Genomic DNA, 57,671 nt, shown 5'->3' with positions numbered 1-57,671 from the left:
TCAGTGGATTTCATTTGAATTTCGCTACCTTTTTTTAGAATATATTTATAAGATAAGAATTATTATGACTAATATCATAATATAAATCAACAAGCTTTTATAAGGAGTATATATGAATCGATTAACAATTAAACAGACACAATATATTAACCGAATTGCTGAAGTGCATGAAGCAGAACTAGAACGGCAAAATACTACATATAAAAAGACTAAACTTTCTGTTGCTTTGCGTATTGAAATGATTGAACATGGTTTAAGATACAGTGACGATACAATATTGATGCAAACAGAAGGTGAACGGTTGATTGGTTTTATTTGGGCACGATATGATAAAACACTGAAAACGGCGTTAATTGAGATGTTATATGTTGAAACTACTCACCGTAATCAGGGTGTTGCAACTAAGCTAAAAAAAGAGATTGAAGCATGGGCACGAGATAAAGGGGCGTATACAATAGAAAGTACTGTAGCTTATTCGAACAAAAAAATGCAAAAAATGAATTTTAACATGGGTTATGATATGAATAAGGTTGTTATGGTCAAAAACTTATTGGTAAATAATGAAGATAAGCATAAATAATGATAAAATATATATTATTATGAAAAAGGAGATATTACATGAAAAAATGGCTGGCACTCATAATAGCATCAACCATTACTCTAACAGCATGTGGTAAAGATGATGAGAAAGCGTCTTTAGAAAAAGATATCGATAAACTTGAAAAGCAAAATAAAGACTTGAAAAAACAAAAAGAAAAACTAGAAAAAGAGCAAGACAAACTTAAAGATAAATCGGACGACTTAGAAAAAGATATTAATGCCAAGACATAAAGTAATCGTAGGGTATCAGGCATCATAATTTATATATCATCTTATTTAAACATCCTTAAATAGTATTTCCTAGGAAATCATTGTAAACTGGTTTTAGTAATTGTTATAATGGGTATCGTTATAAGATATTAGAAGTTTTAATCGTCACATATAAAAATATTTAAAATAAAAAGTTGGAATACAAGTTAATTGATAAATATGTTTTATCGTTTATGTGAATATAAAGATAAAGTGAATTAACAATTTCCTTGAATAGAAGAGAGGTTACCGTTATGCATGAACAAGATTTCAATTTATTAGAAGGCCGTTCAATTACTTTGCCAGAATTAGGTAGAGAAATTGAAAGTATTACTGGCAGACAAATTAAAGATTCAACGGGTGAAATTAAACGTGTTATTGCACATTTGCCTAATTTCGAATCAGATACGGATACATTTGTAGCGACGTATAAACTAGATCATCAGAATGATTTTATCGATGCAACATTTACTGCACCGAAAAGCGAACGCAATCGTTTAAAAGAAATTGCGGTAAACGTTGAATTAATTAGCTATATTTCAAGAGCGTAATTGATATTCTTTGAAATACTAAAAAAGTAACGCGATATGAGTGCGCTCATAACGCGTTACTTTTCTATATAAATTTACTTTAAGTATAGAGGTGTAATGAATGACAGTTTATATTGAAACTGAACGGTTGAGATTACGTGATTGGCGAGAAACAGACTTATTACCATTTCAACAAATGAATGCCAATCGGCAAGTTCGGAGATATTTTCCTAGTTTATTAAGCTATAAACGTTCAGAACACGATATGAAAAAAATGGATGAAGCGATTCAATCAAATGGCATAGGATTATTCGCTGTAGAACTTAAAGAAACAAATGGCTGGCTAGGGTTTGTTGGCTTGAATTATGTTCCTAAAGAAAGTAAATACACATTTGAAGAATTGCCATTTTATGAAATTGGGTGGCGCCTAATTCCAGAAGTATGGGGCAATGGCTTTGCAACTGAGGGCGCAGCTGCGGTATTAAAATATGCTAAAGAACAAGGCATTGAAGAAGTATATGCTTTCACTTCAAAAAATAACGAAGCTTCACGCAAAGTTATGGAAAAAATTGGTATGAAACGTTTTGATCATTTTGAATACCCAGAACTTAGCAAGTATCATCCACTGAAAAAACATGTTAGATATTATAAAGATTTAACAATAAATGTCTGAGAAGTGTTGTTTTGATAATGTATATGATCATCTCTACAAATGTATATAGATTAAGTTAAATAGAGGCTGAGGCAAATTTAATTGTCTCAGCCTTTATCAATTTTTTAAAGTTAGAAAGATTTATGCATGTACCACAGTTCAGAAGCACTTTTTATACTTATCAACCGTGATTACCTTTGCCAATGTGGGAAGACGGTGGCGTAAAACGTGTTTGGATAATTTTGCTTAAATGTTTTAAAGTTTCATCGATATCTTCGGCATCGACATAAGCATATGAGAAACGGATACAATCACGCGCATCTTTATCATATACTTCACCAGGGTTAATCAGTATGTTTTCTGCAATCGCTTCATCGAAAAGTCTTTTCATATCGATGGAGAACTTAAATTGGAACCAAATATAAAATGATCCTTCGGGCGTTGACCATGAACCGAAATCACTAAAATATTTCTTCAGAGATTCTAAAAATAAATTTCTCTTAATTAAAAGTTGGTTCTTTAACATTTTGAGGTGTTGGTCATGATATTGAGGATGTGTTAACCATTGTGTTGCGATATATTGTGATATAGAACTTGCGCCATAGTCATTTTGCATTTTTAAATCAGCTAAATGTGCTGCGACGGAAGGCTTGGCAACAATCCACCCGACACGTAAACCAGGACTTACAGTTTTAGATAAGCTATTCAAATATAAAATATTGTCGTTTGTATCAAACGATTTTAAAGGTTTAGGTCGCTCATGATTGAAATATAAGTCACCATACACATCGTCTTCTACAATCGGTATACCATGTTGTTCACATTGCATGATGATTTTTTGTTTTTCTTCTGTTGAATAACTATGTTGTGTTGGATTGTGTAAAGTCGGTATACAATAAAAGATACTGTTTGTATATTGTGATTGTGCTTTAAAAATATTATTAATATTACTTTTAATATCAGAAATGCTTATTTGCTGAATATCGACCCTCATATTATGCCACGTGCGTATTGAATTAATGTATGAAGGTGATTCAACAATAATCTTGGATTGTGGAATGAGTAAGCCATCTGCAATGAGTTTTAAACCTTGTAATGCACCTGATGTAATACAAATGTGGTCAACAGTACATGAGACACCTAATTTTTGCATATATTGTGCCACTGCTTCTCTAAGCTTAAGGTTGCCTTGAGGTGGTTCATAATTAGTATTTAACACAGGAGTATGACACTTGCTCAAAATTTCTTTGAACTGTTCATTAGGTATAAGATCGGGAGCAAGTTCACCAGTACCCAATCGTATCATGTTAGTGTGGAATTCTAGTTTATTAATTTGTTGAACAAAGTATTGGTTATTTTTAGTCGTACTATGGCTAATATAGTTTTGCCAATTAATATTGTTTTTAATATAAGTATGCCAAGTATTTCCAGATACATATAAGCGTTGATTTTCTCTACCTTCTATGATTCCCTGACTTTTTAGAATATCGAGTGCTTGTATAACGGTGGAACGGTTCACTTGATATAACGAGGCCATATCTCGTTGAGAAGGTAATTGCATGCCTTGTTCTAAATCTCCAGAATCTATTTGTGAAATGATATCATCTATAATTTGCTTGTATTTTGGTTTGAACATAAAATAGCTCCTATATTATCTGGTTGGTATTTTAATTTGCATCTGGTGGGTCCAATTTCTGTGTATATAATATAGCATAGTTAAAATAGTCGTAATAATTAAAGGAGCGTAGTTTTGTATGTTGCAATCAGCCGTTCACGGATTACTATTAGCGCTAGGGCTCATATTGCCTTTAGGGGCGCAAAACGTATTTGTATTTAATCAAGGTGCAAACCATAAAAGTATTACCAAATCATTACCAGTTATTATAACAGCAGGGTTATGTGATACATTTTTAATCGTGTTAGCCGTCATAGGTATTTCTGTGATATTGTTATCGATGCCTGTGCTACAAATTACAATTTATTGTATTGGACTGGTATTTTTATTATATATGGCATGGTCATTATGGCGTACACGTCCAGTTACACTACAATCATATCGACCGATGTCCGCTAAAAAGCAAATTGGTTTTGCACTGTCTGTATCATTACTTAATCCCCATGCAATCATGGATACCATAGGCGTAATAGGGACAAGTGGTGCAGTTTATGAAGGTACTGAAAAAATGGTCTTTACTATAGCTACTGTTATTGTTTCTTGGCTATGGTTTATTTTCTTGGCAGTAGTTGGAAAAATGATTGGAAACATAGATAAAACAGGGAAATATATCATGCTATTGAACAAATTGTCATCAGTCATTATTTTAATCGTAGCTATAATGATTTTAAAACAACTCTTAGCAATTTTGTTATAAGTCAAAGGCTAACTATTCAATGATAGATTTCAAGTTAGATTATATTAAATGTTTGGGATATAAATAGATATTGTCAAATTGAGGGATAAGGCGAAATAATGCTTCATTATTAAAAAGCGTCTGGGACAAAAATAAATGTCTCAGACGCTTTCCTACGATTAGTCATCCTTTTTACGCGGATTATATAAGCTAGTGCTTGTGTATAATAGCTGCTTAATTTTATTAACATGATTTAGTCATAAGTTCTAATGCCAAGAGGTTGGTAATTGTTTAATGTTTCAAAAAGTGATTCTGGCGTAGCGCATAAAGGTGCAAGTGCTTTATATTTTGGATCGATAAAGCCTTCTTTAATCATATGATTTATTAATGTTTGTAAAGGTTCAAAAAAGGCATTGATGTTAAAAATGGCTATCGGTTTCTGGTGTATACCAATTTGCGCCCAACTATACATTTCGAAAAATTCCTCTAGTGAGCCAGCGCCACCAGGTGCCATCACGAATGCATCGGCAAGCTCTGCCATTTTATTTTTTCTCTCATGCATGGAATCCACTAAAATAAGCTCCGTTAATTTAGTACTCGTAATTTCTTTTTCATCTAACATTTTAGGCATGACACCAATTGCAGTGCCGCCATGATCCAATACACCATCTTGAATTGCGCCCATAATCCCTACAGAACCTGCACCGAAAATGAGTTCATAGCCTTGTTCTGCCATGTACTTACCTAATTGATAAGCTTCGTTCATATATGTAACATCATTGCCTTTACTGGCACCACAATAGATAGCAATTTTTTTCATGATTAATCCTCCGTTTCTAAAAAATATTTATGAATTAAATTTGAAAATATAGACTCGAATTTTGATACATCTTCTTCTGTAAAAGCAGCCGGCCCTTTTGTTCGACCACCACTTTTTCTAAACTGTGCACTTGCATGTCGTTGTTCGAGTAGCGTATTGATATTTTCTTGATTATATATAAATCCTTTGTGATGCATGACAATTTTAGCTTTGTTTAATAATAAACTAGCGAGTCCATAATCTTGTGTTACAACAAGATCATCAGAGTGAACCAGTTTTACTATTCTATAATCGACAGCATCAGGCCCATCATCAACATAAATAATATTGACATGTTCAGGTTGAATGACGGTAGAGAAGTGGCTAAAGCTACGGACGACGGTAACAAAAATGCCTGTCCCTTTCGTCAATTCAATAATTGAATTGGTTACAGGACAAGCATCTCCATCTATAATGACTTGTGTCATTTGCTTATTTGCCTTTATCTTCGTTGTTTTGTTTTACAACGCTTTTTGCCACATAGTCTTTATATTTTTTGAATTCAGATAAACGTGCTTTTTTATTTTTTTCTTGCACTTTCTCTTCTTCTTTATGACGTTTGTCGATGTTTTTTTGTAACAATTTGCTTAATTTATTTACATCTTTACGATTATCTTTTTCTAATTTTTCGCCTTTTTTCTCAGTTTCGTCATCAAGTTTACCTGGTGTTAATCCAACTTTTTCCATGTGCTTGTTAGATTTTTTCATATCTTTGATACGTTGTTTTTCATTTTCTTGACGTGCTTTCTCTTCTTCTTTGCGACGTTTATCGATATTTTTTTGCAGAATTTTGTTCATTTTATCTGCTTCTTTGCGATTTTCTTTTTCTAATTTTTCGCCTTTTTTCTCGATATAAGCTGGATCATTTTCTTTTGCAATGCGTTTAAGTTCGCGCTTTTGATCCATGTTGTGTTTTTTATCTACAACATATGCTTTCGCATTAGAAGATTTTTCAACTACATTATCTTTCAAATGTACAGATTTATCTGCAACTGTTTTAGAAGCGCTAACTGTCGCATCGCTAGCTTTTTTAACATCTGGATGATCTTTGATGCGTTTACGTTCGACGATTAGCGGTACTAGAAACACAGGCGCTACTGTGATAATTGTTTTAATTAATTGCTTTTTGTCCATACTCGTTGCCTCCATTTAATTTATACTATCTTCACCATACCCTATATTACATGAAAATAAACGGTAAATATAGCGTATGCATAGGATTTATTATCTGTTGTTTTATTCAACATAACAAACACTACGACTGCCCAATTTATATATTATATTATTTTCTATATATTATTGGCAGTGATTTAGATCGATACCTGGGAAAGCAACACTAGCCGAAACCTACACGCTAAGATACTGTCTGCGAAAACCATGCACAAAAAAACTGCCAACAAAATCGGAGACTTTGTCGACAGTTTGTGATAAACCCCGTTGATGGGGGAGTTACCTGTTTTTATTAAATTATTCACCAGTGATACCTTGACCAATACCAAAGCCAAAATAAAGAATAGCGATAATGATTACTAAGACAATTCTATAAATAGCGAATGGAATCAGTTTGATTTTACTAATTAAGTATAAGAAAGTTTTAATGGCAATTAGACCAACAATAAATGCGGCTAAGAAACCTAAAACATAAAAGCCAATATCACTCATGTGGATATATTCCATATTTTTAACTAAAGATAAACCACTTGCAGCAAGCATTACTGGCACTGCCATGATAAATGTAAAGTCAGATGCTGATTTATGATTCATTTTCATTAAGACACCAGTGGAAATCGTAGATCCTGATCTACTAAAACCTGGCCACATAGCTATGGCTTGCGATAAACCAATGACAAATGCTTGGAAATAATTGATTTGGTCCACGTTTCGTGGATTGGTAACTTTTTTGCTGTAAATATCAGCAATAATCATATATATAGCACCGATAAATAGTCCTATCATTACAGTAGGCACACTGAAAAGATATTCTTGGATGACATCATCGAAGAGTAATCCTAAGACACCAGCAGGTATCATACCAACGATAATATGCAATAAGTTTAAACGTTTTGGTTTTTGGCCAATACCGTCAATGGGTTCATGTCTGTATTTGCCAATATGTAACATTTCGAAATAACGTTCACGGAATACCCAAGCACCTGCGAACACAGAACCGAGTTGGATTACAATTTTAAATGTAAAAGCGGATTGTGAACCTAAAAATTCACTAGATTTTAGCCACATGTCATCGACAAGTATCATATGGCCAGTAGAAGAAACGGGTGCAAATTCCGTTAATCCTTCAACGATACCTAGAATAATACCTTTAATTAATTCAAGTATTAACATAATTTACCTACTTTCATAGTACTTATTAAATTTTATGCATTTTCATCTAACAATAATAGCACAATAAAAATATAATACGCTACTTAAAACCGTAATATGAGACCAAAGAATGAGATAATATAAAATATATATATTTTAGTAGCTTTGTCAGAGGAATAAAAAATCAATTTTAAATTTATGTCAGAAATATGAAATTAACATAAAAAATGTTACTTGATAATGAGCGAAATCATTTAAATTTCATATAATGTGTTTATAATATGTGGCAGGTGATATTTTGTGAAAAGATTAACAAATTTAGCTTTAAAATTTAAAGTATATCCTATATGGATGTTTATTATTAGTACATTATTAGCCATAACCGTAGTAGTTCAAAATATTTCTATTGCTGAAATTTTAAATATCATGTTATTAAAAACCAATCAAGATGTATTGGCTTTATTATTTATAACATTGATGATTTTAATTGCACGTGCGACACTTAATACAGTGAACCAAATGATAGGTAATCGTATGGCTTCAAAAGTCAAACGAGATTTGCGACGTCAGCTCATATTACAACGCTCAAAAGAACCAATTGGTGCGCAAATAAACACGTTGACAGAAAGTATAGATGGCATTGTTCCTTTCTTTAACAGTTATTTTCCACAGGTATTTAAATCGATGATGATTCCACTGATGATTATTGTGGCAATGTGTTTTATACATTTAAATACTGCATTAATTATGATTGTTACAGCACCATTTATTCCTATTTTCTATATTATATTTGGCTTGAAAACACGTGATGAATCTAAAGATAAAATGACATATTTAAATCAATTTAGTCAGCAGTTTCTAAATAAAATTAAAGGTCTTATTACATTAAAGCTTTTTAATAGAACAGATAAGACTGAAGCGGCATTATATGAAGAAAGTACAACATTTAGAGATTTGACAATGCGCATCTTAAAGAGTGCATTTTTATCAGGCCTCATGCTTGAATTTATTAGTATGTTAGGTATTGGCTTGGTTGCATTGGAAGCAGGTTTAGGATTGATTTTATTTCATAACATTGATTTTAAAACAGCAGCAATTGCAATTATCTTAGCGCCAGAATTTTATAATTCAATTAAAGATCTTGGACAATCGTTTCATACCGGTAAACAAAGTGAAGGTTCAAGTGATGTCGTATTTGATGTCTTAGATAAAGGAACCGCAGAACATAAGATTCAAAAACAGATTGATACGTATCAAACACCCATTGTTCAATTATCGCAGGTTGATTTCAAATATGATGCAGCTGACACCTATGCTTTGAAAAATATTAATCTAAGTATTTATCAAGGCGAGAAAATTGCACTAGTTGGTAAAAGTGGTGCGGGTAAATCAACGTTAGCACAATTGATAACACAAAATTACAAACCCCAATCCGGTTCAGTAACGTTTAAGGATCCATCTTTAAGTATTGGCTTTTTGAGCCAATCACCTTATATTTTTAATGCTTCTATACGTGATAACATTACGATGTTTCAAGACGTTGATGATGCTAGAATATTAAAGGTATTAGATGATGTAGGACTGAAAGAAAAAGTACTGAGCTTAGCGGATGGTTTAGATACATGGATAGGTGAAGGTGGAGAAATGCTCTCAGGAGGGCAAATGAGACGTATAGAACTCTCAAGAGTGTTAATGACACAACCAGAGCTCATCATCTTTGATGAGCCCGCTACCGGCTTAGATGTGAAAACAGAACAAACCATTCAAGATGTGATTGCACATGAATTTGAAAGTGCGACCATTATTACGATTGCCCATAGATCACATACAATTAACAAAGCAGATAAACGCATATTAATAGAAAATGGTTATGCAGCATCTGTCGAGCAAACGACAATGAAAAATTCATCTCAAGGTGGTGATGCAACATGAAACCACATATTCAATTTAAAATAGACAAAGATTTGATTTTATCAATACTAATTGGTGTCGTTGGTAGTTTGGTAGCGTTGGGTATGTTCTTCTTAAGCGGGTACATGATTACACAAAGTGCATTAGGTGCGCCTTTATTCGCTTTAATGATCCTGATTGTATCTGTTAAAATGTTTGGATTTCTAAGAGCGATTGCACGTTATATCGAAAGACTTTTATCCCACAGAGCGACATTTACGATGTTGAGAAATGTGAGAGTTCAGTTTTTCAAGAAATTATTACCCGTCATACCCGATGTATATCGTAAATTTAATTCTAGCGATTTGATTGCGCGTATGATTGGCAGGGTGGAAGCACTACAAAATATTTATCTGAGAGTGTATTATCCTCCAGTAGTTATTGGCATTACAGCAACGATAACTGTTTTAACAATGATTTATTTTTCATATGTACATGCAATTATTATCTGTGTGAGTATGATTGCAACTTTATTGGTTATACCTTGGTTGAGTGCTAAAAAAGCGCGACAAATAAAAAAACAAGTCAACCAAGTACAAAGTGGTTTTTTAAATCACTTTTACGATTATAAAGAAGGTTACGTAGAACTCGTTCGTTTTGATAGAACAACATACTATAAAACAGCATTGTTAGATCAGTTAGAACAATATGAAGACGCACAAGCGAAAGAGCAACGATTTTTATCTCTATATGAGTATAGTTTAAATATTGTCTCAATGATTGCACTGTTTTTTACCTTATATTTGGGTGTTGTCCAAGTGCAAAATCACCAATTAGACGTCGTTTATTTAACGAGTATCGTGCTCATGATGTTAACGTTGTTTGAACAAGCCATTCCGATGAGTAATGTGGCCTACTATAAAGGTGATACAGATGAAGCAATTGAAAATATAAATGAAGTGATTGCGCATCCGATGGTACAAGGTACCGAACAAATGCAAAGAGATTTGAATGAAGCTAATTTGTTATTCGATATTCAAGCAGTAGATTTTAAATATTGGAATCAATCAAGTAATGTGTTATCCAATATTCAATGTACTATTAACAAAGGTGAACATGTTGCAATCGTTGGTCCTTCTGGTTCAGGGAAAAGCTCATTACTTCAACTCATGCTAGGTTTGTATCAAAGTGAAAAAGGGAGCATATTATTTAACCAACAAGATATAGTGAAAATTAAGGATAAGGAAAAATATGGTCATATAAATGCCTTATTACAATCACAACAACTTTTTGATGGAACAGTTCGTGAGAATTTATTTGCTGAAAAGCGTGATCTTGAAATGAGAGAAGTACTTGATGACTTGGGGCTAGCGCATATTGATTTGGACAGAATGATTACACTTTCAGGTCAAACATTATCTGGTGGAGAGGTTCAAAGATTGGCAATAGCAAGGTTGTTTTTAAAACATGCGCCTATTTGGATATTAGATGAGCCGACAACGGCATTGGATATATATCATACCGATAAAGTGATGGAAGCAATTCATCAAACTGCGCAAACCTTGATAGTGGCAACACATGATTTAAGACTATTGCCACATTTTGATAGAATTATAGTTATGCAAGATGGCGTTATTTTAGAAGATGGCAGTTATCAGGCGCTATTGAATAAAACGAATGGTTATTTACACCAAATGGTAGCCATTAATGCTGATTAAAATAAACGTGGAAACGAAGACATCTAAAATAAATAATAAATCTTTAGTTATTCATTTAAACCGCGGTAGATAGAGCTGTTAAATATGAGTTATGATTTATTATGAAAAAACGAGCTCAAACACATAAGTGTTTGAGCTCGCTTTATAAATCAAGTATATTAAAGGAATAATTTTTAATAGCTAGTACCTAAACTTTTGTTGTGAAAAATTATTTAGATTTTTCTTCAGTGAAGGCATTGATTACTTTTGAAAGTAATCGATTTAACTCTTGAGATTCATCTGGGCTTAATGATGATGCAACAGCAACATCTTGACAAGCCGTGTCTAATTCTGGACGAATTGCTTCACTTTTGTCAGTTAAATGAATAAACACTTCACGTTGATCTACTTCAGAACGTTCACGTTTGATTAAATCAACTTGTTCCATTCTCTTGAGTAATGGAGATACAGTACCTGTATCTAATGCTAATTCTGTTACGACTTTCTTTACATTGACAGGTGAATCAGCCCATAAAATTGTTAATACTAAAAATTGTGGGTAAGTCAGTTTGTATTTTTTAAAGACATTATTTGAGTAGTAGCGATTTACTTGTCTTTGAGCATTATACAAACTAAAGCAAAGTTGTTCCTTTAAATTAAGTGGTTCAGACATAAGTTCTCCTCCAGACATTCTATCCGTTTTGTTCTCTCTGTATCGGACCTGAATCCGTCTTGCGTTGTGTTTGACACTTCTTCAATCATACTTTTGCACTGTGCCATGCTAAAATAAAGTGTGTATAAAGTTTAGAAGATATCTAATATTTTATCAAGTAAAAGTTTAATTATATGTATAAATTAAATTTTACACAAACATTTGTGTTTAAGAAATGAGTGATTTTATGAAAAATATTAAACAACCTAAGACGCCTATTACAATTGTAACAGGTTTTTTAGGTAGTGGGAAAACAACTTTCCTTAGCAATTATGTGAAATATTTATTAAGAAAAAATGAAAACCCAAGTATCATCGTAAATGAATACGGCAATTTAGATGTAGATAGCGCTGCATTAAGCGACGATGTTGAAGTCGCATCGATATTAAATGGTTGCGTCTGTTGTGACTTGCAACAAGATTTAATAAAACAATTAAAACATTTTCTTAACAAAAGTGCAATGCACCATATTATAATTGAGGCGACGGGTATTGCACATCCGATAGAAATTATTGCGGCATGCCAAGATCCTGAAATTGTCGCTAATGTCCAAACGCCTATGGTAATAGGATTATTAGACGCACCAAGATTTTTGACCAGAACCCAATATACCCATAGTACAAAACAATTGATGGAAGAACAATTAGAAGTAAGTCATGCAATTGTAGTCAATAAAATGGATTTATTAAAAAGTGATGCGTATGATGATCTTAAAGCTATTGATAAAATTAATTCAGAAGCGCCCAAATTTTATACAACTTATGCAGATATGCACATGGATGCTTTTGATACGATTACAAATACATCATTGCCAACTAAAGAAAGCCATATGCATCATCATGGTATAAATAGTGTACAATACCATTTTTCTGGGCCGATTGATCGTCAATTATTTTATCAATTTATTTTACGGCTCCCAGATAATGTTCTAAGATTAAAGGGATATGTTAAATTTCGTGATATGCCTCATGAAACTTATGAATTTCAATATGCATTTGGTCTCCCAGATTATCAAATTATTGATGATGAAATGCCATTAACGATTGTGATGATTGGTGAACAGATTGATGAAAATCAAATACGCAACAAATTAGACATGTTACAGTTCACTTAATTATCTAATAAAATAAAAGGTGTTGGTTTTTAAATGGATAAAGTAAAAATAAATCAGTATGTCTCGTTTTCAAAAGTGATACAAGGGTTTTGGAGAGCACAAGATTGGCAGTGGACACCACAACAATTGAATCGTTATTTAAATGAGTTAGTAGAGCGCGGGGTCACAACGATGGACCATGCCGATATTTACGGTAATTATACATGCGAAGGTATTTTTGGTGAGGCTTTAAAATTATCACCTCAATTACGAGATGAAATTGAGATTGTGACGAAATGTGGTATCGTACTACCATCAAGCCCTGAACAAGACATTCATGGACACAGATATGATCATAGTAAAACACATATTCGAAAAGCAGTAGACCGTTCATTACAACAATTAAATGTTGATTATTTAGATAGTTTGCTTATCCATCGACCATCACCGTTGATGGATCCCCATGAAGTAACAGAAGCTTTAAAGGCTTTAGTAAGCGAGGGTAAAGTGAAATCATTTGGTGTCTCGAATTTTAATAAATCACAATATGATTTGTTAAGTAAATGCCTTGTGTGTGACAAATTACACATTACAATAAATCAATTAGAAGTGTCGCCATACACATTAGATGCAATTGACAATGGTGTCATTAATCATATGTATAAAGATGATGTTAAAATTATGTCATGGAGCCCTATGGCGGGTGGCAAGCTCTTTGATCTAGGTGATGAAAAGGCTGCAAGAATTATGGCAATTGTTTCACCATTAGCACAGAAATATAATGTGACAACGAATGGCATCATCATGGCTTGGTTAGATAAACATCCTGCCGCAATCATGCCAGTGTTGGGTACGCATAAGATAGAACGGATTGATGACGCAATCGCTGGACTTGAGGTAACATTAACAGACCAAGAATGGTTTGATATTTATACAGCTTCATTAGGCCACGATATCCCTTAATTTAATTTTAAAAGGAGTGTAAATAATGAATACTCAGAACGAACAACACCATAGAAAAGAACTCAAGTTTCAAAAACGCTTTATTACTTTTCCATTTTTAGGATTTGCTTTGATTATTGCTATATTGAACATCGTTTTTCCTGACATTACTGTGATGGTAACTTTATTTGGTTTGTTTTTCCTTTATAATGCTTCGATTTTATTCGTTGTTTTTATTCATCATTTTAAACGGATAATGATTTTATCATTAATATTAACCATACTTTCCTTAGTATTATTTGGACTTACATTTTATTTATATGGTTTGACTAACCATTTTTTTAACTAGTCACGAGTAAATGACTTATAGAGCAAGCGTGATTATAACGAGGAGGTAATGCATGGAACAGTGGATTACACACTTTATGGAACAATATGGTTATTGGGGTATTGCTTTTTTAATTTTTCTAGAAAATGTCTTTCCGCCTATACCGTCTGAAATTATTTTAACTTTTGGTGGTTTTATGACTACTAAATCTGATTTAAGTTTTATTGGTGTGACCATTACGTCTACAATTGGTTCAGTTGTCGGTGCAATCGTCTTATACGGAATAGGAGCTTGGATTGGTGAACGCAATTTATATCGTTTTGTTAATCGATATGGAAAGTTTCTTCGTGTAAAAACGAAGGATATTGATAGAACAATACAGTGGTTTGATAAATATGGTTATTGGACTATTTTCTTCTGTCGTTTCGTGCCTTTGTTGAGAAGTTTAATCTCTATACCTGCTGGTTTAACAAGAATGAATCTACCATTATTTATGCTATTTACAACGATAGGAACATTAATATGGAATATTGTTTTAATTTATTTAGGTCAAGCAGTCGGCGGTAATTGGCATGCAATTGTGTACTATATGGATATTTATTCTCGCATTATATATATTGTACTGATTATCCTCGCCATTTTCATTATATGGAAATGGTTTAAGCGCCAACGCAAACATAAGTAAAGATGATAACTTAAGTTTATGAATTGCAATCATTGTTTAAAATGAATGCGTGTTATAATTTAATTGAGATATAAATTGCTTGATTAAGGGGATGTTTTTATGACCAAAAAGAAAATTTCCATAATAGGTGCTGGTAACACAGGCGCTACATTAGCATTTATTGTTGCGCAGCATGAGTTAGCTGATGTAGTGCTCATTGATCGACCAGATAACGAAGGACAAGTGAAGGGTAAGGCGCTAGATATATTTGAAAGCAGTCCGGTATATGGTTTTGATGCGAAAGTGACGGGTTCCGTGAATTACGCTGATACAGCCGATTCAGATATTGTTGTGATAACTGCAGGAAGTCCTCGTAAACCAGGTATGAGTAGAGATGACTTAGTACAAATTAATGAAAAAGTGATGTTCGATGTTACGAAGGAAATTGTAAAGTATTCACCGGATTGCAAAATTATCGTACTTACTAATCCAGTAGATGCGATGACCTATTCTGTGTTAAAAGCGTCAGGTTTTCCGAAAGAACGCGTGATTGGACAGTCTGGTGTATTAGATACTGCACGATATCAATCCTTTATTGCAGAAGCTTTAAATGTGTCAATAAAAGATATTAGAGGGCTTGTATTAGGCGGCCACGGTGATACAATGGTACCTTTAGTAAATTCAACCAATGTCAATGGTGTCCCTTTACATCAATTGTTGAATCAAACGCAAATAGAGCAAATTGTAGAACGTACAAGAAAGGGTGGCGCTGAAATTGTTGCTTTGCTTGGCAATGGTTCTGCATATTATGCCCCTGCGTCTGCAGTTTTTGAAATGATTGAAGCAATTCTAAAGGATCAACATCGTTTATTACCAAGTATCGCATTGTTAGAAGGAGAATATGGATTTTCTGATATCTGTTTAGGTGTACCAACTGTTTTAAGTGAAAAAGGTATCGAAAATATTGTTGAACTAGCACTTTCAGACAATGAACAGGCACAATTGCGCATCTCTGCAGACTCTGTAGAAGAAGTGAAACAAGCTTTGAAAAATCAATGATAAATAGATGACGTACATTAAAATAGAAGTATTTAGACAGCAGTTAAGTAGTAGCAAGTGTAGTATTTTACAGCATCAATTGCGTCTTTTATTGAGAATAAGATTTATTATCTAAGTCATATAAATAACTCCCGTTAAAGTTGACATTGAAAAATGAAAACTTAGACGGGAGCTTTTTTATATCAGTATTTTTAACTAGCACCTAAAAGTAGGCGAAATATCTATTTATATCTCAGACACGTATACTTAATCCTTAGCACATGTAATATTAGAACTGATGATACAATTCATTAACTGTTTACTATGTAAACGATAAATGATTACATTCTAAAGATACAAATGTATAGCGCAACATATTCGAAGAAAGTGAGTATATACATGTATTTTAGTCTGATCTTAACATGGATGGGTATATTCCACTTAGGGAAGCGACGCTCGTAATAAAATAATTGTAGGTAAAACAAACCGATTCCTAAGGGAAGGCACATCAAGATAATGCTGTGCGTATATGAGAATCCTACATCATGTAATAGATGACCAATGATTAGCTGCAATAAAATGAGTATAATAATTAAAATAATAATATTGAAAGTCATTTTGCACTACGCACTCCTTTCGCAAATGCATATATGATAATTTGCAATGCTACAAGTAATAAAATGAAGCACAAAGTATCAAATTTCAGGCTTGCCGCAACTTCATTAAAAATACGGAGTGGTTCATTAATAAGATAAACGGAATGTAAACGCAAGAAGCGACCGATGTAAATACCGAGTCCATTAAGGAACATCATTGCTACGATGATGAGTCGATTTAACCACATACGGTGTGTAAATTGCTCAATTTCTAAAAACATTAAAATTAATAGATACAGTGCGAGTAATACGGCTGCAACTAAAAATGCGAAATAGGCCCATTCAGTGATTAATAAACCCTGATAAAAATTAAATCTAAATTGATTTAAATGGATTAAGTCTGTAACCATATATAATGTATTAGGAACCATAAATACAAAAATAAGTGCAAATATAATAAAGAGCGGCCATTCGTATTTATAAATAGGTTTAAATAAATTCAAGAGTAAGCATAGTTCAAATGGCACATATGCTAGAAATAAATTTAATGTCATAAACGGAAAATAATGATTAAAAAATATTGAAATAATGATTAGAATAAGGAACACAGTTCTAGCAATATATCGAGCCGACATCAATACACCTACTTTCTTTTTAGTATGTCGTTGCTGATGAATGTATTAGTTTAAATGCTTATTATATACAATAATAAATATATCTCTACCTTAAATCGCATAACTTAAGAGAGATGTTAGTTCAATTTGTTGAAATACAAGACTACATGATACATTTTTTGAAAATAAAATTCAACGAAAAGTACAAGTTGGATTCATAAAGATAAAATGTATAATTAAATAGTTGGAGAATGAATTCATATAAATTAATTAAACACCATAACATAGCAACTTATGACACGGTTGGATTAAAGCAGTAACGGTTAAATGCTAAATCATGTTTAAATCATATCCCAAATCATCATATTATATATTATAAAAGTAAAGTGAATTTTAATATTAACAAGATCTAAGTCAATAGAGGAGCACATTGCGTATTTTCTGAATTTACACTTTTAAGTGAATTTATGTAAAATAAATGGAAATACAGTTTATAAAAATACGTGTAGTTCAGACAACTACTCCTTAATGGATAAAAGAGTCTGAGGCAGCTATTTATGTCTCAGACTCAAATTAAGCATAATGAATAGTTGCGTATAGCACTTACATTCTTATTGGGTTGCATAGTTAGTGAATGATTTAAAAATAAAGGTAAGCACATTTTATTTATAAATCTAACAGATTCAAACCAATGGTTTCATTGTGTTTACGATTGATGTCTAGATTAGTCATTGTAATGATAATTTCAGCAGTTGCAGATACAACGGCTTTTGTTAAATGACCACTAAGTGTTTCATATTGATTGGTTCCAAATGTTGCGTGTAAATGTGCAAAGGGCTGTTCATCAATATGAGAAATGTTGCCCATTAAACCGATTAATTCTAATGGTTCATCAATTAATTTCTTCTCATATGTTTGTGTTTCTAGATTATAAAAGTTGAGCTCTGCGCTTGAACAAGCGCCAATACCACTGACTGTGCCAAACTTACCATTTTGTTCTCTAGCAATATCAGTTACAGCTTCTACAATATCTTCACCCTGTTCCAATACTAAAACAATCGTTTTGCCGTCTACTTGATAAATCATAAGAAACCTCCGTTCTGAAAATGGATTACACCACTATTATACAAGTTCTTATTAAGAGTTTGTATAATAGTGTTTATAGTAAATATTTTTTATTGTCATTTGCTATAGAACTGTTATAGAATGTTGTAATATTAAGGTTTTATCAATGTTATAAATAGCCAGCAATTTATATATTAAAAAAGAATGGAGTGAGAAACGTGAATAAGCAATTTATTATATTATATTTTAATATTTTTCTTGTCTTTTTAGGTATTGGTTTAGTTGTTCCGGTATTACCGGTTTATTTGAAAGACTTAGGCTTAAAAGGTAGTGACTTAGGTATACTCGTTGCTGTCTTTGCTTTAGCACAAATGATTATTTCACCATTTGGTGGTACGCTGGCAGATAAATTAGGTAAAAAACTGATTATTTGTATAGGTTTGGGTCTTTTTGCTATTTCAGAATTCTTATTCGCTGCAAGTCATACGTTCTCACTTTTAATCGTTTCTAGAATACTAGGTGGATTTAGTGCTGGTATGGTTATGCCGGGGGTAACAGGAATGATTGCTGATATTTCTGTAGGTAGAGATAAAGCGAAAAATTTCGGCTATATGTCAGCAATTATTAATTCGGGATTCATTTTAGGACCAGGGATGGGTGGATTTCTAGCAGAATTTTCACATAGATTACCGTTTTATGTGGCTGGTTTTAGTGGATGTGTGGCATTAATCTTATCGATTGCATTAATCAAAAATCCAAAGAACAGTACGCAAGATGGTTTCACTCAATATCAACCAGAATTACTATCAAAAATTAATTGGAAAGTATTTCTGACACCAATTATCTTGACACTTGTACTCGCTTTTGGCCTATCTGCTTTTGAAACGCTATTCCCATTATACACAGCAGATAAAGCACACTATTCACCATTAGATATTTCATTCGCGATTACTGGTGGTGGGATAGCCGGCGCAATATTCCAAGTGTTTTTCTTTGATAAATTCATGAAACATTTCAAAGAGTTAACATTTATCACTTATGCATTACTTTATTCTGCTATCATTTTATTGGCACTGACATTTGTTCATAGCTATTGGTCAATTATGATTATTAGTTTCATCGTGTTTATCGGATTCGATATGATCCGACCAGCGATTACAAACTATTTTTCTAATATTGCTGGAAATCGACAAGGTTTCGCAGGTGGGCTGAATTCTACATTTACCAGTATGGGCAACTTTATCGGGCCTCTTGTAGCAGGCACATTATATGATATCAATTTCGAATTTCCCTTATATATGTCAGTATTAGTAATGGTATTAGGTATGTTCGTTATATTTATAGAAAAAATGATTAGATCACGCTTCAGTAATATTTAAATTTTAAACAAGAACAAGTTGAATATGCAGATGTACCCTTCAGAGTTGACGTTAAAAAGTGGAAACTGTGAAGGGTTTATTTATGTAAAAAGGGGATAGTGAATGACTGTTTTCAGAAATAAATCATTTAAGTGTTTATGTCATAAGGCTAATACTAAAAACTGAAAACGAATATGACACTTGTATTAAATAAGCTAGACTTACGTAATATTCATGTAACAAAGATTACATTTGTTTTAAATTGTGTTCTATTTAAGTGTTTATAGAATAATCTGTGCTAACATGATAAGAAAAGTAATAAATGTAAGTAAGGGGATGAACTTGAAAAATTTAATGTTAACGATTATGGCGTTCCTTCTTGCTTGCTGTTTAGGTTTTCTTCTTTTTATAGCTACAAACCAACAAGCGCTTGCAAAAGTACATGAAACGATTTCTAGTATTTCAGTTGGAGAACAAAATGCTGAAGCTAAGGACAAAGCAAAACAAAAAGATAAGAATTCAATTAAGGCAGCGATGAAAGAAGAAAAAAATGAAGCGCCATATAATACAACAAACTATCAACCTATTGCCAAATTAACGACGCACGATTTAAAAGAGAACGAAACGGGACAAGCGAACTTACCGCAATTTTCTAAAGCACTAAATAAAGCACAGACGCTTGTGAATCATGACAATCATAAATCTAATCCATATAACGATTATGGTATCGATAGCACTTGCCAAGGTGTATATTATTATATTTTTACATTTAAAAATGAAGCAAAACCAAATACGTATTACAGAGTAACTGTAAGTGAAGACAATCAAGCGAGTATATTTGATAAATCGTATGTAGTGAATGACAATCAATCACCGTTACATTCGAGTATCTCTCCTCAAGAATCTGAAGTGATTGCACAAAAGCATGCTGTAGATAACCTAGGGGAAAATGTCGTTTTGAAAAAGGTTAAAGAATCTAAGGACGGCATGTACTATACTTTTCATGAATATAAAACACAAAGAGATTATAAAGTTGTTGTTAGTAAATCCGGGGATGTTATACAGCAACCTTCATTAAATTAAATATAGAAGTCTGGGACAAATATATATGTCTCAGGCTTTTTTCATTTAGGCAGTAGATGACTGAATTGAAAATGTAAAGTCCCACTTCTTTAAAGAACTACTTTTTTAATTTATGAAAATTAGTAGTTCTTATGCATGTGCTTTAGCTCAAGTAAACCATTACCATAGTCACCCTTGTCTTGTTTACATAGGTAGGACTACGAATTCTCAATTAAAAAATTTGTTTTCTGTCTCACTTCCTTCTATATTAGGGAAATCAGTATAAAGACACTCATATCAATGTTATGATGATAGTAATGAATAAAAAATAAATTGGATAGTTTATTTTCTGGTAGTAGTCATAAATATTAATAGGAAAAGGATGAGCGTTTTGAGAAAAATAAAGAAAGCAATCATACCAGCTGCTGGATTGGGTACACGTTTTTTACCAGCTACGAAAGCGATGCCCAAAGAGATGTTGCCTATTTTAGATAAACCTACGATTCAATACATAGTAGAAGAAGCGGCACGAGCAGGCATCGAAGATATTATTATAGTGACAGGTAAACACAAACGTGCCATTGAAGATCATTTTGATAATCAAAAGGAATTAGAAATGATTCTTCAGGAAAAAGGTAAAACAGATTTATTAGAAAAAGTTAAATATTCTACAGAACTTGCAAACATTTTTTATGTTCGACAAAAAGAACAAAAAGGACTAGGTCATGCAATATATTCGGCAAGACAATTTATTGGTGATGAACCATTTGCTGTCTTATTAGGTGATGACATCGTTGAATCAGATAATCCAGCTATTAAGCAACTGATTGAAGCTTATGAAGAAACTGGGAAATCTGTCATCGGTGTTCAAGAGGTGGATGAAGCACAAACACATCGTTATGGTATTATTGATCCACTACAAAAGTTTGGTAGAAAATATGAAGTGAATGAATTTGTAGAAAAACCAAAACAAGGCACTGCGCCTTCTAATTTAGCTATTATGGGGCGTTATGTTCTAACGCCTGATATTTTTGATTACTTAGCTACGCAAGGCGAGGGTGCAGGCGGAGAAATTCAACTCACTGATGCCATAGAACGCTTGAACAGAGCAGATCAAGTCTATGCATATGATTTTGAGGGCGACCGTTATGATGTTGGTGAAAAATTAGGTTTTGTAAAAACGACGATAGAGTACGCTTTAAAAGATGAATCAATGCATGATGAGTTAGTTGAGTTTATAAAAAAACTGAAGCTAAATTAAATGACGATGAATTTAAAAAAGCATTAGCTAAAAAGTTTAATGTAATGACATCTTTTTAAAAGTCATATGGAGTGATTGATAATGAAGCAAAAGAAAACCAATGCAATGAGAATGCTTGACCGAAGTAAAATACCGTATGAAGTTAATACTTATGAAGTTTCAGAAATACATATGGATGGCGAAAGTGTAGCTGAAAAGGTAGGCGTGGATCCCGGTCTTGTATATAAAACCCTTGTACTTGAGAATACAAATCACGCTCATTTTGTGTTTGTTATTCCAGTTCGCGAATCTTTAGATATGAAAGCGGCAGCGCACGCGGTGGGAGAGAAGAAACTGAATTTAATGCCACTTGATGATTTGAAAAAAGTTACTGGATATATCAGGGGTGGTTGCTCACCTATTGGTATGAAACGCGCATTTCCAACGATAATAGATCAACAAGCAATGGACATCGATACCCTTTATGTAAGTGGTGGTGAACGTGGCACACAGATTAAAATAGATGTTAGAGACTTAATTAATGTGACGAAGGCAAAGGTCGTCGAAGTCATACATAAATAAAAGCATGTAATAACAAAGGGGCAGACAGGAATCTGATTATATATAGATTGCTGTCTGTCATTTTTTGTATATAAGTATTTAAGATAACTCAATTTGCAACCACATGATGAACTACAAACGAGTATTAGGTTTTAGATGAGCAAATAGCATGTTTGTTCATATTATACAAACGATAAAAGATTAAGTTTGCGATGATAAAAATTAACGTAGTGCTTTATTTGCTAATAACTAAAAATGACAATTAATAGAACTTTTAAGGTTGTATATGACTGTTTTTGATTGTTTTTGACGAAAAATGATTGAAAAAAGAAAGCGTAAACATTATAATGACATTGAGATGAGGTGAAGCGATGATAACGGAAAAACGCCATGAACTAATTTTGACTGAATTGTCAAAACAAGATTTTTTAACTTTACAAGAATTAATTGAACGCACAGGTTGTAGTGCTTCAACAATTCGGCGTGATTTATCAAAATTGCAGAAATTCGGGAAACTCAAAAGAGTACATGGAGGTGCAACGCTAAATCAATCATCTGCATTAGAACCTAACTTGGCGGATAAAAGAAGTACCAATTTAAGGGAGAAACAAGAAATTGGTAGGCTGGCAGCAAGTCAAATTGAAAATCGAGATTGTGTGTTTTTAGATGCCGGTTCAACAACATTGGAAATGATTCCTTATATCAAAGCGAGTGACATTATTGTTGTTACAAACGGCCTAACACATGTTGAAGAACTATTAAAACATGGCATCAGAACACTGATTATCGGTGGGGAAGTCAAATCTACAACATTTGCAACCGTTGGTGCGATCGCTTTAGAAACATTGCGTCGTTATCGATTTGATAAAGTGTTTTTAGGAATGAATGGTATTGATTTGAAATATGGTTTGACGACACCAGATGAACAAGAAGCAATTATAAAGCATCATGCCATGCAATTAGGCACACAAGTTTATGTATTGATAGACCACGATAAATACGAAAAAGTTTATTTTGCACATGTACCTTTAGAAGAAGGGGTTTCAATCATTACTTCCAAAAAGGCACAATCACTTAAACAATTTCATCTGTTTGCTGGTCAATATAATTTTATTGGAGGCACATTATGATTTATACGGTAACTTTTAATCCTTCTATTGACTACATTATGTTCGCAAATGATTTTGAACTTAATGGATTAAATCGCGCCATGGAAACATATAAATTTGCAGGCGGTAAAGGCATTAATGTATCAAGAGTGCTTAAAACACTTGATGTATCATCAACGGCACTTGGATTTGCGGGTGGTTTTCCTGGTCAATTTATCGCAGAAACATTAGCTAAATCAGATATAGGTACGAACTTTGTACAAGTTAATGAAGATACAAGAATTAATGTTAAATTAAAAACTGGGAAAGAAACAGAAATTAATGCACCTGGACCGCAAATAACAGATGAACAGTTCGAAACATTGTTAACACAAATTAAAAAAACCACAAAAGAGGATACGGTTATAGTTGCTGGGAGCATTCCGAAAAGTGTACCGAATGATGCATATGAACAAATTGCTCAAATCACTAATGCAACGGGAGCCAAACTAGTGGTTGATGCAGAAAAAGATTTAGTTGAATCGGTATTAGGGTATCATCCTTTATTTATTAAACCGAATAAAGACGAGTTAGAAGTGATGTTCAACACTACGATTGAGACTGATCAAGATGTAATCAAGTATGCGACTGAAATATTAACAAGGGGTGCGCAATCGGTCGTTATCTCGTTAGGCGGTGAAGGCGCAGTTTATGTCGATGCACAACAGAGCTTTAAAGCCATTGTGCCTAACGGTCACGTAGTTAATACAGTAGGATCAGGAGATAGTACGGTTGCTGGTATGGTTGCCGGTCTTGAGGCTGGATTGCCAATTAAAGAAGCATTTAAACAAGCAGTGTCTGCTGGAACCGCTACAGCATTTAACGAGGATTTGGCTACAGCAACTGCGATTGAAGATATTAAAAAGCAAGTCGTTATTACGACATTAGGTGGGAGTGAGTAATATGAGAATTACTGAGTTATTAACAAAAGATACAATTGCTATGGATTTATCAGCTTCAGACAAAAATGGTGTTATCGATGAATTAGTCAATCAGCTGAATCAGGCAGGTAAATTGAATGATTTAACAAGTTTTAAAGAAGCGATTCATAATCGTGAATCCCAAAGTACAACAGGTATTGGTGAAGGTATAGCGATTCCACATGCTAAAGTAGCTGCAGTTAATACACCTGCAATCGCATTTGGTAAGTCTAAAATAGGTGTGGATTATCAAAGTTTAGATATGCAACCAGCACATTTATTCTTTATGATTGCAGCACCTGAAGGCGGTGCTCAAACACATTTAGATGCTTTAGCTAAATTATCTGGAATTCTGATGGATGAAAATGTCAGAGCATCATTATTACATGCGGAGTCACCAGAAGAAGTCCTTAACATTATCGATAAAGCTGATGATGAAGCAACGGAAGAAGAAGCCGCAGAAGCACAAGGCACGCCTGCTTCAACTACGGATTCAAACGAGCCATACATTTTAGCTGTAACAGCGTGTCCAACCGGTATCGCGCATACGTATATGGCACGTGATGCTTTGAAAAAACAAGCTGAAAAAATGAACGTTAAAATAAAAGTAGAAACAAATGGCTCAGGTGGTATTAAGAATCACCTGACTGACGAGGATATCCAAAACGCAACAGGTGTCATCGTAGCAGCGGATGTACATGTTGAAACAGATCGTTTTGATGGTAAAAATGTCGTGGAAGTACCTGTAGCAGATGGGATTAAACGTCCAGAAGAATTAATTCATTTAGCGCAAGATACTTCGCGTAAACCATTTGTAGCTAAAGGTGGTAATACGGGAAATAAAGGCGCAGCAAGTAATGAAAAACAAGGTGTAGGTAACACAATATATAAACACTTGATGAATGGTGTTTCTAATATGTTACCACTTGTTATTGCTGGTGGTATCTTAATGGCGATTGCTTTCTTATTTGGCGCAAATTCATTTGATCCAAAGAGTTCTGAATACAATGCCTTTGCTGAGCAATTGTGGAATATAGGTAACAAGAGTGCATTCATGTTTATTATTCCTATTCTTGCTGGTTACATTGCACGTAGTATTGCGGATAAACCAGGTTTTGCATCAGGACTTGTAGGTGGTTTGCTTGCTAGTACAGGAGATTCTGGATTTATCGGTGGTATCATTGCAGGTTTCTTAGCAGGTTACTTAACATTAGGCATTAAGAAATTAACAAGTGGTATGCCACAATCATTAGAAGGATTGAAACCAACGTTAATATTCCCAGTACTGTCTGTGTCTATTACTGGTTTGCTTATGATTTATGTGATTAATCCACCAGCTTCTTGGTTGAATAATACATTATTGAATGGTTTACAAAGTTTATCTGGCACGAATATTATGTTACTCGGATTAGTCGTCGGTGCAATGATGGCAATTGATATGGGAGGACCGTTTAATAAAGCGGCCTATGTGTTCTCAGTAGCTGCATTAACAGAAGGAAATGCAGCACCTATCACGGCAGCAATGATTGGAGGTATGGTGCCACCACTTGCTATTGCGACAGCGATGTTAATCTTCCGTAAAAAATTCACCAAAGAACAAAAAGGTTCTATTGTACCAAACTATGTAATGGGCTTGTCCTTTATTACAGAGGGTGCCATTCCGTTTGCAGCCGCTGACCCACTTAGAGTTATCCCATCAATGATGGTTGGCTCAGGTGTAGCCGGTGCCATTGCATTAGGCCTAGGCTCTTCAATTCAAGCACCACATGGTGGAATTATCGTCATCTTAGGTACGGACTTTAGTCATGTGTTGCAATCACTTATCGCAATAATTGTTGGCGCTATCGTGGCAGCAATCATTTATGGTTTATTAAAACCAAAATTAACGCAAGATGAAATACAATCTTCAGAAGCTATGAATGAGTAAAGTAGATTTATCGTAATAGCTTAGATTAAAAAAGTCAGAAACGTCTCATGTCATGAGTGCGATTTCTGGCTTTTTTGTTTTATGAATTTTAGGATTAAAAACTTTTGAATATAATATTGGCACTTGATTTGGTAAAATGTGAATAAAGACTGCAATAAAGATGCATAGAGTAAATAAACTTAAAGAAGGTTGAAAAAATGAGCGAATATGTTATTGAAAATGGACGGATTTATACTGAGACAGAGACAATAGAGCGAGGCTACCTCGTTATTAACAATGAGAAAATAACTGAAATTAAATCGGGAGACTATCACGGAGATTTAACAACAATTGATGCGCAAGGACAACATATTATACCTGGATTTATAGATATTCATATGCATGGTGGATATGGGGAAGATGCTATGGATGCTTCTTATGATGGGTTGAAACATTTATCTGAATCACTATTGTCAGAAGGAACTACGAGTTATCTAGCGACGACAATGACGCAATCTGATGAAAACATCACGAAAGCATTAGAAAATATAGTGAATTACCAAAAAGCGCAAGATCAATACAATGCAGCAACTATTGTCGGTGTACATTTAGAAGGACCGTTTATATCTGAACATAAAGTAGGCGCACAAAATCCAGCTTATGTTCAAAGACCTACTGTCGCAAAAGTTGAACAATTTCAAACCACAGCTAATAATCAAATAAAAGTAATTACCTTTGCACCAGAAGTTGAAGGTGCGCATGAAACACTAGAGGCATTACATAAAGAGATTCAATTTTCAATTGGACATACAGTCGCTACTTTTGATGAGGTAAATGATGCTGTTGCACATGGTGCCAAACATGTTACACATCTTTATAATGCAGGAACATCATTTGAACACCGAGAGCCAGGGGTCTTTGGTGCTGCTTGGTTGAATGATCAATTAAGTACGGAATTGATTGTTGATGGTATTCACTCACATCCTGCAGCCGTTAAAATTGCCTATAAACAAAAAGGGAATGCGCGCTTCTTTTTAATCACAGATGCTATGAGAGCTAAAGGCATGCCTGATGGAGAATATGATTTAGGTGGGCAAAATGTAATTGTTAAAGGGTCCGAGGCGCGTTTAGCTTCTGGCGCATTAGCGGGAAGTATATTGAAAATGAATACCGGCTTGAAAAACTTAATCAACTTTACAGGTGATACATTAGATCATTTATGGCGTGTAACGAGTCTAAACCAAGCGATAGCTTTAAATATCGATACACAAACAGGCAGTTTGGAAGTTGGGAAAGATGCAGATATTGTCATAGTCAATGACGATATCGACGTGCTAGCAACGATTAAATCTGGTAAGATTCACAAGTTTAAATCAGTACTTTAATGTAATAATAAATCTTTTTGAAAATTGATTTTAAGAATGGATTAATTACAAAAGTTGACTTAAGTTGTCATTTAGGTTTAAATGTTATGTTAGAATATTGATTTTTAAGCATGTAAATAACAAGAACTGTATTCATTATGATAAAATAAAAGAAATGCGTATTTTTAGGGAGGTGTCGCAATGGGGAGGATTTAGTATTCAACATAGTCATGCATAATAAAAAAAATACTTATGTTCGGTCACCTTTTGTGACACGAAATATGGAGGTGAATCCCTAGAAATAGGGAACTAATTGGAAACAGTGACCATAATGAATTTAGTAATATTTTTTCTTTTAATAGCATTAACAACGGTATTCGTAGGATCGGAATTTGCTTTAGTAAAAGTGCGTAGTACAAGAATCGATCAACTCGCTGCGGAAGGTAATGGTAGCGCACGCGTAGTTAAAAAAATGATAAAAAATCTAGACTATTACTTATCGGCATGTCAACTCGGTATAACAGTAACGTCATTAGGTTTAGGTTGGTTAGGTGAACCAACTTTCGACAAATTATTGCATCCATTATTTGAACTGATTCATTTACCAGATGCTTTAACTACTACAATTTCATTTATCGTATCCTTTATTATCGTGACATACTTGCACGTAGTATTGGGTGAGTTGGCACCGAAGACATTAGCGATTCAACATACTGAAAAATTAGCATTGTTATATTCAAGACCACTTTATTATTTTGGTGTCGTTATGAAACCATTAATTTGGTTAATGAATGGTTCAGCAAGGATGATTATTCGTATGTTCGGCGTTGACCCAGATGCGAATAACGATGCAATGTCAGAAGAAGAAATAAAAATCATAATTAATAATAGCTATAACGGTGGAGAAATCAATCAAACAGAATTAGCTTATATGCAAAATATTTTTTCATTCGATGAAAGACAGTCTAAAGATATCATGGTTCCCCGTACACAAATGATTACAATGAATGAGCCATTTAATGTAGACGAATTGTTAGAAACGATTAAAGAACATCAATTCACACGTTATCCAATCACAGCAGATGGAGATAAAGACCATGTGAAAGGCTTTATTAATGTTAAAGAATTTTTAACAGAATATGCTTCAGGTAAACAAATTAAAGTAAGTAACTACATTCATGATTTACCTATGATTTCAGAAACAACACGTATTAGTGATGCGCTGGTACGTATGCAGCGTGAACATGTTCATATTAGTTTGATAATTGATGAATATGGCGGTACTGCTGGTATCTTGACAATGGAAGATATATTAGAAGAAATTGTTGGTGAAATCCGTGATGAGTTTGACGATGATGAAGTCAATGATATTGTTAAAGTAACGGAAAATAGATACCAAATTAATGGTCGTGTGTTATTAGATGATTTAAACGATCAACTTGGCATTGAATTTGAGGATTCAGAAGATATAGATACCATTGGCGGTTGGTTACAAGCACATAATACCAATTTACAGCAAAATGATTATGTGGATACTGAATACGATAGATGGGTTATTTCAGAAATTGATAATCATCAAATTATCACAGTTATTTTAGAATTAGAACATAATAAAACAAGACCAACTATAGAAGAACTTGAAGAAGAAGAAGAAAACGATTAATCTAATTCCAGTTTCAGATGGAATAGTTATACGAAATCCTGACAAAGCATCAATGCTTTGTTGGGGTTTTTTGATTTTTATATATATGAAAAGATGATATAGTGTATTTTAATAACAGTATTGGTAATATGTGCAGGATTTAGAAGCATAAATGAAAAGGGGTTTGAATTATGTTAGAAGACGTATATTATTTAAACAACGGTTATCCTATGCCGAAAGTTGGATTAGGTGTCTATAAAATTACTGATGACGAAATGAATGTTTCAGTAGCAACAGCACTAGATGCTGGTTATCGTGCATTTGATACTGCCTATTTTTATAAAAATGAAATAGCCTTAGGCAATGCATTAAAAAAAGCTGACATTCCGCGTGAAGATTTATTTATCACATCAAAATTATGGAATGATTATCAGGGTTATGACCGTACAATTGAATTTTTTACTAAATCTATTGAAAATTTAGGTACTGATTACTTAGATTTATTTTTAATACATTGGCCATGTGAAGCAGATGACTTATTTATAGAAAGTTATAAAGCTATGGAGGCATTATATGAAGCGGGTAGAATACGTGCGATTGGTGTATGTAACTTTAAACAACACCATTTAGAGAAATTAATGAGTGAAACAGATATCGTGCCAGCTGTGAATCAAATTGAAGTACATCCTTACTTTAATCAACAAGAACTGCAAGCATACTGTGATAGTAAAGATATTGCTGTTACAGCGTGGATGCCGTTGATGAGAAATCGAGGTTTACTTGAACATGAAGTCATTTTAAAACTAGCAGAACGCTATGAGAAGACACCGGCTCAAATTGTGTTACGTTGGCACCTTGCACATAACCGACTTATTATTCCAAAATCAAAGACACCTGAACGTATTAAAGAAAATTATGATATCTTCGATTTTAATCTTGAGCTCACAGATATCGCAGAAATTGATGCAATGAATCGTGATGAAAGACAAGGTAAAGATCCAGATGAAGTACGCATCGGTACATTAAAATAAACGAAAGATGAGTCTGGGACATAAATAGTTGTCCCAGACTCTTTTTCGTTTAGGCAGTAGATGACTGAATTGAAAATACGCTTATATCAAGCTTTTTTCAATCCTAGTCATCCTTGCCGGGGTGGGACTACGAAATCTCTATTAAAAAATTTGATTTCTGTCCCACTCCCTTTATTTATTGTTGCAATGGTTATTGTTTTCAAATAATTCCAATAGTTGATAGACTTAATGTAACAATTTATATCTTTAATCATTTTAAATTTCAGTCAATATGATTAATTGAGTAAAAAATCGTTTTTACTGAGTTTATGAACATTAAATTGACATGAACGTGTTAATTTAAGCAAAGGCAGAAACTAAGCATATACATTAAGTTTTACCATTGAACATTAAGGCTATATAAAGATTGTGTAAATTTAATTGATTTAGATAGCATGATGTAGGTGGGAATTGATAAAGTAAAATTGAAGTAATTGAAATGAAGGTGTTTAGGTATGCAAATGAGAGTTATAGTACCTTGTTATAATGAAGGTGAAGTGATTTTAAAAACGTATGAAAAATTGACTGAGATTTTATCGAAAGATAGTCAGTACCATCACTATGACTACGATATATTATTTGTAGATGATGGTAGTAAAGACAAAACAATTAATTATATACAAGATATGGCTACAAAAGATCATCACGTGAAATTTATTTCATTTAGCCGAAACTTTGGTAAAGAATCTGCAATGATAGCTGGCTACCAACATAGTAAAGACTGTGATGGTGTGATTATGATAGATGCCGATTTACAACATCCGCCGGAACTCATCCCTCAGATGATTGAAGGTTATATGGACGGTTACGATCAAGTGATAGCTAAGCGTGATAGAATTGGTGAAAAGCAATCCAGAAAAGTAATGACTAAAATTTATTATAAATTAATTAATCATTTTGTTGAAGATATTAAACTAGAAGACGGTATTGGAGACTTTAGATTACTGAGTCAACGTGCTGTTATATCACTCACACAATTAGATGAATATAATCGTTTTTCAAAAGGATTATATGAGTGGATTGGTTATAATACCAAAGTGTTTACGTATGAAAATGTAGAGCGTGAAGATGGCGAATCAAAATGGTCATTTAGTAAATTATTAAATTACGGTATAGATGGCTTAATTTCTTTTAATAATAAACCATTACGGGCCATGATATATCTCGGGCTTATCGTGTTCTTTATTAGTTTACTTTATATAGGATACATTTCAGTCGGTATTATGATTCGTGGTGTGGAAACGCCAGGTTATTTCTCTACGATTGCCGCTATCTTATTACTCGGTGGGATACAGTTGATATCCATTGGTATTGTAGGCGAATATATTGGACGTATTTATTATGAAGTGAAACAACGTCCAAAATACATCGTCCAAGCAACGAACTTTAACTATGCGTGTGATAATAATAAACAAAATATAAATCAAGACATTAACCATGAAATCGAACGCAACGATCGACAACATGAAATGTCTGAAAAAAGTAAATCAGAAAAAGAATTAATTAAAAACAGATGAGTTACCTGTTAATTGTTAAGCGTATTGAAAGTTAGTGTGCGTAATGATTTTGCAACACACGCGATACAAGGTGGACACTTGATAAGTGGCTAGCTTGTATCGCTTTTTTATTTATATAAAGTGCAATTAGGACTAATAATATTATGATAAATGGTCTACAAAGACATAGAAAAAAAGCCAATTTCAATTATTCGAAATTGGCTTTTAAAAATTGCGATTATTTTTTACGTAATTTACCAAAAATAAATGATACAACTGCTACTAAGATAATTGTACCGATAAGTGCTGGGAACACAGCGATGCCACCTAAGTGCCAACCCCAATCTCCAAGTAGCCAAGAACCTAATGCTGAACCAACGATACCAGCAATAATATTACCTAAAATACCACCTGGAATATCTTTACCGACGATACCACCAGCAATCCAGCCGATTAAACCACCGACAATTAACATAAGAATAAAGCCCATAATGATTTACCTCCTTTAATAAAAACTTAATTAACTGTTATCATATACCACAAAATATAATATCTTAATCATTTATTAGAAAAAAATATATTCTGCCATAATAAAAACCCGATAAATAGTAAATGAATTATGATGAAAGCATACCAATAAGGTGTTAATAAGGTCATTATCGTAAAGGAAAGTATAATCAATAATTGCCCGACAAAGATAGGGCGCTTAATCCGATTCATAGGTTTAAGTTGTTCTTTTTCTTTTGGCTGAAAGGTACTATAAAATAGTAAAATTGCTCCAATAAGGAAAATAGCTGGCGCTAAATAAGGGATAGACATGTAATAAGAATCATGACTCGTACTATATGTAAGAATGAGTGAAGTACTCAAAATGATTGTGAGTACAACTGCGATAAATTTTTGGTCTGTTACCTTGAAAGCAGCTACTTTTCGGTCTAGATATAATTGTAATAATGTCCAAATTATTAGTTGACCACATGTATAAAATACGATGTAATCATATTCTCCAACTAGAAATATATTAATAATACTGTTGAGACAGATTGCTATTAGTATAGAGCTAAACTTTAGTTGTTTAAAATTCTGACGATATAAATCAATACCAAGTATGATGCATATCGCAGCGATATTTATAATGATATTAATCGGCATGATGCTCTCCTAACCTAGATACTTCATTGAAACATTATATCAATTAAGTTAAAGTTAATCATTTAATTTCGTGTCTTTAATTAAAAATTATCCAATATAGTTTGAATAAGAATAACTTGATATAAATGAATGAAATGATGTCTACAGTGATAATCCACTATATAATATTTGCATCACAAAAAAAGCGATTCGTTATATAGACAAAGAGCATTATACAACGGATCGCATTCAATACTCAATTTAAACACCTTTTTTGTTACTCCAAAGCAGTGTGTGTAATTGAGGTAATACATATACATTATTCATATCACTACTCACCATCACACGGTCTACCAATGTTTCATATAATGATAATAATTTTTCAGTGTGAGCTTCTACATGCTCGCCATCTAAATAGGGATTTCCGACCTGTAAATAGAAAGGCACAGTAGGATAACGATGATGAATCATCTTAGCGAATTGGTAGTCTTCGTCATCAAAGATTACAACTTTCAAGTTCAATGATTCCGGCACACATTGCTCGATGACTTCATCTAGAATAGGGAGATTAGGTTTCATTTTTGAACTTGGTGGTTTGGGGCTAATAGTTAAGTCATCAATTTGAGTCATCCATGGTTGGAATTTGCTACCTTGTGTTTCTAAAGCACTTTGAATCCCTTTGTCATCAAATAAATCTACTAATTGTTGAATGCCTTTAATTAAAGCAGGATTTCCACCAGATATAGTGACATGATTAAATGAATCGCCAGCAATATGATAAAGTTGGTCATATATTTCTTCAGCTGACATCATTCTAATATCTTCTTTAGCACTACCGTCCCAAGTGAAACTTGAATCGCACCAACTACAACGATAATCACACCCTGCTGTACGCACAAACATGGTCTTTCTACCTATCACGCGTCCTTCACCTTGAATAGTTGGGCCAAATATTTCTAAAACGGGTATTTTACTCATGTTTTGTCTCCTTTGGTCGATAAACAACATAACTGGTAGGCGTTTCTCTGACATAGACCTGTAAACATTTAGGTTGGTTGTCACGTTGATTCAACGAAGTTTGAACCATTTCATAAATAGTTTGGGCAACGATTTCGGTAGAAGGGCTTTTGCCTTCAAATTGCGGTAAATCATTAAGTAAATAATGATCAAATTGGCCATGAACCAATTGTTTCAATTCACTAAAATTCACTAAGAAACCATTGTGATCTAAAGTGTCACCAGCAATTGTTAAATTTACAAAGTATGTGTGACCATGTGTACGCATGCATTTTCCTGCATCCTCACTTGGTATGTAATGTGCGGCAGAAAAATTAAAGTCTTTATTTAGTTCGAAGCTATAGGGATGTTGTACGCTTGGATAATTTTGTTGGAACATATTAGTCCACTCCTTTTTCCGCTAGATAAGCATTTAAACCATTTGCTCTTAATTGACAAGCTGGACATTCTCCACAGCCATCTCCAATGACGCCGTTATAACAAGTTAACGTATTGTAACGGATATAATCTAAAACGCCTAAATCATCGCTTAAAGCCCATGTGGCTTTTTTATCTAACCACATTAATGGTGTATGAATGACGAAGTCTTTATCCATAGAAAGTGATAATGTGACATTCATTGATTTAACAAAGCTATCTCTACAGTCTGGATATCCTGAAAAGTCAGTTTCGCAAACGCCGGTAATAATATGTTTGGCATTGGTTTGGTAAGCTAATGCACCAGCAAATGAAAGGAATAATAAATTTCTTGCAGGTACAAAGGTATTTGGAATACCATCATCACCAACCTCGATGTCTAAGTCGTGTTGCGTTAATGCATTGGGTGTAAGTTGTGAAAGTAATGACATATCAAGTAGATGATGCTTCACACCTTGTTCATCTGCAATTTGCTTTGCGACTTCAATTTCGGTGTCATGTCTTTGGCCATATGCGAATGTGACAAGTTCTACCGACTCAAAATGTTTTTTTGCCCAAAATAAGCACGTCGTACTATCTTGACCACCACTAAATACGACGATGGCTTTGTTATTGTCTAATGTTTGTTCTGACATTTGTCTTGCACTCCTTAAAAATAGTCGAACTAACTGGTACAGGGTTTAGATAAGCGCATAAAAAAACGCCTATCTCTATAAAAAAGACAGACGTTGTACATGTGTCTAGTTTTTTATAGAGGGTATCAGCTAGGAACCTCTTTATATTCATTTATAACGTGATTCAGAATAATATATTTAAACTGTAAAATCAAGCTAATATTTGTGATAATAAGTATAACAGACTATTGAACATTTTTAAAAAGAGGCGACAACATGATATTAATTATTGATAATAAAGATTCGTTTACTTATAACATTGTAGACTATGTAAAACAAAGTTATCGTGGCTTAATCGAAGTGATAGACGTTACGTATTTAACAGTAAATAAAATATATGAGCTAGCACCTAAAGCAATTATTATTTCTCCGGGGCCAGGTGCGCCCAGAGATTATCCATTATTAAATGAGGTTATTAAAACATTCTCTGAAGCAATGCCCATACTAGGTGTTTGCCTTGGCTTCCAACAAATTGTGACTTATTTTGGTGGCGATATTATCAAAAGTGATAAACCGATTCATGGGCATACTACTCAAATTCGACATAGTGGCAAAGGTCTATTTCATCAATTACCGGAAACTTTTAAAGTTATGCGCTATCATTCTTTAAAAGCACATGCACAAACTTTTCCGAATACATTAGAAATTACTGCAATCAATGAAGACAATATTATTATGGGATTAGAACATAAAGTATTACCTATATATGGCGTTCAATATCATCCTGAATCAATCCTAAGTGAACATGGGTTAACACAAATACAAACATTTATAAATATAGTGGAGGCGTATCATGCAAATACACTTTAATTATCGTTATACATTAGATGAAGAAAATCATGAAATGCATCAATATTTACTCACACAGTGTACAGATAAAAAAGTAGCTCCGAACATTGAAACGGTTGGGGAAGTGATTTCTTTTGCAGAAGCTAAGCAAAAAGCAGGTTATTATGTTGCGCTTTATATAGCCTATGAAGCGGCACCGTATTTTAATTCTCAAATGTCTACAGTGAAAATTGAAGATGCGTATATATATGCAGCAGCTTATGCGTTTGATCAAGCTACGGATGCTGAAAAACAAAATGACAAACAACCACCGCAACAGAAATGTAATTTTAAATTTAAACACCCATCGTCTCAACTGGTAGAACATATTAAAATGATTCAATCGGCGATTATTGAAGGCAATACATATCAAGTAAACTACACAACACGTTTAACAGATCAAATACGACAACCCATTGCAGATTTATATTATACGTTATTACAACAAAATCATGGTTTTTATGCTGCACTTATAGACACAGAAGAAATACAAATTGCCTCTATGTCACCCGAATTATTTTTCCAACGAGGACCTTTTAAAAACAAAGCAGATGTACTATTAAGTAAACCAATGAAAGGGACAATCGCACGAGGTAAAACGAAAGCAGAAGACCAACTTAACCAAATGACACTGGCACAATCAGCAAAAGATAGAGCGGAGAACGTGATGATTGTAGATTTATTACGTAATGATATGAGTCGAATTGCAAAGACTGGAACCGTAAAGGTCTATAAACCTTTTCATATCGAAACGTATAGCACCGTTTTTCAAATGACTTCAATGGTAACAAGTGAACTTAGTAGCAAGACAGATTTAATAGATGTATTAACTGCTTTATTCCCATGTGGTTCAATTACCGGTGCACCTAAATTGAATACGATGCAATATATTAAAGATTTAGAACAGACACCGAGACATGCTTATTGTGGCACAATAGGCTTATTATTGCCGGAGGGTAAATCTATTTTCAATGTGCCAATTCGCACAATACAATACTTAAATGATGAAGCAATTTATGGAGTGGGTTCAGGGATTACTATTGATTCTATACCTGAAAATGAAGTGCAAGAATTTAAAGATAAAACAAAAATACTGGAGAGATTATAATGCAGCTATTTGAAACTTTGCGTATGGAAGCAGGTAAATTACCAAGATTGTCTTATCATAAAGCACGAATGGAGCGGTCAGCAGCACGATTAGGATTCAAGTTTGATGGTGATTTATGGCAAAATGAGATCAATACCATCATTGAAAAACATCCAGTAGGACATTTTAGAACGAAACTTATTCTAAATCCAGATGGCACAATGCAACATGTCGTTGCAGATTTATCAGATAAAAAGGCATTTACAGCAAAATTTCAACAATTACAAAATCATATACCTAGATCAGTAGTAATCAACAAAACAACGCAAAGAGACCACTTAGCGCACATGCATGAGACAGACCTTATACTACTTTATGATGAAAAGGGTAAAATATTAGAATTTGATATTGGGAATGTAGCTATTAAAGAAAATAATCAACTTTTTACACCTGTTTATGAAGCGGATTTTTTACTCGGTTGTAAGCGACAAGAGATGATCGACAATGGCGCATTGCTAGAAAAAAACTTTTATTTAAACGAATTAAAGGAAAAAGTTGCGCAAGGCAAGGTATCCCTTTTTCTGATAAATAGTTTGAGAGAGGTTGCCGACGTAGAAATTTATCTATAGAATATAAAAAGTATAAACATGGTGTAGTAAATAAAATCATAAAGTGGTTTAATCATGAATTGAGTAAATAAAATAAGGGCAAAATAACAGTAGAATGTGAGTGAAGCAAAATGATGATACTAGCTTGGATACTAGTAATTATTATAATTTCTGTCATTACCAAATGGGTAGTACATTTATTAACACAACGACAAAGCATTTACTTAACTAAGTTGGTCATTACGACATCATGTATCATTCAGTTTATTATTGTCTTTTTTTTGATGAAAGCAATCGTACATTATCTGGCACAAGCATTAGATGTATTTTATCGATAGTAACAAATTATGAGGTGAGCCTATGAAAATATATAGTCAAGGGGACCAAGCTATTGTGGTTTCTATAGAAAAAGAGGTCTCTAAAGATTTAACTGAAGATTTATTAGCTTTGAAAAAGTATTTAGCAGATAAACAATATCCATTTATTACTGAAATTGTGCCGACGGAATCAGATATGATGATTTGTTATGATGCACGTGACATGATCAAGCACCACCATATACAGTCTCCATTCTTATATATGAAAGCATTGATGCAAACTATACAATTAGAGATTAAACATGAAGACGCGCCCGCACCTTCAATAGAAATACCAGTTATTTATGGAGGAGAATATGGTCCGGATTTAGACGCTTTATTAGCACATTATAAATTGGACTTTGAAAAATTTGTAAAATTACATACGCAACCAACATATTTTGTTTCTATGATGGGCTATACACCAGGGTTCCCTTATTTGACTGGCATGTCTAAACGTTTATTCGTCAATCATACTGGAGGTAATAAAACCTTCATACCTGCAGGATCAGTTATTATCGAAGGCAAAAAGACGGGGATTACGACGACAGATACTTATGGTGACTGGTTAGTGATCGGTTATACACCTGTAAAATTATTTAATCCAGAATTAGAAGATTTCACCAAACTTAAGCTTGGTGATAATGTTGTATTTCAAGCAACGACAGAGGAATCGCTGGATTTAGGAGGCTTTGAACCATGTCAATCATAATAGAAGGCGAAGGGTTATTTTCTAGTTTTCAAGATTTTGGACGAAAAGGCTATGAACATGACGGTGTGATTCCAGGTGGTGCCTTAGATCCGCTTTCCCATGAAATAGCAAATAGATTAGTAGCCAATGATAAACATGAAGCTACATTGGAAATGACAAATAGAATGGCAAGCTTTCGTTTTACGGAGCCTACATTAATTGCTATGAGTGGTGGCAGCTTTAAAGCTGAGACAGCACATATGAAAGTCTTGCCAAACAAATTATATTTAATGGAAAAAGGTGACGTCCTAGCATTTACTGAAACGAAGCATACATCTCGGGTGTATTTGGCAATAGGTGGCGGTTTCGAGTTAGATGAATGGTTAGGTTCAACATCAACAGATTTTAAATCGAATATCGGTGGTTTCCATGGACGAAGTTTAAAAAAAGGTGACGAAATCAATATGAAACGTGATTATACCGAGCGTCATCATAAACTTTTTGAGAATTTAGAAGAAACACATCAAACTGACTGGGGAATTGATGGCTACGCATTGTCCTTTAATTATATGTCTGATGTGTTCCATGTTATTAAAAATAAAGGCACAGAAGACTTTGAACAAAAAGCATTAAGTCGATTTACATCTGGTGAATATAAAGTGACGAGTAAAGCGAACAGGGTCGGCATGTATGTAGAAGGTAAACCAGTAAAAGCTTTCTATGAAGATATGCCTGCGCATCAATCAGTACAAATTGGCACGATACAAGTTAAAAGAGATGGCACACCCATTATTTTACTGAACGATCATTATACACTGGGTAGTTACCCCCAAATTGGTACAATTGCAAGCTATCATTTAACTAAATTAGGACAAAAGCATCAAGGTACTAAATTGAAGTTCCAATTTATCGATGTAGAAAGCGCGGAGAAAAATTTAATTAAATACACAAATTGGTTGAATCAACTATTTCATGGTATTGAGTATCGTATGCAATTAGAAATGCTCAAATAACAGTGTTGAACTGAAATTGAACAATTAAACTTTAGTCAGCTGTAATCAACAAGTGTATCTTGTTGGATTGCAGTTTTTTTATTTATATCAGTATCTATCACTGGAGTGAAGATTAAATTATGATGACATACGACTCAAGCCTGATTAATATACATAATATGCAGCGTATAATTAAATGGCATATTAATAATTAATAACCAGTTAACATCGTTTTAATAAGCCGTTAACAAAGTATTTATTTAGTCCTTAAATACATAAAAAAGTGTGTTTTTACTTGATGTTCAACTGGATTTGCTTTATATTTATTAATTGAACTGTGTGCGTTTTGTTACGAATGCATTACAAATGATTGAAGTTTGTAAATGACTCGTAAAACACGACGTTAATTAAATCAATATAGTTTAAATATGCCAACTTAATGGATATTTAAAAAATTAAATTTAAAAAATGAAGTAATACACTGACTTTATTATTAATAAATTATAATCTGATTTGAAGATTTTAATAAATATTAGCCAGAAGTATCATCAACAAACCAAATAAGGACGCAGACTGAGTTAGAGATATCAACATCGCTAACAAGTTTATTGAAAAAAGTAACTTAGCCATTCTATACAAGGTTTGGATTGTATTCCAGCCATTATTAATCTATATCGGGGGATAAAAACATGAAATTGCACAAAAAGAAATTGACTCTTTTTGCGTTTTTTATTTTAACAGTATTAACTGTCACTTTAAAAACGTATTTTTCATACTATGTTGATTTTTCTTTAGGTGTTAAAGGATTAGTTCAAAACTTAATCTTATTAATGAATCCATACAGTTTAATCGCATTAGTACTAAGTATTTTCTTATTTTTCAAAGGTAAGAAAGCATTTTGGTTCATCTTTATTGGTGGCTTTATATTAACGTTCTTACTATATGCAAATGTTGTATACTTCAGATTCTTTTCTGATTTCTTAACATTTAGTACATTGAATCAAGTTGGGAATGTTGAATCTATGGGTGGTGCAGTGACGGCATCATTCAAATGGTATGATTTTGTATACTTTATTGATACAATCATTTACTTATTCGTTTTAATCTTTAAACAAAAATGGCTTGATAAGCGCGTGTTCAGTAAGAAATTTGTTCCAGTCGTGATGGCTGCTTCAATCGCATTATTCTTCTTGAACTTAGCGTTTGCTGAATCAGATCGTCCAGAATTATTAACGCGTACATTTGACCATAAATATTTAGTTAAGTACTTAGGACCATATAACTTCACTGTTTATGATGGTGTTAAAACAATACAAAATAATCAACAAAAAGCATTGGCAAACGAAGATGATTTAACAAAAGTATTGAATTACACAAAACAAAAGCAAACTGAGCCTAATAAAGAATATTTTGGTGCAGCTAAGAAGAAAAATATTATTAAAATTCACTTAGAAAGTTTCCAAACGTTCCTAATTAATAAAAAAGTGAACGGTGAAGAAGTAACGCCTTTCTTAAACAAACTTTCAACAGGTAATGAAGGCTATAGATACTATCCAAACTTCTATCATCAAACTGGTCAAGGTAAAACATCGGATTCAGAGTTTACAATGGATAACAGTTTATTCGGCTTACCTCAAGGGTCAGCGTATTCTCTAAAAGGTGATAATACTTACCAATCGTTACCTGCTATATTAGATCAACAACAAGGTTATACATCTAGTGTTATGCATGGTGACTACAAAACATTTTGGAACCGTGATCAAGTATACAAACACTTTGGTATAGATAAATTCTATGATGCGACATATTATGATATGTCTGAAGATAATATTGAAAACTTAGGTCTTAAAGATAAAGAGTTCTTTAAAGAATCTGCTGACTATTTAGCTAAAGAAAAACAACCGTTCTACAATCATTTAATTACGTTAACAAACCATTATCCATTTACAGTGTCTCCTGAAGACGCATCAATTGAAAAACCAAACACTGGTGACTCAACGGTAGATGGTTATATACAAACAGCAAGATATTTAGATGAATCATTAGAAGAATTTGTAAATGAATTGAAGAAAAAAGGTCTATATGACGACTCAGTTATTATGATTTACGGTGACCACTATGGTATCTCTGAAAATCATAACAAAGCGATGGAAAAATTATTAGGCGAAGATATTACGCCAGCTAAATTCAACGATTTAAACCGAACTGGTTTCTGGTTGAAGATTCCTGGTAAAGAAGGTACCGTTGATAAGACTTATGCAGGTCAAGCAGACGTAATGCCTACGATCTTACACTTAATGGGTATCGACACGAAAAATTATCTCATGATGGGTACAGATTTATTATCTAAAGATCACAATGACACAGTACCATTTAGAAATGGTGACTTTGTAACCAAAGACTATAAATATGTTAATGGCAGAATTTATGATAATAAGAATAATGAACCTATGACAGAAAAACCTAAAGACTTCGAAAAACGTAAACAACAATCTGAAAAAGATTTACAGATGAGTGATGACGTGCTTAACGGAGATTTATTGAGATTCTATGACAACCCAGATTTCGATAAGATTAAACCATCAGAGTATGAATATAAAACAGGTCCAAAAGGACAAGAGAAAAAATAATTTCATTAAAGCGCTCGAGACATCAAAGTCTCGGGCGCTTATTTTTATAACCTAATCGATAAGTACACGCATTGATTACGTATGGGGAATGCGTCACAATGTGCTAAAAATTTTATAAAAGAAAAAAACGTCAATTTCTATGTATAAAAAATAGAAATTGACGTTTTTTACTGGAAATCCTATAAAGTTTGAATAGGGTATGATCGTATGCCTTATCTCTTATCCTAGAGCTACATCAAGTATCATCATGATTATGAAACCAACCATTAAACTTAACGTTGCAAGATCAGTGTTATTACTGGCTTGGGAATCAGGGATTAGTTCTTCAACCACAACGAATATCATTGCACCTGCAGCAAATGCTAACGCATATGGTAGCATGGGTGTAATAATTAATACGGCTGCTGCACCAATCGTTGCAAATAAAGGTTCAACGATTGCGGATGCTTGTCCATAATTAAAAGCTTTCCATCTTGAGGCTCCTGCAGCACGTATCGGCATAGATAGGGCAGCACCTTCAGGAATATTCTGAATACCAATACCAATTGCGAGTCCAAGTGCACCTAAAAATGTCGCTTGTCCATTACCAGATACAATACCGCCAAATGCGACACCGATTGATAGGCCTTCAGGAATGTTATGGAGTGTAATAGCTAAAACAAGTAACGTGTTTTTATTGAGTTTTTTAGTACCTACACCTTCGTGGTATTGGTTTGTGTCTTGGGTGTTAGGGTGTATATGTGGGATGACTAAATCTAATCCACGAATGAAAAGACCGCCCAATAGAAAACCGATAGCAGCGGGTAACCATGGTACTGATGAACCTTCGCCATAGTCAATAGCCGGTTGTAAAAGAGACCAAAAACTTGCTGCAATCATTATACCTGCAGCAAACCCTTGCATAGAATTTAATATTTTGTCGTTTACTCTTTTAAAAATAAAGACCGCTGCTGCTCCTAATGCAGTTAGTAGCCAAGTGATAATACCTGCTATTAATGCTTGGATATAAGGAGGTAAGTTTTGGAAATTTTCCGACATAAGCTTCGCTCCTTTGTATCATTTGAGTTCAAAAAGGTGTATAATATATAGAACTGAAATTAAGTTTAACAGAAATAATTATAATTTTCGATATTTAAAAGGATGTTGGACAATGGAAGCATACAAAATTGAACATTTACATAAATCATATGCCGATAAAATCATTTTTGATGATTTGCAATTGTCTATTTCTGAAGGTGAAAAAATAGGACTTGTAGGTATAAACGGTACAGGAAAAAGTACACTACTCAAAGTGATAGCTGGATTAGATGAAGACTTTAATGCTGAAGTCTCGCATCCTAACGCCTATCGCATTAGATATTCTTCGCAAAAGCAAGAATTTGATCGTAATATGACTGTATTTGAAGCTGTATTAACTTCAGAAACGAAAACACTACAAGTGATTCGTGCATATGAATCAGCTTTAAATCAATATACTGCAACACAAAGCGATGATGATTTCAAAAAAATGATGAATGCACAAGAAGAGATGGATAATTATCAGGCGTGGGATTATAGTGCAGAAATTAAAACGATTCTGTCAAAATTAGGTATTTATGACACGACGAAAGAAGTGAGTGCACTTTCTGGTGGTCAACAAAAAAGGGTTGGCTTAGCTAAAACATTAATAGAACAACCTGATTTACTACTCTTAGATGAACCTACCAACCATTTAGATTTTGAATCTATCAATTGGTTAATCAATTATGTAAAACAATATCCGCATACAGTATTGTTTGTAACGCATGATCGTTACTTTTTAAATGAAGTATCGTCACGCATCATAGAACTTGATCGCGGTAAACTCACGACATATACAGGTAATTATGAAGCTTATATTGCTAAACGTGCTGAAAATGAAGTCATAGAACAAAAACAACAAGCTAAGCAACAATCCTTATATAAAAAAGAACTCGCATGGATGCGTGCTGGAGTTAAAGCCCGTTCTACTAAACAACAAGCTAGAAAGAACAGATTTAATGATTTGGAACAAGATGTGAAAGGGCAACAACATCAAGATAAAGCATCGTTGAATTTGGCATATTCAAGACTTGGAAAACAAGTGTTTGAATTAGAGCATTTAACCAAACGGATAAATGATAAAACGCTATTTGAAGACATCACACAAATCATTCAAAGTGGCCAACAAATAGGTATTGTGGGGCCAAATGGCGCAGGTAAGACAACATTACTGAATATATTGAGCGGTGAAGATCAAAGTTATGAAGGTAATCTTAAAATTGGTCAAACCGTTAAGGTCGCATATTTTAAACAAACAGAAGAGCGTCTCGATCGCGACATCAGGATGATTGACTATTTAAGAGAAGAAAGTGAAGTTGCTAAAGAAAAAGATGGCACTTCCGTATCTATAACGCAATTGCTTGAAAGATTTCTATTTCCAAGTGCAACACATGGTAAAAAAATCTATAAATTATCAGGTGGCGAGCAAAAAAGGTTATATCTTTTAAAATTATTAGTCCATCAACCGAATGTGCTACTACTAGATGAACCAACAAATGATTTAGATACAGAGACACTTACAATTCTTGAAGATTATGTTGAGACATTTGGTGGTGCCGTCATCACTGTCAGCCATGATCGATACTTTTTAAATAAAGTCGCTCAGGAATATTGGTATATTCATGACGGAAAAATGGAACGCATCATCGGTACGTTTGAGGATTATGAAGCATATAAAAAAGAGCAAGATCAAAAGATAGAACAACAGGCTAAACAACAATCAAAAAATAAAACAAATAATGAGAAGAAAAAGAAAAAAGGTTTATCATATAAAGAGCAAAAAGAATATGAAACTATCATTGAACGTATTGATACAACTGAACAGAGATTAGAAGAGATTGATGAAGAAATGGTTGCAGCAAGTTCAGATTACGCTAAGATAAAAGCGTTGAATGAAGAACAAAAGCAATTAAATGAACAGTATGAAACAGATATCTCAAGATGGAGCGAACTTGAAGAACTAAAAGAACAATGAGGGATTTTATAACATGGAGTCAACATTATCACATTATTTTGGCTATGATACTTATCGTCCTGGTCAAAAAGAAATCATAACTAGAGTCATGAACCATCAAAATGTGCTAGGTGTGTTACCAACTGGTGGGGGAAAATCAATTTGTTATCAAGTACCAGGATTAATGTTGGGTGGAACGACGATTGTCATCAGCCCATTAATTTCTTTGATGAAAGACCAAGTTGATCAATTAAAGGCCATGGGTATACATGCAGCTTACTTAAATAGTAGTTTGACGCAAAAGCAACAAAAAGAAATTGAGACCCAACTTCGAAAAGGTGAGATTCAATTTTTATATGTTGCACCGGAACGTTTTGATAATGTTTATTTTATAAGATTATTACAACAACTATTTATTCATTTAGTTGCATTTGACGAAGCACATTGTATTTCAAAATGGGGTCATGATTTTAGACCGAGTTATCAAGATGTTATTCATAAAGTGTTTGCATTACCACAAGATTTTACGATTGTAGCACTTACAGCGACAGCCACGATAGAAGTTCAAAAAGACATCATGGAACGTTTGAATATTGGTAAGCATGATGAGGTTAAAACAAGTACAAAACGACGTAATTTAGTTTTTAAAGTAAATCCGACTTATCAACGTCAGAAATTTGTGATGGAGTACGTCAAAGAACATAAAAATGCAGCGGGTATTATTTATTGTTCAACGCGTAAACAAGTAGAAGAATTACATGACGCTTTAGAAAACAACGGCGTAGATAGTACCATATACCACGCTGGGCTTTCTAATAAAGAACGTGAGGCAGCACAGAACGATTTTGTTTATGACCGTGTCCGTGTTGTAGTAGCTACCAACGCATTTGGTATGGGAATTGACAAATCTAATGTTCGTTTTGTGATCCATTACAATATGCCAGGTGATTTAGAATCTTATTATCAAGAAGCAGGACGTGCAGGACGTGATGGTTTAAATAGTGATTGTATATTGCTATTTAGTGAACGTGATATTGGCTTGCACCAATATTTTATTTCATCATCAAAAGCAGACGATGATTACAAAGATAAAATGGGTGAAAAGCTTAATAAAATGATACTTTATACTAAAACTAAGAAATGTCTGGAAGCGACGCTTGTTCATTATTTTGAGCCAAATGAAAAATTAGAAGAATGTGGCCAATGTAGTAATTGTGTCGTTGAAAATAAAACGTACAATATGACGGATGAAGCTAAGATGATTGTCAGTTGTATTGCACGTATGAAACAACAAGAAAGTTATAGTGTGATTATTCAGGTGTTGAGAGGCGAAGAGTCAGATTATATTCGCTATTGTGATTATCATCAGCTATCAACACATGGCATTATGAAAAATTATACAACATCTGATCTCAGTCACCTTATTGATGAACTTAGATTTAAAGGATTTTTAAATGAACACGATGAAATTTTAACTTGTGATAATTCAGTCAAAGAATTATTGAATAACCAAGTAGATGTATATACAACACCATTTAAACGTAAGTCGAAAGAGAAAGTAAATATCAATACGGTCGAAGGTGTAGACCGTGCATTGTTTGATGAATTAATTAACGTACGCAAGCAATTAAGTGAGTCGTTAAGTATTCCACCAGTCAGCATATTCTCAGATTTCACATTAGAAGAATTTGCAAAAAGAAAACCAGAATCTAAACAAGAGATGATTTTGATTGATGGTGTAGGAAGTTATAAATTAAAGCATTACTGTCCGATGTTTTTAGAAAAAATCCAAACATACAAAGCTAAAAGTTAAATGAGCTAAACATTTTAATTTTCAAAAATATATCTATATACTTAATAATATAAATGAAAATGTGTACTTATCATGAACAACATAACTGCGAAGTTAATTTGACAATAATTAATATTTCTATGCAACCATGTATGCCATAGATTTAGTTTTTGTTAAAAATTAACTTCGCTATTTTTATAAAAAGTTTTATAAGATGTATGTTTAATGTTGTTTTGAGTTTTTGATGAATAATACATAAATTATATATAAATAGGGAATAAACTATAATAAATAATTGTAATTTGAGTATATTAAAGTGAAGGTGAAAAAGTGATAGAATTTAAAAATGTAGTAAAACGTTATGGGGATAAAACAGCCGTAGATGATATCAGTTTCAATATACAAAAAGGGGAATTTTTTGTATTGATTGGGCCATCTGGTTGCGGTAAGACGACAACTTTAAAGATGATTAATAGATTAATCTCACTTTCAGAAGGTTACATCTATTTTAATGATAAGCCGATAAGTGACTATCCTGTTTATGAAATGAGATGGGATATTGGGTATGTGTTGCAACAAATTGCTTTATTTCCACATATGACAATTAAAGAAAACATTGCGCAAGTACCACAGATGAAAAAATGGAATGAACAAACAACGAATCAGCGTGTTGAAGAACTCATGGATATGGTTGGTTTAGAACCAGAAACATATAAAAATAGAAAACCTGATGAGCTATCTGGTGGTCAACAACAACGTGTAGGCGTTGTTCGAGCATTAGCAGCCGATCCACCAGTTATCTTAATGGATGAGCCATTTAGTGCGTTAGATCCCATTAGTCGAGAGAAATTACAAGATGATTTATTAGAACTTCAACAACAAATCAAGAAAACGATTATTTTTGTGACACATGATATTCAAGAAGCAATGAAATTGGGAGATAGAATTTGTTTGTTAAATAAAGGTCATGTAGAACAAATTGATACGCCAGAAGGATTCATCAATCATCCTAAAAATGACTTTGTGAAACAATTTATGGGAAATCAATTACAACGTACGGTTAATGATTTAAAATTATCAGAAATCATTGATGGACTTCCTATCCATGAGCAAGATGTGAAAGCAGGTTATCCTGTTATCGATAGTGACAAATACGTGAAAGATATCTATTCAGCGTTAGCAAGTCATGAAGCAATTATCGTTCAAGATATTACAAATGCTACGCAATACGTGTTAAGTCGTCAGGACATTTTTGAAATATTATCGGAACGTAAAGGAGGTCATCATGAATGAATGCCTTCATAGATACACTCATTCAACGTAGGGGAGAATTATTAACCACGATATTTGAACATATTCAAATTTCATTTATTGCTCTGTTGATTGCGGCTTTAATAGGTGTACCATTAGGTATTGCCTTAACAAAGACACGTAAATTGTCTGAAGTTATTATGAATATTGCTGCAGTGTTACAAACAATACCTTCTCTTGCTTTATTAGGTCTTATGATCCCGTTGTTCGGTATTGGTAAAGTACCAGCGGTGATTGCGTTAGTTGTATATGCATTATTACCTATTTTAAGAAATACATATACAGGTATAAACGAAGTGGATCCATCACTAGTGGAAGCGGCAAAAGGGATAGGTATGAAACCTGGACGACGTCTTTCGAAAGTCGAATTACCTATTGCTATGCCTGTTATTATGGCTGGTATTAGAACAGCGATGGTTTTAATTATTGGGACTGCTACACTTGCAGCATTAATAGGTGCTGGTGGTTTAGGTGATCTTATCTTGTTAGGTATCGACCGAAATGATACTTCATTAATACTAATTGGTGCCATTCCAGCAGCATTATTAGCTATACTATTTGATTTAGTTTTAAGATATATGCAAAACATGTCATATAAAAAATTACTTATTTCGCTTGGCGTCATTGTAATTATTTTATTATTAGTGATTATTGCGCCTATGCTAGGTCAAAAGGGTGACAAAGTGACTCTAGCAGGTAAATTAGGTTCTGAGCCATCCGTGATTACGAATATGTATAAGATTTTAATTGAACAAGATACCGAGGATACTGTAGAAGTTAAAGACGGTATGGGAAAAACATCATTCTTATTTAATGCATTAAAATCGGATGACATTGATGGCTATTTAGAGTTTACAGGTACGGTACTAGGTGAACTAACAAAAGAGGATTTAAAATCTAAAAAAGAAGCGCAAGTCTATCAACAAGCAAAATCTAGTCTGGAAGATAAATTTGATATGACAATGCTGAAACCAATGAAATACAACAATACGTATGCTTTAGCAGTTAAAAGAGACTTTGCAGAAGCACATCATATTAAGACGATTGGTGATTTAAATAAAGTAAGTGATCAGATTAAACCTGGCTTTACTTTAGAATTTAATGATCGTGGCGATGGTTATCCTGCCGTTAAAAAAGCATATGACCTTGATTTAGGTGACGTGAAAACAATGGAGCCTAAATTACGTTATCAAGCAATTGAAAATGGAGACATTAATTTGATTGATGCTTATTCAACAGATGCTGAACTTAAAGAATATGATATGGTTGTATTAGAAGATGATAAACATGTCTTCCCACCTTATCAAGGGGCACCTATGTTTAAGGAATCATACTTAAAAGAACATCCAGAAATTAAAAAACCACTGAATAAATTAGAAGGTAAAATTTCAGATGAAGATATGCAACAGATGAATTATGATGTAACCGTTAAGAATAAAGATCCATATCAAGTGGCAAAAGATTATTTAGAAAAACACAATTTAATAAAACATTAGTATACAAAAATATGAGGCTGAGACATCTAATGATGTACTGGCCTCATATTTTAAACTTAATTTGATGATAAGGATGCATTGATTTTCGTTGAACATTGGGTTTATAATGGTTATTAAGTTTTGAAATTTCTGTAAATTCAAGGAGGACCGATACAACAATGAAGAAACAAATAGAGCAATTATCAGCATATGAACCTGGGTTATCACCTAGAGCATTAAAAGAAAATTATGGTATTAAAGGCGAATTACATAAATTAGCATCGAATGAGAATTTATATGGTCCGTCACCAAAAGTTAAAGAAGCAATTCAAGCACATTTAGATGAATTGCAATATTATCCAGAAACAGGTTCTCCATTAATCAAAGAGGCAATTAGCAAACATTTAAATATAGACCCAGCACGCATTTTATTTGGTGCAGGTTTAGATGAAGTCATTTTAATGATTTCGAGAGCAGTATTGACGCCTGGTGATAAAATTGTGACGAGCGAGATGACATTTGGCCAATATTATCATAACGCAATTGTAGAATCTGCAAATGTGGTGCAAGTTCCATTACAAAACGGTGAATTTGATTTGGATGGCATCTTATCAGAAATAGATAATGATACTAAACTGGTATGGTTATGTAATCCAAATAATCCGACTGGTAGATATTTTACACATGATGCGCTTCGCAATTTCTTGGAACGTGTACCAAGTCATATTCCAGTGATTGTAGATGAAGCATACGTAGAATTCGCTACAGCCAAAGATTTTCCAGATACTTTAGCTTTACAACAAGAATTTGAAAACGCATTTTTATTGCGTACATTTTCAAAAGCATATGGCTTAGCAGGCATGCGTATTGGTTATGTAATTGCAGCAAAAGAAGCCATTGAAAAGTATAATATCATACGTCCACCATTTAACGTAGGACGTTTATCTGAATATGCTGCATTAGCTGCGTTGGAAGATCAAGAATACTTAGCTTCTATCCGTGAACGTAATGCAGAGGAAAGAGAAAAATTCTTTGAATTATCACAAAGTGATCACTTTTACCCAAGCCAAACTAATTTTGTCTTTGTTAAGACGGACAAACCACATGAATTATATGAAGCATTACTCAATGTGGGATGCATAACAAGAGAATTTCCGAATGGCGTAAGAATTACGATCGGTTTCCCAGAACAAAATGCAAAAATGCGTGAAGTATTAGCGCAGTTTACTTTATAAAAGGTGTATGAACGAAACGTTCTACGTTACTAAATTTGTAATTTTATTGCAATTTTGGTTTCGTTGAACGTTTTTGCTATACTTAAATAAATATTAACTATTAGATTTAGCCTATATGACGATGTATCGTGTGCTATTTATTTTAGATTATGAATTGAAAAGGGAGTAGAGTGAGACATGACAAAAAAGAAGATTGCGATTGATATGGACGAAGTGCTTGCAGATACTGTAGGTGCATTGATTGAAGATGTCAATCAACGTACAGACTTAGGGATTACGATTGATATGTTAGATGGCATTAAGTTGAGACATGCCATGCCAGAGCATGATGGTTTGTTAACTGAAATTTTAAGGGAGCCTGGCTTTTTTAAGAAATTAAAAGTGATGTCAGATGCGCAAGATGTTGTTAAAAAATTAACAGAACACTATGATGTGTTTATCGCAACTGCAGCAATGGACGTTCCAACGTCATTTCATGATAAATACGCGTGGTTAAGAGAGTACTTCCCATTCTTAGATCCACAGCATTTTGTATTTTGTGGTAGAAAAGATATTGTACATGCAGATTATTTAATTGATGATAACCCAAGACAACTAAGTATTTTCAAGGGTACACCAATTATATATACGGCTACACATAATATTAATGATGATAGATTTACACGTGTTAATAACTGGAAAGAGGTAGAACAATATTTCCTAGGTGATAGTGCATATCATATCTAAACATTGTCATAAAATTGGGTAGAGACATAAATCATTTAGTTTAATAAGAAACGAGTCTGAGACATCTATTTATGTCCCAGACTCGTTTTTGTTTATTGCTATGAAATTAATCCATTATTTTATAAGTTAGAGAGTACTGTAAGTGAAGTCATCTCATATCACTATATCATTTATTCACTTTCTGGTTGGTTCGTTGCTTGTGCTTCAGGCAATGTCAAGATTTGAATAGCATTTGGGATAACTTCAATTTCTAAAGGTGTTTTTAGATTAATTTCTCCATCAATATCCACCTTCATTTGTGGATCTGTTTCAATCGTTATTTTTTTTGCCGGTAAATGTTTAATGCCTTCTGTCATTTTGTTCCAATTCATGCTATCACGTTGTTTAAATACATCATTTAAAACACTTGAACTTTGTTCTTTGAAGATGAACGTATTTAAATAACCATCATTAGGTGATAAATCGGTTAATGGAATACGACTTCCACCTATAAAAGGTCCATTGGCTACGACGAGCATTGAAGTATTACCGTCTACGGTTTGATTATCAACTGAAATTTTATAATCAAAATGCTCTGGATTAAGTAACGTTTTAACTGTAGAACCTACATAACTTAACTTACCAAAGATATCTTTATTACCATTTTGTACATTTTCAGCATTTTGAACAATTAATCCAAGTCCAACAAAGTTGAGTGCATATTCATCATTTATCTTCATGACATCGTAAGGTCTTAATTCCGCATTCATCAGTTGTTGACTGGCCATTTTATGACGTGGATTAAGATTTAAAGTTTTTACAAAATCATTAAATGTGCCTCCTGGAATGATACCAATAGGAAGATTTAATTCACTCTTCATAATGCCATTAACTAACTCATTGACCGTACCATCGCCGCCTAAAATAAAGATAATATCAACATCATCACTGTAACGTTTATCTTTAATTTTTTGGCAGAAGGTAATAATATCTCCTTCATTTTCACTGAGTTGTATTGATAAATGTCTACAAAATGTAGTTAAGGATGTTGCGACATCTCCTAGACCTCTATAGATGTCTTTAATCCCGGTATGTTCATGGTAAAATAATACGCCATGTTTAAATTGTTTTTTAGTCAAGGTGCTCACCATATTTCTTTGATTTTAGATTTGTATCTATATCAGTGTACCCGTTTTTAGTTAAAAATATGTTTAATGTCGTATATATGTATGTAGGGATTCATGTATTAATCAAGTTTATCTGCGAATTGTATTTGAGTATGGTGATAAAAATTTCCATATATATAGGGCCGCAAATCAGCCATTCAATAAAAAATATCTCTATATAAGTGTCACATAGAGGTGAAAAGGGGCTTTCTTACTTTAATCTATGTTGTATCAATGGTTGATACCTAGGATCATTGTATGAGTGAGAGATTTCAAGCTCGAGCCATAAACCATAGACCAATAAGGACATTCAAAATCGTAAAACTTTAAAAAAAGAGGACTCATCCATTTATGGAAGTCCTCTTTTTGAGCATGGGTACGTATGACCCAGATGTTTTTAAAATGAAAATCATCAGAATAAATAGTTTTTTGAAATTGTAGAAACTATTTAATACCGCGCATGCCTTTGACAATTTTTGGTACGAAAGCAAGAATAACAAGGCTGACTACGATTGCAATACCACCTAAAAGTAGGAAGTAATTTTTATGGCCAAGCGGTTCAATCAATTTAACTAAGGTACCGTTAATTGCTTGCGCACATGCATTCGTTAATAACCATAAACTCATCATTTGTGTGTTAAATGCTTTTGGTGCTAATTTAACTGCTGCACTGTTACCTGTAGGAGATAAACATAATTCACCAATAACACAAATAATGTAGGAAAGAATAACCCAGTTAACACTTAAATTATTACCAGATGTGTGACCAATTAAACCAATCATAATGTAAGAAGCACCAGCTAGTGACGCACCGAGTACAAATTTAGTTGCTAAACTTGGTTGACGTCGTGCCATTTTTGCCCATATCAGTGAGATAACAGGTGCTAATAACACGATGAATAATGGGTTAATGGATTGGAATAGTGCTGGACCGAAATCTGTCTTCCAACCAAAGAGGTTTAATTTCATATCACTACTTTCAAAGGCAAATAGGTTAAGTACGTTGGCACCTTGTTCTTGAATAGACCAGAATACAACACCTAAAAGGAAAAGTGGTATAAATGAAATAACACGTGAGCGTTCATCATCAGTAACATCTTTACTACGAATCATAATTGTGAAATAGATAATTGGTAATGCTACACCAAGTATCAATACAGTTGTACTAACGATATTAAATGATAATGTACCAGTTAATGCTGTAATAACAAGCACTGCAGCAATAATTAAAATAGCCACGATAAATATCAATGCATATTTTTTCTTTTCGCTTTGGTTTAATGGATTCGTTGGTTTTGTACCTACATTACCGATATTTTTCTTGTTAAATATCATGTACCAAGCTAAACCAAGCGCCATACCTACAGCTGCAATTAAGAAACCAGCATGGAAATTACCAGTATTTACGAACTGATTTAGAATCAATGGTGAAATAAGTCCACCTAGATTGACAGACATATAGAAAATAACAAAGCCTGCATCAATACGTGTATCATTTTCTGGGTATAATCGACCAACGATATTAGAAATACTTGGTTTCATTAAACCAGATCCAACGATAATGAAGAACATTGAGATAAATAATCCGACAATATCTAATGGTAAACTTAAGAAAATATGCCCGATAATAATGAGTACACCACCATAGAAAGTAGCAGCACGTGTACCCGTAATTCTATCCGAAATCCAACCACCAAGTACCGATGTCATATATATTAGTGCACCGTAAACAGCCATAACTGACTGTGCGGTACCTTTATCCATACCTAGTCCGCCATCTTTTATAGCGAAATACATATAAAAGATAAGTAAAGCGCGCATACCATAGTAGCTAAATCTTTCCCAAAATTCTACAAAGAATAGCACCCCTAGTCCTTTAGGATGTCCAAAAAATCCTTTTTGAGGAATTGATTCTACTGCTGAGTCTTGCGCTATGTATTTGTCTTGCATAAAACATTCCCGTCCTTTCTTACTCCCAATAAAAATATATAAAAAAAATTTTACGCTTTATTAAATTAAATTGCAATAATATTCTCAAAATAAGAATATTGAGAATATTCTGTTATTTTATGCAATCAATTTTATGCCATTTAATTTCCTCATTTAAATGATGATAATTAGATGTAATTATAAAATGAATAATATATAGCTTGCTTTGCATCAGTAATGAATGTGAAGAGGGGTATGTTTGTACTCAATGTCCTTATAATAAAAAAACTATTAGGAAATAAAAAAACTGCTCACCCAGCTTTATAAGCTTGGATGAGCAATATTAATTCATTTAAAATCATAAGTTGATTTTAAATAGTAATATGAACGATTAGTATACGCCTTTCATGGCACGTTTTACTTTAGGTGAAATGATTAATAGAAGTATACCGATAACGACTGCAAATAAACCTGAATACATAAAATAGTCACTTTGATTTATTTTTGTATAGACAACAACAAGTTGTGCGTTAAGTCCTTGTGCAGTAGCATTACTTAACATCCACAAACTCATCATACGTGCTGTAAATGTCACAGGTGCTAATTTAGTCGTTGTAGACAAACCAACAGGTGATATACAAAGTTCACCAATTGTAATTAATAAGAAACTGAGTACAAGCCATAATGGATTTATTAATTCAACGCCTGTAGCTAAAGGAATAATCATAACTAAGTAAGACAAACCAGCAACGATTACACCGATAGCAAATTTATAAACGGTAGGTGGATTGTGTTTACCTAATTTCATCCAAAGTGTTGCAAATATTGGTGCAAGTACCACGATAAAGATTGGGTTGAGTGACTGTGCCCAAGCTGATGGTATTGAAAAGTCAATTAAACCATTTGTAAGCACTGACATTTCTAATTGTGTCTTTTTATCTGCGAATGTTGCTAAAATCGTTGAGCCTTGTTCTTGAATCATCCAAAAGGCAACAGATGTGATATATAAAGGTATGTAACTGTAAACACGTGAACGTTCATCTTTCGTTACATCTTTACTCGCAATCATATTAATAAAGATGTAAATCGGTAATACGATACCTAAAATAGTAATTAAGAAACTGAAATTTTCTAAAGTTAAAGCATTATTTAATTGCAGGATAAGTAAGTAAATTAAGAATAATAGAATGATACCACCAGATATCAAACCGAATTTTTTAAGTTCAGGCTTAGTTAGTGGATTAGGAACATTACGACCAGCTAATCCTAAGTTTTTCTTACGTTTAATTGCGTAAACGACTAAACCACAGAACATGCCAATTGCAGCAACTAAGAAGCCAGCATGGAAACTAATTCTAGTTTGTAAGTAACCCGTTAATAACGGTGCAGTCAAACTACCTAAGTTAATACCCATGTAAAATAATGTGAATGCAGCATCACGACGGACATCGTTACGATCATATAATTCACCAACGGTCGTTGAGATATTTGGTTTTAATAAACCGGTACCAGCAATAATGACTGCGAGTGCTACCATGACTAACGTTAAGTTATTTGGTAGTGAAAGTAAGATATGACCTATCATAATCAAGAAGCCACCATAAAAGACGGCATTCTGGGTGCCGGTAATCCTGTCGGCAATCCAACCACCGATGACACCTGACATGTAGATTAATGTACCGTAGATAGCAACAATTTGCATTGCAACTGCTTGACTTAGACCGAAACCACCCTCAGCAACACTATAGTAAAGATAGTATATGAGTATCGCTTTCATCCCATAGTAACTGAACCTCTCCCAAAATTCAGTGAAGAATAATGTACTTAGTCCTTTTGGATGGCCGAAGAAACCGGTTCTTGGAGTACTTTCCATAATTTCTTCGTGTGTATAATTAATTTTTTTCATAATTTCCCTCCCCCTAAATGGTTGGATTTATTTTATAATGTTTTTACAAAAATAACAAGTGTATATATCAATAGCGCAAAATTAAGTTTGGAATCAATTTAATAAAAAATGAAATAATATAAAAATAAACTACCTGCAAGATACTTTAAGATCTTGTGGGTAGTTATTATAATGAAGAAATCTTAACGATTATCTATTTTTTCAGGATAAAGATCATGATTCATTAAACGATGTTCTGCCATTTTTTCATATTTAGAATCTGGACGGCCATAATTGGTATATGGATCAATTGAGATGCCACCACGTGGTGTGAACTTGCCCCAAACTTCAATATAATGAGGGTCCATGAGTTCGATTAAATCATTCATTATGATGTTCATGCAGTCTTCGTGGAAATCACCGTGATTTCTAAAACTAAATAAATAAAGTTTTAAAGATTTTGATTCAACCATTTTGATATTTGGAATATAAGAAATATAAATTGTAGCGAAATCTGGTTGACCAGTAATAGGGCAGAGTGATGTGAACTCAGGGCAATTGAATTTAACAAAATAATCGCGTCCCTGATGCTTATTATCAAACGACTCTAAAACGTCAGGTCTATAATCAAAATCGTATTTGTTATTTTGATTACCGAGTAATGTAATATCTTCTAATTCTTCTTTATTACGTCCTTCTGTCATGGTAAAGCACTCCTTATGTTTTTGGTTTTTGTTCTTCTTTTTGAATTGATAGCGGT

The 57,671-nt window shown here is 33.4% G+C and carries 56 protein-coding genes (2 of these 56 running past the window's edge); 35 read left to right on the top strand and 21 right to left on the bottom strand.

Annotated elements, in window-relative coordinates:
- Positions 1 to 14, bottom strand: the start of a protein-coding gene (locus ACM6UH_RS11355; protein WP_047502769.1) for a DUF1129 family protein. It extends 670 nt beyond the left edge of the window; 14 of the gene's 684 nt are visible here — the first part of the coding sequence; it begins with the start codon at positions 12 to 14; its stop codon lies off the left edge, out of view.
- 98 nt (positions 15 to 112) lie between these two features.
- Between ACM6UH_RS11355 and ACM6UH_RS11350 the strand changes: the two genes are divergently transcribed.
- From ACM6UH_RS11350 to ACM6UH_RS11335, 4 genes are all read left to right on the top strand, one after another.
- Positions 113 to 580 (top strand): GNAT family N-acetyltransferase, encoded by a 468-nt coding sequence (locus ACM6UH_RS11350; RefSeq protein WP_011303693.1) that lies wholly within the window; start codon positions 113 to 115, stop codon positions 578 to 580.
- Positions 581 to 618: 38 nt separating this feature from the next.
- Complete coding sequence (locus tag ACM6UH_RS11345; RefSeq protein WP_002483983.1) at positions 619 to 831, top strand: SA0632 family lipoprotein; 213 nt, start codon at positions 619 to 621, stop codon at positions 829 to 831.
- A gap of 272 nt (positions 832 to 1,103) precedes the next feature.
- The gene (locus ACM6UH_RS11340) at positions 1,104 to 1,400 is read left to right on the top strand and encodes a hypothetical protein (RefSeq protein WP_011303692.1); all 297 of its coding nucleotides are present in this window, start codon (positions 1,104 to 1,106) and stop codon (positions 1,398 to 1,400) included.
- Positions 1,401 to 1,500: 100 nt separating this feature from the next.
- Positions 1,501 to 2,052 (top strand): GNAT family N-acetyltransferase, encoded by a 552-nt coding sequence (locus tag ACM6UH_RS11335; RefSeq protein WP_011303691.1) that lies wholly within the window; start codon positions 1,501 to 1,503, stop codon positions 2,050 to 2,052.
- Positions 2,053 to 2,212: 160 nt separating this feature from the next.
- Here the strand turns inward: ACM6UH_RS11335 and ACM6UH_RS11330 are convergent, their stop codons facing one another.
- Positions 2,213 to 3,667, bottom strand: a complete 1,455-nt coding sequence (locus ACM6UH_RS11330) for a PLP-dependent aminotransferase family protein (protein ID WP_048787172.1) — start codon at positions 3,665 to 3,667, stop codon at positions 2,213 to 2,215.
- A 118-nt stretch (positions 3,668 to 3,785) separates the two neighbouring features.
- On the opposite strand from ACM6UH_RS11330, the gene ACM6UH_RS11325 reads away from it, so the two are divergent.
- Positions 3,786 to 4,403, top strand: a complete 618-nt coding sequence (locus ACM6UH_RS11325; RefSeq protein ID WP_011303689.1) for a LysE/ArgO family amino acid transporter — start codon at positions 3,786 to 3,788, stop codon at positions 4,401 to 4,403.
- Positions 4,404 to 4,635: 232 nt separating this feature from the next.
- On the opposite strand, the gene ACM6UH_RS11320 is transcribed toward ACM6UH_RS11325, so the two are convergent.
- From ACM6UH_RS11320 to ACM6UH_RS11305, 4 genes are all read right to left on the bottom strand, one after another.
- A complete protein-coding gene (locus tag ACM6UH_RS11320; RefSeq protein WP_047502763.1) occupies positions 4,636 to 5,202 on the bottom strand; it encodes a TIGR00730 family Rossman fold protein in 567 nt (188 codons plus the stop codon).
- Between the two features lie 2 nt (positions 5,203 to 5,204).
- Positions 5,205 to 5,669, bottom strand: a complete 465-nt coding sequence (locus tag ACM6UH_RS11315; RefSeq protein ID WP_002483977.1) for a YaiI/YqxD family protein — start codon at positions 5,667 to 5,669, stop codon at positions 5,205 to 5,207.
- Positions 5,670 to 5,673: 4 nt separating this feature from the next.
- The gene (locus tag ACM6UH_RS11310; protein WP_047502760.1) at positions 5,674 to 6,375 is read right to left on the bottom strand and encodes a hypothetical protein; all 702 of its coding nucleotides are present in this window, start codon (positions 6,373 to 6,375) and stop codon (positions 5,674 to 5,676) included.
- Between the two features lie 333 nt (positions 6,376 to 6,708).
- Positions 6,709 to 7,584, bottom strand: coding sequence for an undecaprenyl-diphosphate phosphatase (locus tag ACM6UH_RS11305; RefSeq protein ID WP_002483975.1), 876 nt, complete (start codon positions 7,582 to 7,584; stop codon positions 6,709 to 6,711).
- Positions 7,585 to 7,863: 279 nt separating this feature from the next.
- Between ACM6UH_RS11305 and ACM6UH_RS11300 the strand changes: the two genes are divergently transcribed.
- Entirely contained in the window at positions 7,864 to 9,495 is a 1,632-nt protein-coding gene (locus ACM6UH_RS11300; protein ID WP_433911964.1) for an ABC transporter ATP-binding protein/permease, read from the top strand.
- On the top strand, positions 9,492 to 11,171 hold the full coding sequence (cydC, locus tag ACM6UH_RS11295) for a thiol reductant ABC exporter subunit CydC (RefSeq protein ID WP_011303684.1): 1,680 nt from the start codon (positions 9,492 to 9,494) through the stop codon (positions 11,169 to 11,171). The genes ACM6UH_RS11300 and cydC overlap by 4 nt, the downstream gene beginning before the upstream one ends.
- A 208-nt stretch (positions 11,172 to 11,379) precedes the next feature.
- Here cydC and ACM6UH_RS11290 read toward each other — a convergent pair whose 3' ends face one another.
- On the bottom strand, positions 11,380 to 11,823 hold the full coding sequence (locus ACM6UH_RS11290; protein ID WP_011303683.1) for a MarR family winged helix-turn-helix transcriptional regulator: 444 nt from the start codon (positions 11,821 to 11,823) through the stop codon (positions 11,380 to 11,382).
- A 226-nt stretch (positions 11,824 to 12,049) separates the two neighbouring features.
- Here ACM6UH_RS11290 and ACM6UH_RS11285 point away from each other — a divergent pair, with 226 nt between their 5' ends.
- From ACM6UH_RS11285 to mdh, 5 genes are all read left to right on the top strand, one after another.
- Complete coding sequence (locus tag ACM6UH_RS11285; protein ID WP_011303682.1) at positions 12,050 to 12,976, top strand: CobW family GTP-binding protein; 927 nt, start codon at positions 12,050 to 12,052, stop codon at positions 12,974 to 12,976.
- 33 nt (positions 12,977 to 13,009) lie between these two features.
- Positions 13,010 to 13,918: an aldo/keto reductase gene (locus tag ACM6UH_RS11280; RefSeq protein ID WP_069844414.1), complete on the top strand. Its 909-nt coding sequence runs from the start codon at positions 13,010 to 13,012 to the stop codon at positions 13,916 to 13,918.
- Positions 13,919 to 13,943: 25 nt separating this feature from the next.
- Positions 13,944 to 14,246, top strand: coding sequence for a hypothetical protein (locus tag ACM6UH_RS11275; RefSeq protein WP_011303680.1), 303 nt, complete (start codon positions 13,944 to 13,946; stop codon positions 14,244 to 14,246).
- A 52-nt stretch (positions 14,247 to 14,298) separates the two neighbouring features.
- On the top strand, positions 14,299 to 14,910 hold the full coding sequence (locus tag ACM6UH_RS11270; RefSeq protein WP_002483969.1) for a DedA family protein: 612 nt from the start codon (positions 14,299 to 14,301) through the stop codon (positions 14,908 to 14,910).
- A gap of 99 nt (positions 14,911 to 15,009) precedes the next feature.
- Complete coding sequence (gene mdh, locus ACM6UH_RS11265; protein ID WP_002483968.1) at positions 15,010 to 15,948, top strand: malate dehydrogenase; 939 nt, start codon at positions 15,010 to 15,012, stop codon at positions 15,946 to 15,948.
- Between the two features lie 320 nt (positions 15,949 to 16,268).
- Here mdh and ACM6UH_RS11260 read toward each other — a convergent pair whose 3' ends face one another.
- The 3 genes from ACM6UH_RS11260 to ACM6UH_RS11250 form a co-directional block, all read right to left on the bottom strand.
- A complete protein-coding gene (locus tag ACM6UH_RS11260; protein WP_011303679.1) occupies positions 16,269 to 16,544 on the bottom strand; it encodes a hypothetical protein in 276 nt (91 codons plus the stop codon).
- The gene (locus tag ACM6UH_RS11255; RefSeq protein ID WP_011303678.1) at positions 16,541 to 17,158 is read right to left on the bottom strand and encodes a DUF1361 domain-containing protein; all 618 of its coding nucleotides are present in this window, start codon (positions 17,156 to 17,158) and stop codon (positions 16,541 to 16,543) included. The genes ACM6UH_RS11260 and ACM6UH_RS11255 overlap by 4 nt, the downstream gene beginning before the upstream one ends.
- Before the next feature lie 645 nt (positions 17,159 to 17,803).
- Positions 17,804 to 18,223 carry a PPC domain-containing DNA-binding protein gene (locus tag ACM6UH_RS11250; protein ID WP_011303677.1) on the bottom strand — a complete coding sequence of 140 codons (420 nt, stop codon included), beginning with the start codon at positions 18,221 to 18,223 and terminating at the stop codon, positions 17,804 to 17,806.
- A gap of 197 nt (positions 18,224 to 18,420) precedes the next feature.
- Between ACM6UH_RS11250 and norA the strand changes: the two genes are divergently transcribed.
- From norA to ACM6UH_RS11195, 11 genes are all read left to right on the top strand, one after another.
- Positions 18,421 to 19,581 (top strand): multidrug efflux MFS transporter NorA, encoded by a 1,161-nt coding sequence (gene norA / locus ACM6UH_RS11245; RefSeq protein WP_011303676.1) that lies wholly within the window; start codon positions 18,421 to 18,423, stop codon positions 19,579 to 19,581.
- A gap of 321 nt (positions 19,582 to 19,902) precedes the next feature.
- Positions 19,903 to 20,643, top strand: coding sequence for a hypothetical protein (locus ACM6UH_RS11240; RefSeq protein ID WP_011303675.1), 741 nt, complete (start codon positions 19,903 to 19,905; stop codon positions 20,641 to 20,643).
- 370 nt (positions 20,644 to 21,013) lie between these two features.
- Positions 21,014 to 21,883, top strand: a complete 870-nt coding sequence (gene galU / locus ACM6UH_RS11235; protein ID WP_011303674.1) for a UTP--glucose-1-phosphate uridylyltransferase GalU — start codon at positions 21,014 to 21,016, stop codon at positions 21,881 to 21,883.
- Between the two features lie 81 nt (positions 21,884 to 21,964).
- Positions 21,965 to 22,444 (top strand): Cys-tRNA(Pro) deacylase, encoded by a 480-nt coding sequence (gene ybaK, locus ACM6UH_RS11230; RefSeq protein ID WP_048787174.1) that lies wholly within the window; start codon positions 21,965 to 21,967, stop codon positions 22,442 to 22,444.
- A gap of 350 nt (positions 22,445 to 22,794) precedes the next feature.
- Positions 22,795 to 23,553, top strand: coding sequence for a DeoR/GlpR family DNA-binding transcription regulator (locus ACM6UH_RS11225; protein WP_048787175.1), 759 nt, complete (start codon positions 22,795 to 22,797; stop codon positions 23,551 to 23,553).
- Positions 23,550 to 24,473 (top strand): 1-phosphofructokinase, encoded by a 924-nt coding sequence (pfkB, locus tag ACM6UH_RS11220; RefSeq protein ID WP_048787176.1) that lies wholly within the window; start codon positions 23,550 to 23,552, stop codon positions 24,471 to 24,473. The genes ACM6UH_RS11225 and pfkB overlap by 4 nt, the downstream gene beginning before the upstream one ends.
- Position 24,474: 1 nt before the next feature.
- On the top strand, positions 24,475 to 26,418 hold the full coding sequence (locus ACM6UH_RS11215; protein ID WP_011303670.1) for a PTS fructose transporter subunit IIABC: 1,944 nt from the start codon (positions 24,475 to 24,477) through the stop codon (positions 26,416 to 26,418).
- 197 nt (positions 26,419 to 26,615) lie between these two features.
- The gene (gene nagA, locus ACM6UH_RS11210; RefSeq protein WP_048787177.1) at positions 26,616 to 27,782 is read left to right on the top strand and encodes an N-acetylglucosamine-6-phosphate deacetylase; all 1,167 of its coding nucleotides are present in this window, start codon (positions 26,616 to 26,618) and stop codon (positions 27,780 to 27,782) included.
- A 292-nt stretch (positions 27,783 to 28,074) separates the two neighbouring features.
- Entirely contained in the window at positions 28,075 to 29,424 is a 1,350-nt protein-coding gene (locus ACM6UH_RS11205) for a hemolysin family protein (protein ID WP_047502739.1), read from the top strand.
- A 170-nt stretch (positions 29,425 to 29,594) separates the two neighbouring features.
- Complete coding sequence (locus tag ACM6UH_RS11200) at positions 29,595 to 30,434, top strand: aldo/keto reductase (protein ID WP_002483956.1); 840 nt, start codon at positions 29,595 to 29,597, stop codon at positions 30,432 to 30,434.
- A 494-nt stretch (positions 30,435 to 30,928) separates the two neighbouring features.
- A complete protein-coding gene (locus ACM6UH_RS11195) occupies positions 30,929 to 31,990 on the top strand; it encodes a glycosyltransferase family 2 protein (protein WP_011303667.1) in 1,062 nt (353 codons plus the stop codon).
- 217 nt (positions 31,991 to 32,207) lie between these two features.
- On the opposite strand, the gene ACM6UH_RS11190 is transcribed toward ACM6UH_RS11195, so the two are convergent.
- From ACM6UH_RS11190 to queC, 5 genes are all read right to left on the bottom strand, one after another.
- The gene (locus tag ACM6UH_RS11190; protein WP_002483954.1) at positions 32,208 to 32,459 is read right to left on the bottom strand and encodes a GlsB/YeaQ/YmgE family stress response membrane protein; all 252 of its coding nucleotides are present in this window, start codon (positions 32,457 to 32,459) and stop codon (positions 32,208 to 32,210) included.
- A 68-nt stretch (positions 32,460 to 32,527) separates the two neighbouring features.
- Positions 32,528 to 33,121 (bottom strand): hypothetical protein, encoded by a 594-nt coding sequence (locus ACM6UH_RS11185; protein WP_011303666.1) that lies wholly within the window; start codon positions 33,119 to 33,121, stop codon positions 32,528 to 32,530.
- 240 nt (positions 33,122 to 33,361) lie between these two features.
- The gene (gene queE / locus ACM6UH_RS11180) at positions 33,362 to 34,078 is read right to left on the bottom strand and encodes a 7-carboxy-7-deazaguanine synthase QueE (RefSeq protein WP_002483952.1); all 717 of its coding nucleotides are present in this window, start codon (positions 34,076 to 34,078) and stop codon (positions 33,362 to 33,364) included.
- Complete coding sequence (gene queD, locus ACM6UH_RS11175) at positions 34,071 to 34,496, bottom strand: 6-carboxytetrahydropterin synthase QueD (RefSeq protein WP_011303665.1); 426 nt, start codon at positions 34,494 to 34,496, stop codon at positions 34,071 to 34,073. The genes queE and queD overlap by 8 nt, the downstream gene beginning before the upstream one ends.
- A gap of 1 nt (position 34,497) precedes the next feature.
- Positions 34,498 to 35,169: a 7-cyano-7-deazaguanine synthase QueC gene (queC, locus tag ACM6UH_RS11170; RefSeq protein ID WP_002483950.1), complete on the bottom strand. Its 672-nt coding sequence runs from the start codon at positions 35,167 to 35,169 to the stop codon at positions 34,498 to 34,500.
- 255 nt (positions 35,170 to 35,424) lie between these two features.
- Between queC and ACM6UH_RS11165 the strand changes: the two genes are divergently transcribed.
- The 6 genes from ACM6UH_RS11165 (at position 35,425) to ltaS (ending at position 42,400) form a co-directional block, all read left to right on the top strand.
- Entirely contained in the window at positions 35,425 to 36,018 is a 594-nt protein-coding gene (locus tag ACM6UH_RS11165; protein ID WP_011303664.1) for an anthranilate synthase component II, read from the top strand.
- Entirely contained in the window at positions 36,002 to 37,144 is a 1,143-nt protein-coding gene (gene pabB, locus ACM6UH_RS11160) for an aminodeoxychorismate synthase component I (RefSeq protein WP_011303663.1), read from the top strand. The genes ACM6UH_RS11165 and pabB overlap by 17 nt, the downstream gene beginning before the upstream one ends.
- Complete coding sequence (locus ACM6UH_RS11155; RefSeq protein WP_011303662.1) at positions 37,144 to 37,752, top strand: aminotransferase class IV; 609 nt, start codon at positions 37,144 to 37,146, stop codon at positions 37,750 to 37,752. Before pabB ends, ACM6UH_RS11155 begins: the two co-directional genes overlap by 1 nt.
- A gap of 339 nt (positions 37,753 to 38,091) precedes the next feature.
- Entirely contained in the window at positions 38,092 to 38,799 is a 708-nt protein-coding gene (pxpB, locus tag ACM6UH_RS11150; RefSeq protein WP_011303660.1) for a 5-oxoprolinase subunit PxpB, read from the top strand.
- The gene (locus ACM6UH_RS11145; protein WP_002483945.1) at positions 38,787 to 39,791 is read left to right on the top strand and encodes a biotin-dependent carboxyltransferase family protein; all 1,005 of its coding nucleotides are present in this window, start codon (positions 38,787 to 38,789) and stop codon (positions 39,789 to 39,791) included. Before pxpB ends, ACM6UH_RS11145 begins: the two co-directional genes overlap by 13 nt.
- A 668-nt stretch (positions 39,792 to 40,459) precedes the next feature.
- Positions 40,460 to 42,400, top strand: coding sequence for a polyglycerol-phosphate lipoteichoic acid synthase LtaS (gene ltaS, locus ACM6UH_RS11140; RefSeq protein ID WP_047502736.1), 1,941 nt, complete (start codon positions 40,460 to 40,462; stop codon positions 42,398 to 42,400).
- 219 nt (positions 42,401 to 42,619) lie between these two features.
- Here ltaS and ACM6UH_RS11135 read toward each other — a convergent pair whose 3' ends face one another.
- Positions 42,620 to 43,438 carry a ZIP family metal transporter gene (locus ACM6UH_RS11135; protein WP_048787327.1) on the bottom strand — a complete coding sequence of 273 codons (819 nt, stop codon included), beginning with the start codon at positions 43,436 to 43,438 and terminating at the stop codon, positions 42,620 to 42,622.
- Positions 43,439 to 43,550: 112 nt separating this feature from the next.
- On the opposite strand from ACM6UH_RS11135, the gene ACM6UH_RS11130 reads away from it, so the two are divergent.
- From ACM6UH_RS11130 to ACM6UH_RS11105, 6 genes are all read left to right on the top strand, one after another.
- Positions 43,551 to 45,434 carry an ABC-F family ATP-binding cassette domain-containing protein gene (locus ACM6UH_RS11130; protein ID WP_011303657.1) on the top strand — a complete coding sequence of 628 codons (1,884 nt, stop codon included), beginning with the start codon at positions 43,551 to 43,553 and terminating at the stop codon, positions 45,432 to 45,434.
- A 13-nt stretch (positions 45,435 to 45,447) separates the two neighbouring features.
- Positions 45,448 to 47,226 (top strand): DNA helicase RecQ, encoded by a 1,779-nt coding sequence (recQ, locus tag ACM6UH_RS11125; RefSeq protein ID WP_047502733.1) that lies wholly within the window; start codon positions 45,448 to 45,450, stop codon positions 47,224 to 47,226.
- A 309-nt stretch (positions 47,227 to 47,535) separates the two neighbouring features.
- Positions 47,536 to 48,498, top strand: coding sequence for an ABC transporter ATP-binding protein (locus ACM6UH_RS11120; RefSeq protein WP_048787328.1), 963 nt, complete (start codon positions 47,536 to 47,538; stop codon positions 48,496 to 48,498).
- Positions 48,495 to 50,012, top strand: coding sequence for an ABC transporter permease/substrate-binding protein (locus ACM6UH_RS11115; RefSeq protein WP_002483939.1), 1,518 nt, complete (start codon positions 48,495 to 48,497; stop codon positions 50,010 to 50,012). Before ACM6UH_RS11120 ends, ACM6UH_RS11115 begins: the two co-directional genes overlap by 4 nt.
- Positions 50,013 to 50,170: 158 nt before the next feature.
- Positions 50,171 to 51,226: a histidinol-phosphate transaminase gene (gene hisC / locus ACM6UH_RS11110; protein ID WP_011303654.1), complete on the top strand. Its 1,056-nt coding sequence runs from the start codon at positions 50,171 to 50,173 to the stop codon at positions 51,224 to 51,226.
- 177 nt (positions 51,227 to 51,403) lie between these two features.
- Entirely contained in the window at positions 51,404 to 51,952 is a 549-nt protein-coding gene (locus ACM6UH_RS11105; protein ID WP_002483937.1) for a 5' nucleotidase, NT5C type, read from the top strand.
- A gap of 170 nt (positions 51,953 to 52,122) precedes the next feature.
- Here ACM6UH_RS11105 and ACM6UH_RS11100 read toward each other — a convergent pair whose 3' ends face one another.
- From ACM6UH_RS11100 to ACM6UH_RS11080, 5 genes are all read right to left on the bottom strand, one after another.
- The gene (locus tag ACM6UH_RS11100) at positions 52,123 to 53,082 is read right to left on the bottom strand and encodes a diacylglycerol/lipid kinase family protein (protein WP_041784836.1); all 960 of its coding nucleotides are present in this window, start codon (positions 53,080 to 53,082) and stop codon (positions 52,123 to 52,125) included.
- A gap of 459 nt (positions 53,083 to 53,541) precedes the next feature.
- The gene (locus ACM6UH_RS11095) at positions 53,542 to 55,047 is read right to left on the bottom strand and encodes a peptide MFS transporter (RefSeq protein ID WP_011303651.1); all 1,506 of its coding nucleotides are present in this window, start codon (positions 55,045 to 55,047) and stop codon (positions 53,542 to 53,544) included.
- 370 nt (positions 55,048 to 55,417) lie between these two features.
- On the bottom strand, positions 55,418 to 56,932 hold the full coding sequence (locus tag ACM6UH_RS11090) for a peptide MFS transporter (protein ID WP_048787329.1): 1,515 nt from the start codon (positions 56,930 to 56,932) through the stop codon (positions 55,418 to 55,420).
- 182 nt (positions 56,933 to 57,114) lie between these two features.
- Positions 57,115 to 57,615, bottom strand: coding sequence for a preQ(1) synthase (gene queF / locus ACM6UH_RS11085; protein WP_002483932.1), 501 nt, complete (start codon positions 57,613 to 57,615; stop codon positions 57,115 to 57,117).
- A gap of 13 nt (positions 57,616 to 57,628) precedes the next feature.
- Positions 57,629 to 57,671, bottom strand: the 3' portion of a protein-coding gene (locus tag ACM6UH_RS11080; RefSeq protein ID WP_011303649.1) for a DMT family transporter. The gene runs 845 nt beyond the window's last position; 43 of the gene's 888 nt are visible here — the last part of the coding sequence; its start codon lies beyond the right edge, outside the window; it ends in the stop codon at positions 57,629 to 57,631.

The sequence above is a fragment of the Staphylococcus sp. LKG4-2 genome, assembly GCF_050955665.1.
GTDB lineage: Bacteria > Bacillota > Bacilli > Staphylococcales > Staphylococcaceae > Staphylococcus > Staphylococcus saprophyticus.
This window is presented reverse-complemented; position numbering and strand designations above follow the sequence as displayed.

Excerpts from the sequence above, each read along its gene's own strand:
- ACM6UH_RS11315 (WP_002483977.1), bottom strand. The coding sequence starts at position 5,669 with ATGACACAAGTCATTATAGATGGAGATGCTTGTCCTGTAACCAATTCA.
- ACM6UH_RS11250 (WP_011303677.1), bottom strand. The coding sequence starts at position 18,223 with ATGATTTATCAAGTAGACGGCAAAACGATTGTTTTAGTATTGGAACAG.
- ACM6UH_RS11095 (WP_011303651.1), bottom strand. The coding sequence starts at position 55,047 with ATGCAAGACAAATACATAGCGCAAGACTCAGCAGTAGAATCAATTCCT.
- ACM6UH_RS11225 (WP_048787175.1), top strand. The coding sequence starts at position 22,795 with ATGATAACGGAAAAACGCCATGAACTAATTTTGACTGAATTGTCAAAA.
- ACM6UH_RS11260 (WP_011303679.1), bottom strand. The coding sequence starts at position 16,544 with ATGACTTTCAATATTATTATTTTAATTATTATACTCATTTTATTGCAG.
- ACM6UH_RS11285 (WP_011303682.1), top strand. The coding sequence starts at position 12,050 with ATGAAAAATATTAAACAACCTAAGACGCCTATTACAATTGTAACAGGT.
- ACM6UH_RS11115 (WP_002483939.1), top strand. The coding sequence starts at position 48,495 with ATGAATGCCTTCATAGATACACTCATTCAACGTAGGGGAGAATTATTA.
- ybaK (WP_048787174.1), top strand. The coding sequence starts at position 21,965 with ATGAAGCAAAAGAAAACCAATGCAATGAGAATGCTTGACCGAAGTAAA.
- queE (WP_002483952.1), bottom strand. The coding sequence starts at position 34,078 with ATGAGTAAAATACCCGTTTTAGAAATATTTGGCCCAACTATTCAAGGT.
- ACM6UH_RS11165 (WP_011303664.1), top strand. The coding sequence starts at position 35,425 with ATGATATTAATTATTGATAATAAAGATTCGTTTACTTATAACATTGTA.
- ACM6UH_RS11270 (WP_002483969.1), top strand. The coding sequence starts at position 14,299 with ATGGAACAGTGGATTACACACTTTATGGAACAATATGGTTATTGGGGT.
- queF (WP_002483932.1), bottom strand. The coding sequence starts at position 57,615 with ATGACAGAAGGACGTAATAAAGAAGAATTAGAAGATATTACATTACTC.
- ACM6UH_RS11135 (WP_048787327.1), bottom strand. The coding sequence starts at position 43,438 with ATGTCGGAAAATTTCCAAAACTTACCTCCTTATATCCAAGCATTAATA.
- hisC (WP_011303654.1), top strand. The coding sequence starts at position 50,171 with ATGAAGAAACAAATAGAGCAATTATCAGCATATGAACCTGGGTTATCA.
- pabB (WP_011303663.1), top strand. The coding sequence starts at position 36,002 with ATGCAAATACACTTTAATTATCGTTATACATTAGATGAAGAAAATCAT.
- ACM6UH_RS11155 (WP_011303662.1), top strand. The coding sequence starts at position 37,144 with ATGCAGCTATTTGAAACTTTGCGTATGGAAGCAGGTAAATTACCAAGA.
- queD (WP_011303665.1), bottom strand. The coding sequence starts at position 34,496 with ATGTTCCAACAAAATTATCCAAGCGTACAACATCCCTATAGCTTCGAA.
- ACM6UH_RS11090 (WP_048787329.1), bottom strand. The coding sequence starts at position 56,932 with ATGAAAAAAATTAATTATACACACGAAGAAATTATGGAAAGTACTCCA.
- ACM6UH_RS11105 (WP_002483937.1), top strand. The coding sequence starts at position 51,404 with ATGACAAAAAAGAAGATTGCGATTGATATGGACGAAGTGCTTGCAGAT.
- ACM6UH_RS11185 (WP_011303666.1), bottom strand. The coding sequence starts at position 33,121 with ATGCCGATTAATATCATTATAAATATCGCTGCGATATGCATCATACTT.
- ACM6UH_RS11330 (WP_048787172.1), bottom strand. The coding sequence starts at position 3,667 with ATGTTCAAACCAAAATACAAGCAAATTATAGATGATATCATTTCACAA.
- ACM6UH_RS11335 (WP_011303691.1), top strand. The coding sequence starts at position 1,501 with ATGACAGTTTATATTGAAACTGAACGGTTGAGATTACGTGATTGGCGA.
- queC (WP_002483950.1), bottom strand. The coding sequence starts at position 35,169 with ATGTCAGAACAAACATTAGACAATAACAAAGCCATCGTCGTATTTAGT.
- pfkB (WP_048787176.1), top strand. The coding sequence starts at position 23,550 with ATGATTTATACGGTAACTTTTAATCCTTCTATTGACTACATTATGTTC.
- ACM6UH_RS11145 (WP_002483945.1), top strand. The coding sequence starts at position 38,787 with ATGTCAATCATAATAGAAGGCGAAGGGTTATTTTCTAGTTTTCAAGAT.
- ACM6UH_RS11305 (WP_002483975.1), bottom strand. The coding sequence starts at position 7,584 with ATGTTAATACTTGAATTAATTAAAGGTATTATTCTAGGTATCGTTGAA.
- ACM6UH_RS11190 (WP_002483954.1), bottom strand. The coding sequence starts at position 32,459 with ATGGGCTTTATTCTTATGTTAATTGTCGGTGGTTTAATCGGCTGGATT.
- ACM6UH_RS11340 (WP_011303692.1), top strand. The coding sequence starts at position 1,104 with ATGCATGAACAAGATTTCAATTTATTAGAAGGCCGTTCAATTACTTTG.
- nagA (WP_048787177.1), top strand. The coding sequence starts at position 26,616 with ATGAGCGAATATGTTATTGAAAATGGACGGATTTATACTGAGACAGAG.
- ACM6UH_RS11215 (WP_011303670.1), top strand. The coding sequence starts at position 24,475 with ATGAGAATTACTGAGTTATTAACAAAAGATACAATTGCTATGGATTTA.
- cydC (WP_011303684.1), top strand. The coding sequence starts at position 9,492 with ATGAAACCACATATTCAATTTAAAATAGACAAAGATTTGATTTTATCA.
- ACM6UH_RS11345 (WP_002483983.1), top strand. The coding sequence starts at position 619 with ATGAAAAAATGGCTGGCACTCATAATAGCATCAACCATTACTCTAACA.
- ACM6UH_RS11100 (WP_041784836.1), bottom strand. The coding sequence starts at position 53,082 with ATGGTGAGCACCTTGACTAAAAAACAATTTAAACATGGCGTATTATTT.
- ltaS (WP_047502736.1), top strand. The coding sequence starts at position 40,460 with ATGAAATTGCACAAAAAGAAATTGACTCTTTTTGCGTTTTTTATTTTA.
- ACM6UH_RS11130 (WP_011303657.1), top strand. The coding sequence starts at position 43,551 with ATGGAAGCATACAAAATTGAACATTTACATAAATCATATGCCGATAAA.
- ACM6UH_RS11290 (WP_011303683.1), bottom strand. The coding sequence starts at position 11,823 with ATGTCTGAACCACTTAATTTAAAGGAACAACTTTGCTTTAGTTTGTAT.
- ACM6UH_RS11350 (WP_011303693.1), top strand. The coding sequence starts at position 113 with ATGAATCGATTAACAATTAAACAGACACAATATATTAACCGAATTGCT.
- ACM6UH_RS11255 (WP_011303678.1), bottom strand. The coding sequence starts at position 17,158 with ATGTCGGCTCGATATATTGCTAGAACTGTGTTCCTTATTCTAATCATT.
- ACM6UH_RS11320 (WP_047502763.1), bottom strand. The coding sequence starts at position 5,202 with ATGAAAAAAATTGCTATCTATTGTGGTGCCAGTAAAGGCAATGATGTT.
- ACM6UH_RS11200 (WP_002483956.1), top strand. The coding sequence starts at position 29,595 with ATGTTAGAAGACGTATATTATTTAAACAACGGTTATCCTATGCCGAAA.
- ACM6UH_RS11195 (WP_011303667.1), top strand. The coding sequence starts at position 30,929 with ATGCAAATGAGAGTTATAGTACCTTGTTATAATGAAGGTGAAGTGATT.
- ACM6UH_RS11325 (WP_011303689.1), top strand. The coding sequence starts at position 3,786 with ATGTTGCAATCAGCCGTTCACGGATTACTATTAGCGCTAGGGCTCATA.
- recQ (WP_047502733.1), top strand. The coding sequence starts at position 45,448 with ATGGAGTCAACATTATCACATTATTTTGGCTATGATACTTATCGTCCT.
- pxpB (WP_011303660.1), top strand. The coding sequence starts at position 38,092 with ATGAAAATATATAGTCAAGGGGACCAAGCTATTGTGGTTTCTATAGAA.
- ACM6UH_RS11280 (WP_069844414.1), top strand. The coding sequence starts at position 13,010 with ATGGATAAAGTAAAAATAAATCAGTATGTCTCGTTTTCAAAAGTGATA.
- ACM6UH_RS11275 (WP_011303680.1), top strand. The coding sequence starts at position 13,944 with ATGAATACTCAGAACGAACAACACCATAGAAAAGAACTCAAGTTTCAA.
- ACM6UH_RS11310 (WP_047502760.1), bottom strand. The coding sequence starts at position 6,375 with ATGGACAAAAAGCAATTAATTAAAACAATTATCACAGTAGCGCCTGTG.
- mdh (WP_002483968.1), top strand. The coding sequence starts at position 15,010 with ATGACCAAAAAGAAAATTTCCATAATAGGTGCTGGTAACACAGGCGCT.